Raw genomic sequence first — 53,790 nt, forward strand, 5'->3', positions numbered from 1 at the left:
CGCCAGTGCCCACAGCGCCCCCAGTTGCTGCGCCTTGACCATGCTCAGCAGCGAGATCGGGGTTTCCACCTGCCAGACGATCAGATCGCCGTGCCGGCGGCGTACCTCACGCATCTCCTGCAGCACCGACTCGGTGAACACCGGGAGATTCCGCAATGCGGTGAGTGCCAGATTCGACCGGCGCAACGCCAGTCCGACCGGCAGGCCGGTGGCCACGGCGCCACCGGCGTGGACGAACATGGCGAGATCCAGCGGATGGGGCTGGCTGAGCTGCAGTTTGGTTCCGGCCAGTTCGGGCCGGTCGCGTAGGAACGACTCGAAGGCCGTCACCACTTCGCCGATCCGCTCGACCCGGTTCATCGAGACATCTCGCGGTTCGAGGGTCCGCCCGGCCCGGACGCCGTAGGTGGGGAAATCGGAGTAGCCGTCGAATCCCCCCGGGCGCAACACCTCCAGGGCGTCGGTGCGGTTCCCGAGGTCCTGGAGGTACGCCAGGATCCAGTCGGGATCCAGATCGCAGGGGATCGCGGTGACGGGACGGCCCTCGGTGTGCGCCGCGAACCAGTCCAGGACGCCACGATCACCTCCGGTCATCAGTTCAGCGGGGAGGCTACCTACAAAATGCGCGTACCTGGTCATGCGTCACTCTTCCGTCGCCCGGCAGGAAGACGACCGGCCCGGAGCCGATCGCCCGAGGCGGCCGACACGCATCCGGCCGATCGTCGACGACGACAATGTGCCGCATGGTGTCTCACGCCACTCTCCGATGATAGCCGCTGGGCATCGTCGAGCGGGCCGCTCTCGGGGACCGGGACCGGCGGATCGCCTCGCCTGCCGGACGGTCGCGCCGGATGCGCTGATCCTGGAGTGCGGCCTCCGAACGGCGCATCACCTCGGTGTCCAGTTCCTGGATCTGGATCGTGACCCCGTCGGGGTCGGTCAGCCGCAGGCCGCGCCCGAAATTCTCCGCCACCGGTTCCGGGGTGTATCCGGCACGCTAGACGATCCCCTGCGACCGCAGCGCCGCCACCTCGGCCGCGGATTTCCCGAGCAGACCGGAGTACACCTCGTCGTTGTGCTGCCCCGGACGCGCCGACCCGGCATTGCGGATGGTCCCCGGGGTCGCCGACAGCACGGGTACGACACCCGGGCCCTGCACATTCCGTTCGATGCGCTCGTCGTAGTGGTCGGCGATCATGCCGCGCGCGTTCAGTTGCGGGTCGGTGACCACCTCGGCGACGGTGTTGATGGGCCCGCTGATCACGCCGGCTTCGCCGAGCGTCGCGATGATCTCCCCGGGCTGTCGCCGTGCCGCCCATTCGCCGATGATCGCATCGAGTTCGTCCTGGTTGCGTCCGCGTGCGGTGTGGTTCGCGAACCGATCGTCGGTGGCCAGCTCCGGTTGGTCCATCGCCGCGCAGAGCCGGCGGAATACGGTGTCCTGGTTGGCCGCGATCACCACCCAGCTCCCGTCGGCGGTGCGGTAGATATTGGACGGCGCGATACCTTCCAGCCGGGTACCCGACGGACCGCGGACCACACCGCCGATGTCGTAGTCGGGGATGGTGGACTCCTGCACCGCCAGGCAGGCCTCGGTGAGCGCCGCGTCGACGATCTGCCCCTCCCCGGTGACGGTGCGCCGGTACAGCGCCGCCAGCGCTCCCTGGGCGGCGAACATCCCGGCCAGACTGTCGCCGAGGGAAAGGGCGAGCCGCGGCGGCGGGCCGCCCGGGAAACCGTTCATATGGCGCAGGCCGCTGGCTGCTTCGGCGACCGAGGCATATCCGGCCTTGCGGGCTTCCGGGCCGGTCTGCCCGTACCCGGATACCCGGACCAGGATGATGCCCCGATTGCGTTCCCGCAGTACGTCGTAGCCGAGACCCCATCGTTCCAGCGTGCCGGGGCGCAGGTTCTCCACGATGATGTCGGATTTCGCGGCGAGTTCGAGGAACAGGTCCCGGCCCGCGTCCTCCCGCAGGTTGAGCGTGACGGCTTTCTTGTTGCGCGCGTGCACGGTCCAGAAGAAATGATGTCCGTCGAGTTCGGCCTGACCCCAGGTGCGCAGCGGGTCCGGGGCGTCCGGGGGCTCGAGTTTGATGACCTCGGCGCCCATATCGCCCAGGAGGCGGCCGGCGAAGGGGCCGGAGATCAGCGTACCGATCTCGAGTACCCGGATACCGTCGAGAGCACCGGTTGTCGCGGAGTCCATCGCGGCATTATCTCCGGTGGCCACGGGAGCGGGACCGAGGGGTGGTGCGGAAGCGCCACGCGCTGCGCTCCCGCCGGGCCGGGGAGCGCGGCGGGGTCACGCGGCGGGCCCCAGGTCGCGGGCGCGCAGCCGGCCGTCGACGAGCGCGATCGCCTTCGCCAGCGGCTCACGCTGGTCGGGGCCCAGGTAGTAGTGGTTGGCGCCGGGGATCTCGTGCAATTCCTTGTCCGCGCAGCCGCCGGACGTGCGGTCGCACAAGTCGAATATGGAGACTGCGACCACCTGTGCTCCTTTCGGCATGGCGGCAGTGGCTATCAAGGAAGCCACCGCTTTCAATCTCGCGAGTTCTATCAAAGGAGCGCTGTCGGCCATCAGAGAGGCGGACAGTGAGGGGGCCGAGAGTTTCGCGCGCCTGTTGGAAGATCTCTCCGAGACGGTCAAGACGCAACTGGTCGCCACGCCGGACGACCCCTACCTTGCATGGATTCTCAGCGAATACCAAACCGACTCCTCGGAGGGCGAACCCCGGCTCTGGCCCGAAGGATGGATGCTGACGGCGATGCGCGCATACGATTCGAAGTTCGAGCCGAACATGATGACAGCGGAGGAGATCGAGGCGCTGGAAGACCTTTTCACCGAGCAGGGGCCGCTCGCGGCCTACCGGCAGGCGAACATGGTCGACGAGGCGAGGGCCGCCGCGACGGAGAGTTTCCCCGAATCGCTCGATGACGGTCACGGCGATGCATTCCGGCATATCTATTGGAATGCGCGGATGACCCAGGAGTTCGGTGAGGACTGGACTCAGACCTACGCGACAGCCCATGAGAAAAGTGGCGGCAATCCGCCCAATCGTGAGGCGTGGACCTGTTCAACAATCAGGTCGGCCGCGAGCTCGGCGCCCAATATCCGGACGCGTCACCCGAAGAGTTGCAGGAGATCATCAAGAGCAGGATCGAGACCGGAGGCGTACTGGTCATGGCACCGAACGGTCAGGGTAGTCCGGTGATCACCTGGAGTAATACGGTGTCGGAGTCCGAGACGGCGATCGCGCCGGGCGTCGACGTACCCCTTCCTGGACAGCGGTGAGGACGATGCGGAAATTGTCAGCGGTGTCGGTGGCCTCCGTGGTCTTTGCGATCTCCGGATGCGGCGTAGCCGACAGGGTGGCCGGGAGTGAGGAAGACGGCCGGTCCTGTGTCTCCAGTTTCAATGTTTCGCTGAGCACTCAGAATCTGGGCCCGGAGGCCCGGTTCGAAGAGGCGCTGGAGACCGCGGCCACAGGCGCGAACCCGACGACACTGCGTCAAGTGGCCGACGTGGCCGGGTGGGCCGGCTCCTGGGACACAGTGGTGGATCTCTACCCGGGCATCACCCAGCAGGATCTGGACCGGATCACCGGCTTGCTCGAAACCTGCTGGCGGGAATTGCCGCTGGACGACGATGCGGAGGGCCGGTCCGGCCTCTACCTGTTCTTGGATCGGGGCAAGCCGGTGGAAACCGTTTCGTGGCTCGGATACCGCAAATACCTGGTGTTTCCTGATAGCGGTTCCCTTCATGACGACACCGAACTAGTTCCCCGGCGGGGCCGGACCACAATCGGACGGGTGCTGGCGCCCGCCGGGGCGTAAGCGATCCGGGAGCCGTATCGGTCACTCCGAGCACGGCCGACTCGTAGGGGGCGATGACTGTTGTGGAGTGCGATGACTCCGGCGGCCGGGGCCGCTCGGTGTCCGGGGAATCGGCTCGCCGCGTTGAGCTGACCCGATGGCGCGGGCGCGTGGTGCCGTTCAGTTGACGGTCGACGACTGGTTACAGGCCGGCTACACCGTGCTGGCGGAGGAGGGTTTCCGGGCGCTCGAACTGGACGAGATCTGCCGGCGTCTCGGGGTCACCAAAGGCAGTTTCTACCATCACTTCTCCGATAAAGGCCCGCCCGGCCGAGCTGACGGTATTGCACTGTCCACCCCCGTTCCGGATCCGTGATCTCCGACCAGGCTACGCGCGGTCGCCGGGTGCGCTGCGGCTCCGATCGCGAGATCCGCCGATCTCCGTGGTGCCCGGCCCATTGCTACCGGGCTCGGGGCCGGTGGGCGAGCGTATCGGCGAATCCTTGTGACGGAGAACCGGTTCAGTGCCCGCCGGTCAGATGACCCGACAACCGCCGGTGCCGCGCCACCGAGGCCGGATTCAGGCCCCGGATCGTCACTCGTTTGCCCTTCGCGGCGTACTTCGTGGTGATGGCGTCGAGCGCGGCCACGGTGGAAGCGTCCCAGATATGCGCTTCGGACAGATCGAGCACGATCTCGGCGGGGTCTCCGCTGTAGTCGAATCGGTGGACGAGATCGTTGCTGGAGGCGAAGAACAGTTCGCCGCGCACCGTGTAGACGCGGGTGGTGTCGTCGGAAACCGCGGTCGCGACGGGTACGACCTCGGTGAAACTCGCGACCCGGTGTGTGAAGGCGACCATCGCGGCGACGACACCGGTGACCACGCCGTAGGCCAGGTTGTGGGTGAGGACGGTGACGGCGACGGTCAGCAGCATGACCGTGGTCTCGGCGATCGGCATCCGCCGCAGTGTCGCCGGAGCCAGCGAATGCCAGTCCATCGCGGTGATCGACACCATGATCATGACCGCCACCAGGGCCGCCATCGGGATCCGCGCGACCAGCCCGCCGAGCCCGACCACCAGGATCAGCAGGAACACCCCGGCCAGGAAGGTGGAGATGCGGGTGCGGGCGCCGGCGATTTTCACGTTCATCACGGTCTGTCCGATCACCGCGCAGCCGCCCAGGCCGCCGAAGAATCCGGTGACGATATTGGCGAGGCCCTGGCCCCAGCTCTCGCGTGTCTTGTTCGACGGGGTATCGGTGATGCCGTCGACGAGTTCGGCGGTCATCAGCGATTCCAGCAGTCCGACCACTGCCATCGCGAAGGCGTAGGGGGCGACGATCCGCAGGGTTTCGAGGTTCCACGGCACCTCGGGCAGCAGCGGGAGCGGCAGGGCAGACGGCAGGTCGCCCTGCCCGCCGACATCGGGCACGTGCAGCCCGAAGGCCACGGTGACCGCGGTGAGCGCGACGACCGCCACCAGGGGCGCGGGCACCGCGGTGGTGAGCCTGGGGAGCACTGCGATGATGAGGACCCCCACCCCTACCAGCGGATACACCAGCCACGGCACCCCGATCAACTGGGGGAGCTGGGCGAGGAAGACCAGCATCGCCAGCGAGTTGACCACGCCGACCATCACACTGCGCGGTATGAACCGCATCAGTTTCGCGACCCCCGCCACACTGAGCGCGATCTGCAGGACACCGGCCAGGATCACCGTGGCCAACAGATAGTCGAGCCCGTGCTCGCGCACGACCGGCGCGACCACGAACGCCACGGCGCCGGTCGCCGCGGAGATCATGGCCCGGCGGCCACCGGTGAACGCGATGGTGACCGCCATGGTGAACGACGCGAACAACCCCACCCGCGGGTCCACGCCCGCGATGACGGAGAAGGCGATCGCCTCCGGAATCAAGGCCAGCGCCACGACGAGCCCGGCCAGCACTTCGGTACGCAGCAGTTTCGGGCTGCGCAGCGCCGCCGCCACCGAGGTATCGGAGTGGTCGGTGCGCATTGCCGTGGCCACGGTGGCTGTCTCCGTTCACTGAGCGCGGCCGCGGCCGCACGGCCGGGGCGGACCGGCACGGGTATCGGGGAATCCGAGGGGGGTGAAGGAATCGTTGGAGGACGAAGTCCGAAACCGGCCCTGCCGCCGGACAGCGGTGGGCGGCGAACACTCGGCGCGGTGACTCTACCTTCCCGTCCGGGTCGGGTCTCGCAAGGGCCGCCGATCCGTCAGCGGGTCGACCGGTCCGGTACCACCGGGCCGACGCGTCCTGGCCTCGACAAGACCGCCGACGCCTTTTCCGCGACCGGGCCCACTCGCGGAATTGGTTGCATGTCGTGTTCAGCGATCCGGCACCCGCGTTTCTATGTCGGGAGTCCTGAGGGTCCGGACTCCGGGGCTCGGATCGCCGCCGCCCGGCCACAGCGCGGACGGCGGCGCTTTCATCTCCTCGCGACCTGCGCGGACCTGATCAGCCGATCAGGTCCGCCAGGCGATCGACCTGGTCCGGGTCGGTGCCGTAGCAGTACAGCATGATCTCGTCTGCGCCCAGGTCGGTGAATTGCCGTATCGCCGCGTGGATCTCGTCCGGCGTCGTGCGCATCCCCGACACCACGTTCTCGGCCCAGTCGGTGAAGGCGTAGTAGGCGCCGATGGCCGCCCGGGCCTCGTCGACGACCGATTGCGGTCCGAGCGCGACATTGACCTGGGCGACGATCCGCGGTGCCCCCTGCCGTCCGTGCTCGTGCCAGGATCGGCGGACCGAATCGAACAGCCCTGCACACCACTGTGCCGGTGCCGCGGACAGGAATCCGTCGCCCCAGCGGGCGACACGTTCCAGCGCGACGGGCCGGAACCCGCCGAAGAGGATCGGCGGTCCGCTGCGGCGAACCGGTGCGGGCCCGATCGGCCCGCAGTCGCCGCCGAACGGTTCGCCGGACCACAATCCGCGCAGTTGCGCGAGTTGCTCGTCCATCCGGCGGCCGCGGGTGTGCAGGTCCACTCCCGCCGCCAGGTGGTCGTCGGCGCGGCCGCCGACGCCGAGCCCGAGCACCAGCCTGCCGCCGGACATACGGTCCAGCGTGGCGACCTGTTTCGCCAGCAGAGCGGTATCGCGCAGCGGGGCGAGCAGGACCTCGGTCTGTACCTTGATCCGGCTGGTGGCACCGGCGAGCACCGACAGCGCCACCAGCGGTTCGGGGTTGTCGTAGACGAGGCGGTCGAGCAGGCCGAGGGTCGAGAACGGCCCCGCGTCGGCACGGCGTGCCCAATCGAGCAGGACGGCGGGGTCGGCGATGGGGAGTCCGAGTCCGATGTGCATGGAATTCCTCCGGAAAAATGGGTGGGCAAAATACGCCGCCCACTCCATCGCCCGGTTCGTTCGGGCGCGGGCTCCCACTCTGCGGCTGTACTTCCGGGGAGCTCCGATCGGATCACGCCGACTATAGGCGCGAATACGACCGTCCACAAAAGAAATCCGCCGGCGGCCTTCTCGGCCTGCGGGCCCCGGCCCGGAGACCGGGTGCACGATGCGTCCGCGACGACGGTGGTCATCCCACTTCCAGCACCGCCTTCCCGTGCAGGCGGCGCGACAGCAGCGCCTCGGCCGCCTCGCCGACCCGGGTCCAATCGCCCTGCCAGGCGATACTCGGCCGCAGTGTCCGGATCGCGACCTGCCGGGCCAGCCAGCTCAGATCTGGTCCGAGGTCGCGACACGCCAGGAGGAAGAAGGAGGTGACCGACCGGTCGTGCCGGCCCTGATCGCCGAAGAACGCCCCATAGGGGAACGTCTCGTCCGTGCCGGCCGAATGCCCGACCGCGACCACCGTGCCGCCCTCGGCGAGACGCTGGTAGGCATCGACCAGCTGGCTGCCACCCACCAGATCAATGGCGCCGTGGACCGGAGCGTCCAGGTCACGGGCGCCGGTGACGACCTCGGCCGCTCCGAGTTCGCGCAGACCCGCGCCGTGCGCGGCGGGGTCGCCGGTCGCCGCGACGATATGCGCGCCACCGAGCCGGGCGAGCTGGACCGTGTACCGGCCGGTGCCGCCGGTCGCTCCGGTGATCAATACCCGCCGCCCCAGCACGGGGCCGAGCCGGTGCAGGGCCCGCAGCGCGGTGGTCGCGGCGACCGGCACGGTGCTGAGCGCCGCCGGTTCCGCGTCGGCCGGGGCCGTACCGATCAGGTCGGTGTCCACCGCGCGGAACTCCGCCCAGGCGCCGGACCAGCCGAGGGTGACCACCGATGTCCCGGCCGGTGGGCCCGAGCCGTCGGCGGCGGCCTGTTCCACGATTCCCGCCGCGTCCCAGCCCAGTACCGCATCCTGCGGTGCGTCCTCGCGCGCGAACCGGACCTCACCGTAGTTGAGCGATGTCGCCGTCACCCGTATCAGCGCCTGATGCGGTGCCGGGTCCGGATCGGGTGCCTCGCCGATACGTAATCCGGCCGGAACGGAACGGTCGACCATCAATGCGCGCATGACACAGCGCCTTTCGAGTGCGGAGAGCTTCGATGTGACACCGGGTGCGGTGCCATCACCTCAAAATGCCACTTAGTGGCAAATGGCGTCAAGGGGCGATAGGAATCGAGGGGCGGCCGGACGCTATCCTGTCCCTATGGCCGACGCTGCGCTGGACCGGCCGCCGCTGCGCGAGCGCAAGAAACTACGCACGCGCCAGGCGCTGGTCGACACCGCTCTGGAACTGTTCACGGAGAACGGGTTCGACAGCACCACTCTCGATGAACTCTGCGACGCGGTCGAGGTCTCCAAACGCACCTTCTTCCGTACCTTCACCAGCAAAGAAGACGTCGCCATGGCCCCGCTGCGGGACCTGTGGGCCGCCTTCCTCGGCGAGCTGGAAACCCGCGAGCCCGGTACCGGATCGCTCTACGGAATCCTGCAGGACAGTGTGCTCGCGGCATTGGAACGAATGCCCGCGCAAGGCTGGGCCGACCGCGCCGCCCGCAGCCACCGTCTCGCGCAGTCCACGCCCTCCATGGGCGCGAACAACCTCCAATTCTGTGACCGCACCATCCGCGAAGCACTGGAGATCCTGCACCACCGTTTCGGCGCCGGACTTCCCGCCGACCAGCGCACTCGTCTGGCCCTGGATATCGTGGTCGCCGCATTCCACTGCGGTATGGAAGCGTGGAGCAGCAGCTCCGGTGAGCGAGATATCGACCACCTCGCGAACCACCTCCGGGAATCTTTCACCGCCGCACCCGAAGCGCTCGTTCTGGTGCCGGATCCACGAGCCGCCGGCTGAACCGGCGTTCGGCTCTGGATGGTCGAATAGCCCGTCTCTCGTCTCGTTCCGCCGCGCTGGGATGGCATCAAGGCCAGGTGCCCTCGTAGTCGTGGTCGTACCGGCGACAACCGCGTCTCATTCGCGCCCGAACCGCCACCGAATCGATGCCGAGCGGGCGCCGGGACACCGCCCGACCTGGCTAATGTCGGAATCCGTGCCGAGCGAACCCGAGCAGCCCGTACGGCCGCCGTCGTTCCATCTCGATGACATCGCGACCGCGCGCACCGACGATGCGACGTCCGGCGGTGACCCGATGGCCTTGCTCGTCGCTGCCCTCGATCTGCAGGCCGCCCTCCCCGGGATCAGGCGTATGCGCCACTGGGCCCACGCGGCGCTGGCCGTCGGCGCCGGGGAGCGAGCTCTCGATATCGGCTCGGGGACCGGCTCGGAAGTGCTGGAGTTCGCCCGCCGGGTCGGGCCCGAGGGGCAGGCTGTCGGTATCGAACCGAACCCGGCGATGCTCGCCGTGGCACGCGAGCGGGCCGCCGAGGCGGGGGCGCGGTGCCGGTTCGTCGAAGCCGACGCCTACAGGCTGCCGTTCGACGACGACTACTTCGACGCGGTGCGCAGCGAGCGCGTCTACCAGCACCTCGACGATCCGGCCGCCGCCACCGCGGAGATCGCCCGAGTCCTGCGGCCGGGCGGCCGGGTGGTACTGGTGGACAGCGACTGGCAGACCGCCATCCTGCACCCCGGCGACACCGGAGTGGTCGCGCGGATGATCGCCGCCATGCTCGAGTCCACCCCCAATTCCAGATCCGGCCGGTCCCTGCGCGGCCGGCTGGTGGCGGCCGGGTTCGAGATCGACGATATGGGTTCGGAAGCGGTGATCTGGGATCCGGCTGCCGCGCGCCCCATGTTCGACGAGGTGGGCGGTGCCGCGCTGGCTCGGGAGGTGATCACCGAACAGGAACGTGACGATCTCCTCGCCGCCATCGAAGCGGGTGTCGCGGTCGGTGACTATCACCTGTCGGTCACCATGTTCGCCGTCCTCGGCCACCTCCCGCTTCGCTGATCCGCGGTTCCCGGCGCCCCTACCCGCCGTGCGGTGGGCAGATATCGAAGGCGGGCTTCGCTGCCACCCGGGCGATTTCGGCCGCGAGCTCCGCGTGGTCGACCGGTCTCGTGGTGTCGACCGGCAGCACCGGCCCGAACCCCAGCGGCGTTGCCCGCGCCGCCCAGATATCCCAATCCGCGGCGAGGCGCTGTTCGTCCCGATACAGCGCGGTGCGCCGCCGGGCCGCATAGCGAGCCCGGGCGACCTCGATTGTTGCATCGCACCAGATTTCGGCGAACCGACCGGGCGCCACCAACTCGACCCCGGTCTGCGCGAACCGGAAATCGCGCGGGCGGAACCACCAGGAGTCGACGACCACATCGCGCGGCGCCGCACGGGCCAGGGCCCAGATGGTATCCATCGCGATACCACCGAGATCGGGTGCGGTGTCGCTCTCGATGAGGCAGCCGGCAAGGGCCTCCTTGACGGCGTCCTTCGACAGGAACTCCGCTCGCAATATCGGGGCGAGGGTCGCACCGAGAGTCGACTTGCCCGATCCCGGCAGACCGTTCACCAGTACCAACATTTTGTTCACGGGACCATTGTCACCGCCGGGCACCCGGACCCGCGAACCCCGCCGGTCCAGCCACCCTGTGGACGTTGCGGCGGGCGTCCTGCTCCCGTACTACATTCCGGTGGACTCGTTGGGGAGTCATCGGCCACCACCGTCGCCGATTCAGCCGGCCGGACAGTGGGGACGATAGGCTCGTGGTACTGCGACGGGGCTCATTCCAGGCGAACAGCCAGGGAGTGTGGGTTTCGGTCCCGGGAGCCGTCCACGGCAGGCAGCCGAAATCACTGGCAGCTCGTTGTTGACGAAAATCGGCTGTAGTTTCCGTCGGTACTCGACGGTCAACGGCGAAAAAATGCCCACCATGTCGCTCAACATCACCACGAGTACGGAATCGCTTACCGAAATCGGCGGCGACAAGGACCACGAGGTTCTCGACTCGGCGCCGATCAACGGCCGGCCTGCCGTCGTCTACCGGGTGGCAGGGACGACACCGCCGGCGTGCGAAGCCGCTGTCGAAGTGCCCGACGGGACGTTCGGTGTCACGTTGACGGTAGCTCCCGGGGCGGCGGACGCTCCGGACCCCTGCGGTGAGATCCGCAAGGTCGCCAGTGTATTGGCGAGCGTGCTCGACAAGTGAGACGACAGCCGGCCCGAGCACAGGTGGATCGGTAAGGCCGACACGGTGGTCAGGGCGATTTCCACCGGCCGCGGTAGATCTCGCCAACCAGGTTCGCCGACCGTGCAGACGCCCAGGTACACCGCGCTACGCTGCGGGCAGCGCCGAAATGGCAGTGGAGTACCCCGTACCCGCCCTCACCGTGACGGATCCGCACCCGGTTGTGTGTTGTGCGCTGTGCGCGCTCACCTGTGCGCGTTGCTGGGCTGCGATGTGAGAACGGGGAGTCGAACCCCTCGCACTGCCCTTCGTGCGCCAGGAGGTGACCGATTACCCGTCGGTCCAGCGGGTCGGTGCGCGCCTCCGTACCGGCTACCTGCTCCACTGCTGTGATCAATCCAGTAGGTCGACCTCCCAGTTGGCGCGCTGGATCCGCACATCCAGTTCACGCAGCTGCGCGGCGAGCCCATCGGCCCGCGCGCGGAGTTCGGCGACCGGCAGCGCGGACAGGATCTTCAACTCCGACCGGAGCTGCCGGGCGTAGCCGCCCCGGTTCTTCCCCGCGGCGGCGTCGGCGGCGTCGGTGATCACCGAATGCCGCAACCGCAGCGCGTCCCGGCGGGCGAGCGCGTCGGTCAAAGTACCGTCCGCGCCGAGATTCGTGGTGGCGTTGGTGCGATTGATCCGTCGGATCAGCGCTTCGTACTCCTCGAGCACCTCGCCGGCTTCGCCGAGCAGCGCCGCGGCATCCTCGGCGGGCTCCTCGCCCTCCTGGAACCGGGCATTGCCCACGATCCGGGCGCGCAGTTGTTCGATACGGCGCACCGCGTCCGCACGCAACGACAGGGCCTCTGCTAGCTTCACATCCCTACTTTCGGTCACGACCACGAAGGTTCGAGTATGTCGTATACGGACGGGGTGGTCCTGTTCGGTACGACTCCGCCTCGATCACGGATCCTCTACGACCCGCGCGGCGCCCTGTCGAATATCACCCACTCCGTGGCGCACTGAATTGAGCCGGGTCAGGTCAACTCCGACTCGCTCGGAAGGACGTTCCTGTTGCAGGGGCACGCGTCAGACGAGCCAAGATCGCCCATCTGGATAGTCGTCGAAATCGTCGGGCCAATCAGAGGGGCCGACAGTGCCGGGCTCGGGCCGTGGACGCATCAGCGGAACCTCCGGCGGGCGAGGCGCCGCGCGCCAATTCCAGATGAACCGGTCCGACGACTTGATCTCGGCCACCTCCGGCGGAAGCGGTCGAGCCCAGATCTCGATTTCGGACCACTGGCACTCACCACGCTGCACCCGCATCCAGTAGGCGGTGAGTTCCGGCGAGGCGCCGGGTCGTATGGCCAGCGCCTGCATGAATTCCTCGGTGACCTCGGTCGGCTCGTCGAGGAAGGCCTGCATATCGAACTCGTCCATGCGGATACGCGCGGTGCGGAGGTCGTCGACGGCGCTCAGCAGCTTGCGGTACGCGGCTTCGACAGCCGGATCGACATCCGGATCGCGGTCGGAGAAGTTATGCGGTTTCATCCGTTCGCCCAAGGTTGTTGGCCCGTGCCCACGTCATAGGATCGGTTCGGGCGGTTGTTGGTCTGCGACAGATCGGCCGCGAGTCTCGCGTCGTTCATGATGTCCACTGCCTTGACCCCCTTGGCGAACGGCTCCACCAATTGCTCGAATTTCTGGTTGGCCTGGTCGCGGGCGAATTGCGCGGGATCGCGAAGCACCTCCAAGAACTTCTGGACCGCCTCGACCAGCTTCCTGATCTGATCGACCAAATTCACCGCGCGCTCGATAATATCCTTGATCTTGAACGCCAGTTCGGTGATCTGGGCGGTCCAGCCCACGACCGGAATCTTCTTGAAGGCGAACTTGAATGCGTCCGTTACGCCGTCGATCTTGACCTGGCTTTCGAGCATTTCCCACAGCCAAGTGAGCACACTGCGAATCGCGTCGCGGATTTCATCCGAGACCGTGCCCAAGCCCTCGGAGATGATTCGCCCCGTAGGGCCTTCCCACTTCATCGCGGCGATCTGACGGGCGGACCAGTCGCTGAACGCGAGTGCCGCCTGTCCGTCCCAATATGCGTCGACGCGCTTGGCGCCCGATTCCAGGTTCTTTCCACATGCTTCGAGCGCCTGGCCGGCGATCTTGTACGCCTCGCCGATCCGGCGGATCTCGGTCCAGTTGCCCGGGATCGGCTTCAAGGCTTCGCCCAGCGGATCGAACTCCTTGCCGGCAGCCTTGGTCAGGCGTTTCACCGTGTCGTTGACCGCCCCGAGAGGTGGTGCGACGTCCCCGATGAGACCGATCAACTCTTCTTTGTTCGCCGTGGGTGGGTCGAGCTGCACATTCTCCGGTTTCGGGTACGCAACCGCGCCCTCGAAAGCGTTGGTCGCCCCCACCGCCTCCTGATCGGAGAGCACCGGAACCTCCTGGCCCGGGGCGAGCAGATTGACCTTTTGCCGGTTCAGTGCTTCATAGGTCCGGTTGTCCTGGTCCACGTAGAGCCATGCGGCACCCTTACGTGTTCTCTCGAATCGTTCGAATGATGTCGTCGACTGCGCTCACACTGAGTGCCCCCTCCAGACCGATATGTCGGCGCAACACGAAGACCGCGACTTCCGCGGTCGCGGGTGCAGGTGTGGCCACGACCGTGAACTCCGACTCGGCAGGATCACACGAGGCGACTTGCGGCAGTTCGGAAACCGACGCTGTGTAACGGACCGCGGGGCGGCCGTCGAGGCCGAACTCCGTGGGCGGACTTATTTCCACGCGGGGCGGGCGGGTCCCGGGGATCGCGAAGAGAGCGGGTGTTTTCTCGATCTCCTGACGTGCGGCGGTGGCCACGTCTACGCCGTTTCGTCCCCGGACCCCGATGAACGCGAGGGAAGAGGTGTCCGTCTCCGGGCAGTAGTGCGCGCCGTAGTCGCTGACGGCCCCGTAGGTGGCGAGCGTCCCGTGCCCGGACGGACCGGAATAGCCCACGACTGTCTGATTGCTCGGTCGCCACCCATTTCCGGACGGCACCGTATAAGTAAGCCCGTACTTGGTCGGTACCGGCTGCGGCTCACCCTCTGGGACCGAAGTCATCGATGGCGGTTCGAGGCGCGGATGATTCGGTGGCGGGGGCGGATCGGTCGGGCCGATCGGTCGCGGGGGGTTCCAGACAGTCGAATCGCCTGCGGCCGCTCCCTCGTCTTGTACGAAGGGGTTTCCGACCTGGGAGACGAATACCATGATTCCCGCTGCGACAGCGATCGCCGCCACGAGGCGGAGTGCCTGGATACGCCCACTTCTTGCCGGACCGCGGCGGAGGAAGTCACGCAGGAAGGCATCGATGCGGGCACGTCGGTCACGGCTTTTCATGATGCTTCGAAGGGGTTGCCGGGGACGAGACTGTCTACACCGAACCTCGCAGCCGGCTCGCTCAGCCGACGCCGACATATGTAGTTCGAGACCACGACCCCCCTTGGATCTGCGTTCAGTACGCTCTCGGACGATAACACCTGCGGCTGCGGGCGGTGTATATCGGTCGCCGGGCTCCCGTACTACACTCCGGTTGACTCGCAGGTGGGAGTCGCCGGCCACCGTCGTCGATTCAACCGGCCGGACAGTGGGGACGATAGTTCGTGGTGCTACATCGGTGCTCATTCAGGACGAACAGCCAGGGCCACCGTGCTCCGCGCCGATACCTTTCGTCTGCTGTTCCCGCTGCGGCCGTCGGCCTGGCAGCGGTAGTCGGCTTGGTAGCCGGGTGCGGGTCCTCCGAATCGGCGGAGTCTGCACCCATCACGCCATCGGAGGCGAGCACGTCCACTGCGGAATCGTCCGCCGCACCCGCTCCCGCTGCCGAGGGCATCGGCGTACCTGTACCGCCGGCTCCTGGAAATGCAGTGCCCGGTGAGGTCGCATTCGATCCGTGCTTCGAAGTCGAGGATGCACTGATCGACCGGGTGGGGTTCGACCCCGGAAGCCGTCAACGGCAGGCAGCCGAAATCACCGGCAGCTCATTGTTGACGAAGATCGGTTGTAGTTTCCGTCGCTACTCGACGGTCAACGGCGAGAAAATGCCCATCATGTCGCTCAACATCACCACGAGTACGGAATCGGTTACCGACGTCGGCGCCGACAAGGACCATGAGGTTTTCGATTCCGCGCCGATCAACGGCCGTCCTGCCGTTGTCTATCGGGTGGCGGGGACGACCTTGCCGGCGTGCGATGCCGTTGCCGAAGCTCCTGATGGGACGTTCGGTGTCACGTTGACGGCAGCTCCCGGGGCGGCCGATGCTCCGGACCCCTGCGGTGAGATCCGCGAGGCCGCCGCGGTATTGGCGAGCGCGCTCGACGAGTAAGACCGCGTTCACGCAGTACCACTTCTGTCGTGGCCGAGGACGGTAACGCCACGGCAGAAAGTATCACCTCCTAGCCCATCAGGTTCGGCCGCACACCGATTGGAAATGATGAGGATCGACACTGAGGTCGACCGCGCTCTGGTCGAGCACCCGGCGTAGCTGACCGGCTCGCCAGCTCAGCGATCCCAGGGAATCGTTTTGGGCCTGCGCTCCCATAAAAAGAATGGATTTGGATCCTCGACGTACCGAAGTGAATTGCGCCCCCCATCCTCACAATTCGAATTCTACTCATCTAGCACTGCCTTTCGGGATGATCCCGGCGGTGCTGGTAAGGATTCCCGCGGTGACCAAGATACCGTTGCGGACTGTAGTGGGGCTGCGGGGCCGTCCGCGCAATCGTCACAGGTCTCCTGTCGATCTCATGACCTCGCGAGCGGATTTGGCGGCATCGATCACGGACGGCCATCCCGGGTGGGAAAGGTATCCGGAATCGGGCGAATCGCCTAGCTCGTCGATGATCGGATCAAGGCGTTCGGCCAATCGACGGAACGTGTCCACCTCTGTCCGATTTGACAGAATTTGTCCCAGCGTGGCTGTCGGGTCAGGGAGAACCAATGTGTCGTCGTAGAGGATGTGTATGTTCAGGTCGAGGTCATCATAGTAGTTCTCATGAAGATAGATCTGATCGATCCAAACGCGCTGCTGGTACTTACGATCTGCCAATGCGCTCACAGCGCTGAATACCTGGGTACGCATTTCTGGATAACGCACACTCACGGCTGATTCCAGCTCCTCCACTTGAGCCACTCACTGAGCGGGATATGAGCTTCCGGGTGCTGCTGAATGGACTCACCTGGTGGAATAGGTTGCCCATCAGGGCCGAGAACCTTACCTTCCGTGCGCACGACGACATGGTCTACGCGCTGAGAGGGGTTCGGACTCGAGGGGTCGCCCTTATCTATTCGCACACCGTTGCCCTGAGGGTTGTCGGGATCGAGCCACCGCTCCCCTTCCTTCTTTCTGTTGGGCCGCCCGGGGCCCCATTCGTCCGGGACTTTATCGACTGCCTCCTGTGGAGGGAAGGCGGCGGTGGTCTCCTGGGACGAGTCGCTCTCAGTGCTGTCGTCCCCGTCGGTGGCTATGTGGACGCTCATTGCGGCGATGGAGGCCAGCGCGGCGTTGATGCCGTTGGTGGTGAGGTCGGGGATGGCGGTGAAGGCGCCGGAAGCGGTGCCGACTGCGACGACGGAACCGAAGATGATCAGGAGCCGGCTGATGGTGACGGCGTCTTTGATCACTCCGGCGGTGGTGGTGACGATTTCCGCGGTAACTACGACGCCGCCGCCGGCTGCTGCGGGGGCGGCGAGGCCGGCGGAGGCGAAGGCGGCAATTGCGACGATTCCGGCGGTGATGACGATGGCGACGGTGAGTTCTTCAGTGGCGGTGGTGACTGCGGCCTGGATGTCATCGCGCATGTCCGCGAGCGCGTCGCGGTGCTCACCTACCGGTGTGACCAGGGCTCTGGATGCTTGGGCCAGCATTTCCGCGGCTCGGGTCAGGGTGGTGAGCTTGGCTTCGATATCGACGATGTTGGGGTCGGTGCTGCCGGTGAAGGCGGTGTTGACGCCTTTGATCCGGTCGGCCGCGCCGGTGGTGGTGGGGTGTTCGGCGAAGGCCTGCCAGGCGTCTTCGGCTTTGCCGAGTTTGGTGACATCGCCGTTGGGGATGCGGCCGACCCGTGCGAGTAGCCCGGCGACCGCGCCCTCGTCCAGTCCAGGTCCGTTATCGCCTTTTGCGGTGGTAGGGAGCGCCATCCCGGAGTCGTAGAGCGGTTCGGAGGCGCTGGGCCGGTCGGGTTCGGGTCCGCTGGCCTTCGCGCGGTTGGCGTGCCACCAGTTGTAGCCGTTGGCGGCCAGCACATCGCCGAAGCGTTGCAGGGCGTTGGCCAGGGTCGCCGCGAGGGTGACGATATCGGCGGCGTGCTGGTCGTAGCCGGTGGTCCAGGCCGCGGATTTCTCGTGGTCACCGGACATACCACCGCATTCATGGACCAGGGTGCTGTGCAGCGGTCCCAACGCAAGTGAAATATCTCCGGCCAGCAGGTGGCATTTCTGGGCGGCGGCGAAATACATGCCGGAGTCGATGACCCATGCCATGGCTCACCGTCCTGCAGCATTTTCCGGTTGACTTCGGCCGCGGTGGTGTAACGGGTGTGGGCAGTGCGGGCCGCGTCGCTGATATCGGCCAAGCCAGTGGCGATTCACGGGCCCCGGCCGACCACAGCAGGTGGGCGTCGCCGTAGGCGTTGGCGGCTACCGTTTCCCAGGCCCCGTCCAGACCGGCGACTTTGTCGTCGATGAGGTCGAGTTGTTCGGTCAGGTATGCGGCCAGATTCGACAGGCGCGTCACGATGGCGTCGAGGCGTTCGACATCGACGGTGAATGCCGAGTTCATAGGTTCAAACTCGGGAACTACTGGGCGGTTCCGTCGTCGGTGGCCTCATAACTACCGGCCTGAACGCCCAGCTCGGCAGCCATCCCATCCAATGCCTGCATGATTTTGATCCCACCGTCACGAAGCTCGGTCCAGCCGCCGCTGAACTCGTCCGAGGCGTCACCCCGCCAGCCGTCGGCGAGCAGGGCGTCGACTTCTGTGCTCGCCGAATCCAGGCCGGCGCGTAGGTTGCGGGCGATATCGGCGACGAACTGCCCCACCGCTCGTACTTCGTCGGGTACGACGGTGACGGCATCGGTTGGGTTCGGAATCCCCCCAGGATCAGCCATGAGGACGAAGCTATCAGAGTTCGTATGGCAAGGGCCCCTTGTGAATAGTGGGATTGGCCGAGGTGATAGTCGTGGTGGGATCGTTCGGTTGTCCTTGTCGGTCTTTCTCGACGGCGAGCCCGAGGGCCGACGGCACTATGAGGGCCAGGTGTGTCCGGCGGGCATGACGATGCGGGTGATCTGCCGGACTGCCTACGCTCGGAGCGTGGACGATCAGGATCAGTACGCGCGGTACGCGGCGGATCGGCAGGTGCTCCGGACGATCGGTGCCCATCTCGGTAGCGAGGTCGGCCGGGTGGAAGTGCGGATACCCCGGGCAATGGCTGAATACGAACTCGTCGACGCGATGAACACCCGTCTCCGGCAGGTCCGCACCTCGTCGAATATGGCCGTGCAGCTGGTGTGACAGGTGGGTAAGGATCTCCCACCCGGGGCAAATGGTGCATATACGAGGAGCTGAGCGGTATCGCGATCCACCAGATCGTCGGTGGCGACGACGACGATGCGGTGACCACGGCGCGGTTCACCTGGAACGGCCGGGAACTGCACCCCGATCTGCCGCCCGGCACCCCCGAACGGTGACCGGTCATAGGTGATCGGCCACGGCACAAACCCACACGACGATTACGGCGCTCGGTCACATCGCTCGAATCCTCGGGCATATCGATGAGCGCGTTGTTCCTGAATCGCAGCGATCCTGACAGCGAAGTCGGCACAGATCGTACGACCGGTCCCGCCGGTGCGAAGCTCAGCGGATCGAGTCGCGTGGCACGATCCAGCGCTGACGCAGACCGGGGTATGCGGCGGAGATCAGTTCGAAGTGCTTGTCGTAGTGCAGGACCGTGGCGCCGTAGTGGACCGCTGTTGCCGCGATGAGGATATCGGTGGCCTGGGCGGAGCGCCCCTGCCCCGCGGCCCACAGCCGCTGCCGGACGGAGCGGACTATCGGGTCGACGGCCGGATCCATCGGCAGGTAGCGGAACACCTCGGTGTAGATGTGCAGGACCTGCTGGAGTTCGTCGGGGTTGCGGGCGCTGAATGCCGCTTCATCGGTGGTGACGGCGCAGGAGCAGATCACCGCCGCGGAGTCGTTGAGTTGGTCGAACGCCTCGCGGACCGATGCGTGACGCTGAATGCGGGAGACAGCGCTGTGGTCGGCCAGATAGAGGGCACGAACTGCGGGGGTCACCGTGGCGGCTGCTGAGTGCTTTCCTGGGCGATCTCGTGCTCGGATAGAAACGGTTCATTATCGGCGAACCACGCGATGGCGTCATGCTGCTGTTGCTGGCGGACGAGCAGTCGCAGAGCCGTGCGTACGGTCTCTGTCTTCGTCGCCCCGCCGGTGATCTTCCGGGCTTGCTCCATCAGTTCGTCCGGAATATCGATCAGTGTTTTGGTCATGGCTCTCCAATCGGATATATAAATTCCTTCTTCAGGATATCCCAGCGGGTCGGGTGGGTCCAGGCGCACTGCACCGGGGTGCCACCATCGCCGAGCGTAACGGAGGAAGAACACGATGATTGGACAGCTGTCTACCCTCTGGAGGAGTTCCTCGAGGAGCACAGCCAGGATGTGGCAGAGCTTGTTCGCACTTACCGAGCTGTGACCACATGAAAACGATTCAATCTTTGACCGGGTCCATTCATTCAAGTCATTCAAGGTGCATCCTGCTGCCCCGCCGAACTGGGGAAGCGCCGGCGCTCGACCCCGCGCGGTAACCAGTCGGCCAGAAGGTCCGGGTTGGCCGGCTACACCTTGCCCTTGCGCTTCCGGGCCGACTTCCGCAGGTCGTCGAGCAATCGGCCGTCCGTGGTGCGCCAGCAGATCCAGCCGTTGCTAGAGCGGCCCGCCGCGGCCACGGCGGCGCCGGACGGTGAGACATACCGGGTGTTCTGGAATCGCAATCCGCCGTCCGGCTCTACGAACGCTATGTGTCGGAGCCCTTTACGAGGCTGGTCGAATATCAACTGCTGCCCCGGGCGCAACATGCCGAGATCGAGCAGCAACAGCATGTCCTCGTCGTAGTGCGCCTTCCCGGCACTCCGGAACGATCCGGCCGGCGGGACGCGCTCGATCGACGTGTGCTTCGTTGGCGATGCCGATCCGTTCCGTGTTCCTATGCCGGCTTCCCCGGCCGGTGCCACCGGGGAGGCCGGCGCGGCCGGAGCCGATGCGGGTACAGCAGCAGCCGGTGTGCCGAAGACCGTCACCCCGCACAGCGCCAGGAAGATCAGCGCCTCGCGCGTGAACGTTTCCGCTTCGGCCCGAACGGTCGCGGGGACCTCCTTGGGCGCAGTGGAATAGGCGTCGACGACCTCCGCCAGTCCGGTGCGCCGAGCGGCCTCGGCCAGCGACAAGGCAATTCGGCGCGCGAGAACCTTCGGAAAGTCGCCCTCCCGGCCGAGTACGAACAGTTGAGTCCACCGCTGATCGGCACGGAACATCGGAAGATGGTCGACAGCGGAATCGGCATGGCCGACACGGACGCGAACCCGGTGGTCCGCAGTCGAACCGATCAGGACGACGGTTCCGCCCTTGCCGAACTCTTCTAGTTTTTGTGCGGCCTCCACGTCGGCGCGTGGAATGGCGAGAACATGCCCGTCCCATCCGGCGCGACTGAGAATCTTGATGCCGTGGGGATCGCCGTGCGGTAGTTGGACCTGCACAGTGCAACCACGGGAACTGCTCCTCATGAATCCGACCCTAATGCCGTGTCGTGAAGAGCCGGAGGGTATTCGAATCCGCGCCGGCGCAGGTCATCGAAATGGGCGCTGGATGGACGTCCGGTTCGTCGCGGGCACGTTTGGGGCATCAGGTGTGTCCGGTGGGGGTGCGTAGCCAGCCGCCGCGGGCGGCGCAGGCTCGGACGGAGTCGATCACGAGGCGGCCGGAGGGGCGGAAGGGGGAGCGTGGGGGTTGGATCCAGCGGCGGAATAGTTCGCCGCGGTCGGTGGGGGAGGGGAGCGCGATGGTGGCGCCGGTGCGGACGACGGAGACGTCGAGCCGGAACATTTCGGCGAACAGGGCGGTGTCGTCGGGTAGGTCGGGGCGAATGAGGAAGCTCCACCGGCCGGACCTGATATGGGAGATGATGGGTCCCGCGCCGGTGCCGGCGTCGCGGTCGTGGCAGCGTTGCAGGTCTTTCTTGACGGCGAAGCCGAGGGCCGAGGGCATCATGAGGGCCCAGGTGTGTCCGGCGGTCATGACGATGCGGCCGAGTTCGGGTGGGTCGATGTGGGCGGGGAGGTCGCAGACCTGGCGGTAGTAGTGGCAGCGGGTGAGCGGGGTGTCGCCGAGAAAGACGTGATCCATTGCGGGGCTTTCGGGTTGTGGGCGGTGTTCGGGGTGCGCCTGCTGTGCTGTCCGGAGTCGGTAGCGCGGTGGGAGCGCTGGTGATCTGCTCCCCGGCGCGCGACGGTGATGGCTAATTCCGGTCTTCCGGCAGCGTGATCGCCAGTACCAGCACGATCAGCGGCAGACCGATTGCGACGGCGAATCCCAGCGTGGTCACTGTTCGCGCCTCGGCGGGGAGGTGAGTGCGGACCACAGCGGATACACCTCTGTTCCGGTGATCAGGTCGGCGGCCGCGGTGATCGCCTGCCACGGGGTATCGGGTTCGAGTGTGCGGAGGTGGGGGATTATCACCGCGCCGGCGAGGTGTTCGAGTGCGTGCTGGACGGCGATGAGTGCGGCCAATACGGCGGGGGCATCCGTGTGCACCGTGTAGACGATTTTCAGTTTGTGCCTCCGGGTGAGCGCCTCGTATGCTGCCCGGTCGTGGTCGCTGTGCAGGACGGCAACCGCCCGCCTCGACCCGTCTTGATCCGCCACTGTGTAACCCCTCCTGAAGTTCGTGTGAGGCGCCCGGAACCGACGGGCATTGTCCTCACTCGAACCACGAGCGCTGACAGACGCTGGACGGGAGTTGCGGTGGAACTCGGAGTATCTCCCTGCCGGGCACAGACCAAGTTGACCACCGGCTATGGCCGTAGGGAATGTTCCCGAACGAGTTTTCGCGAACAGGAGGCGAAAGTTTCCCAGCGACGGCACAATCGGTTCCAGTACGAACCCGAATCGTCACTGCAACCCACTCCGGAGCACCCCGATGACCGTGAGTTCGACCTCGACCAACTCCACGCTTCCGCGCCGCATCCTCGCGCGTCTTCTCCGCGAAAAGCGTGAGGCAGCCGGTATCTCAGTGGAGGCCGCCCGCCGAGCGATCGGCGTATCCAAACAGACGTTTTGGCGAATGGAGACCGGGCAGCCGACCCGGATCAACCCGCTGTTCATCAGCCACCTTGCCCAGCTTTACCGGGTGGGTGACGAAGAGACTGAAGTGCTGCTCGGCCTCACCGCCGAGACTCAGTCGAAAGGGTGGTGGCATGCCTTCGGCGATGCGATACCCAAGCACTTCGACCTCTACGTCGGCCTGGAGCACGCGGCGAAGCGGTTCAGGTCGTACCACACAATGCTGCTGCCGGGCCTGCTCCAGACCGTCGACTATCGACGCGAGGTGATCTGGGCCGAGTTCCCGGGGATGTCGACCAACGAGGTAGAGCTCCGGCTCGAATTGCATCAGCGACGGCTCGAGCGGCTGCACAGTGAAACCAATCCGCTGGAACTGAACGTCATGGTGGACGAATCCGTTCTGCGTCGCCGGATCGGCTCTTCAGAGATCATGGCCGAGCAGTTGAGCCACCTGATTGCCATCGGTGAGCTCTCCAACGTCGCGGTGCGTGTGGTCCCGCTCGATGTACGCAGGCACAAGGGTGTCGTGACCGGGCACTTCGTCATCCTCGAATTCCCGAATCATCCAACGGCGAACCTCACTGACCCGCCAGTGGTGTACATCCAAGGCTTCACGGGGGCCCTGTACCTGGACAAGCACGACGAGTTCGAGCACTACCGGGACGCGTATGCTGATCTTCGGCGTGTCGCGTTGGATGGGGCCGATAGTCGGCAGCGCATCCGAGAGATTGCAGAGGAGTGGGCTCGTTGAGTGGCGATTTATCGGGGGCGCGTTGGTTCAAGAGCAGCCACAGCTCGGGGAGCCAAGAGTGTGTCGAGGTTGCGCACCTCGCACGGTCCGAGGTTGGTGTCCGGGACTCGAAGAATCCCATTGGACCGGCGCTCGTGTTCGGCCCGACCGCTTGGGACGACTTCACCTCAGCAGTGCGGCAAGGGCAGTTCGAGTCGAACTGACTCAGGTCGGCGTATCGCACGGCCATGCACGCGAATCCGATCGGGAAACACCTAACTGACTCGAACGAGTCGCACCAAGCGAACTGCAGATCGGCGCGAAGTGCGAAGTGTCCAAGCGCCGACCGCGCCGCGTTCGCCCGGGCATACGGCTACGACCTGCTCGAATGGTCCGACTGGACACTGCTGCGGGACATCACCGAGTACCACACGCTTGGTTCCTACATTCGAATCGCCGCCGAGACACATAGAGCCGCACACGAACTCCGCGCCGTGTGAAATCACTGCGCACTGGTGACCGCGACGTCATCAGGCAGACGGTCGGTTGAACTGTCGTGGCCGGAGATCGCTACGTCGGCGGAAAGACAGCCCAACCCGCCGACTCCGGCTGCGGGTGTCCGAAGATGGGCTGCTTTCCGAGACACAGCAGCGCGGCCGGCACGGTTCATGAGATAGGGGCCCATTTGGATTGGCATCGTGTTCGAGCGGGATCGGCAGGCCGAGGCGGTCGGTGCGTCTTCGCCGGGCGGCTGCTCTCGGCACCTACACGCTGCCGTTTCGTCTCGGCGCCGGGCACGGTGACGCGCCGGTGCAGATCGTGATCACCGTGGATCTGCCGCACCACGGGTGTATCGACATCACCATCGACAATGTGCCCCGGGAAGCAACAGGCCCGCCGTCGATCGGGCCACGGTGCGGGACTACTCTTCGTCCGCATCCCATTCCGACTGGCCGGCGCAGGTGATCCAATGCAACGCATGAAATCGTTCCGCCGTCAGCATGGGATCCAGATCGCCGATTATTTCTCCGGTTTGCTCGTATACATCCTCCATGAAGTGATTCAGGAAGAAGTAGTAGTGCAGTTCCGTGAGTATTTCCTGGCTGGGGCGCAGGCCGGCTTCCCGGATGAACGGTTGCAAGGGTTGGCCCAGCGCCGGTAGCTGGTCGGCGACCAGCGAACCGTCCATTCTTTCGCCGGGATCCACCAGCCTCGGGATCCTGCCCGAGGCCCAGAGCAGGACATACAGGGACTCGGCTCGCCAGGTCAGGGAGTTCGACTGCATAGCCGACTGCTGCCACGACATCTCTTCTTCGGGCAGGTCGGTCAGCGCGAAAGCCCATTTCTCTCGCTCGGTCAATTCCTGCAGGAAATCTTCCGCTCTCATCCATTCCGAGATTTCCCTCGGATCCGGATGGAAGATGATGCCGAGCAGTGCGTGGAGGGCGAGTGTACGCCTGGCCAACTCGCTGGGATCGCGAAATCGGATGGGGAAGATCTCCGCTATCTCGGGGAGGGAGTCCACTTCCAGACCGTGCTGCTTCAATCGGTCCTGCGTCGATAGGGTCATCGAATTCCTCTCTGTCGCAGAATGTGTCACCGCGCCCGCGGTGGAATCGTACGTGCGGAGGGGCGGATGACATGGTCTTCGAAGGGCACGGCACGCCCGCCCAGGGGGGCGGCGCCGTGCTCGTGCGGATCGCGGAAAGTACTGTCGGTCAGCGATTTTCCTCTATATCTCTTCGCCTACGATCGAGCTGTCAGTTTTTCGCGCGTCGCTTCCGGATGCAAATGACAGGGGTCGCGAGGATCGGTCCATGGTCGATGGCCGGTCGAAACACCTTCATCACCGCATACGAACCGGGTCGCGGGGGCGTTACCGTGTACGCCGACCTGTCACGCGATCCCAGCCGCCCGCTGCGGAAACTTCGGAACGAGGAAGCCCATGTCGGGATATGTGTTCGATACCAGGCACGACCGCTACCCGGTGGCGGCCCACGTCTTTCTCGTCGAGCGCGGCCGAATCCTGTTGTTACGACGCGCCGGTCGCGGTTACGCCGACGGGCAGCTCGGGTTGCCGGCCGCCCACGTCGACCGCGGGCAGGCTCTTACCGTGTCGGTGGTTCGTGAGGTTGCCGAGGAACTCGGAATCGCGGTTGCTCCCGCCGATCTACGCCCGAGCGGCACCATGTTCCGCTGGGCCGGAGAACCTCGGGTCGATATCTTCTTCGCCGCGGAGTCGTGGCAGGGCACGCCGGAGATCCGCGAACCATACAAGTGCAGCGAACTCGTCTGGGCCGACCCCGACGACCTGCCCGGGGACACCCTCGATTTCGTGGCCACCGCGTGGGCGGATGCGAGAGAAGGGCGAATGCTGCGGGAATTCGGTTTTGCGTCGGTCCCGATGTGAACGTAGCCGGCCCGCTGCGGCGCTCCGCTACCGCACGGCTGACAGGCGAGCGTGGTCGGCAGTGCCTGTCACGACCCGTTCGGCTCGGGTGAACTGCGGCGATATCGAGTCCGACCCGTCGGCGGGGCAGTTGCGTATTGGTCTCGCTCCGGGGTGTGGTGGTGTGCTGCGGGGGTGAAACTCTCCGCACTCGTTCAGCTCGTCAGGTTCGATCGCCGCCGACTCGCCGCCGCCGCACTGGCGGTATCCGCGCTCTCGGCGGTTACCGGATGCGATGCAGGCCCCGGCGCCACGGTCGCGACCGCGCCGGTGAGCACTACCAGCCAGGTCGCGACGACACAGCAGTTCGCCGACCTGGAAGCGGCACACGGCGCGCGGCTGGGGGTGTTCGCGCTCGACACCGCCGACGGCCGCAGCGTTGCCTACCGCGACGGTGAGCGGTTCCCGATGGCGTCCACGTTCAAAGGGCTCGCCTGCGGTGCCCTACTGCACAAGCACCCGCTGTCCTCGGGCTTCTTCGACCAAGTGATCCGGTATCCGCACGCCGATCTCGTCGAGTACTCGCCGGTCACCGAGCAGCATGTCGATACCGGCATGACGGTGGCCGCCCTGTGCGAGGCGGCCATCACGGTGTCCGACAACACGGCCGGCAATCAGCTCCTGAAACTGCTCGGCGGACCCGCGGGCTTCACCGCGTTCCTCCGCACCCTCGGTGACAACACCTCACGACTGGACCGCTGGGAAACCGAGCTGAATACCGCGATCCCCGGCGACGAACGCGACACCACCACTCCCGCCGCGCTGGCCGCCGACTATCGCGCACTGGTCGTCGGCGACAGCCTCGCCGAACCCGAACGCGCGCAACTGTCCGCGTGGCTCGTCGCCAGCGCGACCGGCGGTAACCGCATCCGAGCGGGGCTGCCCGCCGACTGGAAAGCCGGCAACAAGACCGGGTCCCCGGCCTACGGTTCAGCCCTCGACGTCGCCGTGGCCTGGCCGCCGGGACGGGCCCCGCTGGTCATCGCGGTGCTCACCACCAAATCCGAGCAGGATGCCGAACCGGACAATGCTCTGGTAGCCGCCGCCGCCCGGGCCGCTGTGGAAGCACTCGGGACACAACCCGTCGGCTGACGCGGTCGCGGCGTAGCCGGCTGCCACCCTGGTGCCCCGCTGCCGAAGCATTCCACCTTCCGACGGTGGCCGAATGGGTGCGGAGTTCGCTGCCTGCCCCGGTTCCGACTCCCGGGGCGAGCAGCGGCGAACGAATCCGACTTCGGTGTTCAGCCGCGGCCGGCCCTGCGACGTGGATGGTCGAGAACTGCACGCCAGGCGGCTTCCCAGGGAAACAGATCCCGGTAGTTCTCGCCCGTCCTCGGTTCGTGCTGCTCGTCGCCGGCCAGCACCGTAACCCCCCAATCGGACAGGCTTCTTCTCGCCGCCTGCACTGCCGGAAAGCTCATCTGCGCTCGGTTGGAGAACGGTACCGCCACCACCGGCAACCCCTTGCCCACCGCTTCGACCAGCAACCCGAGCGGCAGCGTATCCGAGATCCCGGCAGCCCATTTCGCCATGGAATTACAGGTGAGGGGTGCGGCGATCATGGCGTCGGCCGGTGGTAGGACATCGGGTGTGCCGGGCTTCTTGTAGTGACTGCGGATCGGGTGTCCGGTCCGCTCTTCTAGCATGTCGATATCGATGAAACCTCGGCCGGCCGGTGAGGCGATGACGCATACGTCCCAACCGCCGGCCTGCGCCAGATCGACGACCCGGGTGACGTCGCGGGCGGGCGGCGAGCCGGTGACAATGGCGTACAGGACCGGTTCTTTCCGCTCGTTCACAACACCCATGATGTCAGTCCAGAGCATGGGAGGTCGCACGCCGTGATGCCCGCGACAACGTCGCGATGAAGACGGTTCGAGATGCGGTCGCTGGTGGTAAGGGCGGTCTGGGGTGTGTCGGTACTGTCGGCTGTGTCGAGCACGACACAGCGAAAGGGTCAGTTGATATGAATTCGGGTTCCGCAGCGGCTATGGAAAATATTCGTCAGGGCTACCTCAATGGCGACCCTGTCGCCACCGCCCTCTTCATTCCCCTGTTCTTCATCGCGGGCGCGTTCGCGCTACTGCAGGGCCAGCCGTTCTGAGCGCACTTCTCCAGAAGTAGCCGAGAACACCAGAGGTGGGCACGGGAGCTGCGCCTCGCGCGATGTCACGTGAGGCGCCGTTCACCGCCGAAACCCCGGCGCTCACCAGGGAAGGGGTTCTACTGTCTCGCCGACGCCCGCGCCGGTAGGAGACAAATCTCCAAGTCGGTGAGTGGCGGCTCCGCACATACTCCATTCATGAGCATCGAGCAGATCACCCCGAAACTGATCGTCGAGGGCGCCGACACGGCGATTCGCTACTACAGCGACGTATTCGGCGCTGACCTCCGGCAGCGGCACGAGGCGGACGGCCGGGTGGTCTTCGCCGCGCTCGGACTTCCGTGCGGAGCCGTATTCGAGGTGAAGGACGCCGACGAGTTCGATCACGACCCGCTGCGGCTCGGCGGGCGCGGGCTACTTCTCTCTGTGGTGTCGGCCGATCCGGACCGCCTCGCCCAGCGGATGGCGGAGGCGGGCGGCGAGATCGTGTTCGAGGTGGCGGATCAGCCGTACGGCGCGCGTCAAGGGCGGGTGCGGGATCCGTTCGGTCACGAGTGGATCGTCGGGACGCCGATCCCGTAGGGCCGGGGGTGTGCGCAGGGCTATGAAATCAGGGAAGTAGCAAGCCTCAGTAGATCGCCCAGCACACGAACCCTGCCCCGCCGATAACCGATACCGCCCATCGGGTCCACGCACCTTTCGACATTCCGGCCGGTGAGCGGGGCGTGCGCATAACGAGGTAGCCCAGCGCGACCACCGCGCACACGGCAACGATCTGCAGTGCCAGCCACGGCAGGGTACGTCCGAACAACAGCGGGCCGAAGGTAGTCGCCCGGCTGGTGAGGATATAGCCGAGCTGGATGACCGCGCCGACGATACCGATCACGGCCGTCGATATGAGTATTCGCGCGGGTCGCCGGTCCGGTAGCTGCCAGGCCCGGACCGTGCCGGTCAGCGCGTAGCCGCCGAACGCGAGCGCGATTACGGCCAGCAGCAGTAGGTTTGCGGGAGCGGATTCCCACCAGGCCACCGCTTCGAGGGCGCGTACCGGATGTCCCTGCACCGCGGGTTGATCCACTCGCGGGACGGAAGCCGAGCGGGGCAGCTCGTTGACCCACTCACCCAAGAGTTCGCCGTATCCCGGCGCCAGCCCGGGCAGCTTGTCGAACCCGTCGGTGGTCGGTTGCCCACCGTGCTGGGCGGCCGGCGGGCCCGAATTCGCGCCGATCGTGATCAGGCATGCCGCGTCGGCCGACCGCGAAGCGGCGAGCGGCGCGACCCAGCCGCCCTCGGATAATCCCCACAGACCCACCCGGGCGGGGTCGACTTCGGGCCGGCTCCGCAATGCGGCAAGACCTGCCAACGCGTCGTCGGCCAGTAGCGAATAGTCGCGGTGCGCCGGCGTGTATCCCTCGGTGCGCTTGCCGTAGCTGAGCGCCACGATGCCCGCGCGGGCGAAGGCGTCGGCGGTGAGGTCGTAGTGGGCACTGCGGCCGTCGCCCGACCCGTGGACGAGGACGACGCCCGGCCGTCCGGTGGCGCCGGCCGGTGCGTGGACGGTGCCGGTCGTCGTGGTGCCGTCGTTCGGGCGCACCCCGGGCGGCCGGCTCCGGACCGGTCAGGCCGGTACTCGGTCCCTGGTGAGGAAATCGTCGACGAAGCGCCACGCCCGGTCTTCCAAAGCCGCGTAGTGGGCGTCGCGAATCGGGCCGGTGAGCGCCTCGTCGAGCAGCAGATTGCCGTCTGCGTCCACCCGCTGTCGTTTCTCCTCCGCGCCGGGCAGTAGTCCCACCGACGACTCGGCCAGGCCGCAGTAGTACGCGATACCGTCGTTGAGTTGCATGCCGAGGGACTGCTGCATGATGTCGACGACGCCGTCGTCGTCCGCCGCGCCGGCCAGGCCGAGCCACAGCATCCGTTTGCCCGCGAGCCGGGGTTTGCTGCGGCCGTAGGCGAATCCGTAGTTCCACACGCGGTCGATCCAGCCTTTCAGGATCGCCGGGACCTGTACCCAGTACACCGGGAACACCGCGACGATGACGTCGGCGGCGAGGACGCGCCGCATATGGTTCTCGACCTCCGGTGAGTAGGTCTTCTCCCGGTTTCCCCATTCCGGAAGGTCCGCGGCGTTCATCCGGGGATCGAAGTTCTCGGCGTGCAGGTCGAGCAGGTCGATGCGGTAGCCCGCCGCGGTGAGCCGCTGGGCGGCGAGGTCGGCGATATGGGCGGTGAGCGAGTCGCGGCGCGGGTGGGCGACGACGACGAGGGCGGTGCGGGTGGTCGTGACGTCGTCGTTCGTGGTGTGCGGCACGGGATCCTCCATCTCGATCCGGCTCTCCGGATGCTCGGTTGTGCGGTCGGATCTCATTCCACACGGCATCTGGTGGACGATCTATGGGTGAAGGTCTACATCTGATAGGAGTTCGTCTACCCTTGCTGGGGTGGATCCATTGAGCACGCTGCTGAGCGGTATCCGTGCCGAAGGTGCCGTACTCACCAACGCGGTGCTGGAAGCCCCATGGAGTATCCGGTTCGCCGATCGCGCGCCGCTCACCATGATCACCGTGCTGCGCGGCGGGGGCACCCTGCTGCTGCCCGGTGGGATCGAGCGCCGGATCGTGGCCGGGGACACGGCGGTCGTGCGCGGCCCGGAACCGTTTCTCTTCGCCGACCACGCGGGCACGGTCGGCCTGCCCCATGAGCAATACGAGATCGCCTGTTTCGCGCCGGACGTGAAATGCGATGCCGCGTTGGACGACGGCCGGTGGGGCGACGACCCGGCCGGTGAGACCGCGCTGATCGTCGGCGCCTACCGGGCCTCGGGCCGGCGCCACGAACGCCTGCTGCGCGCGGTGCCGCCGGTTCTGGTGGTGTCCGACGATGTGGAGGTGTGCGCGTGGATGGAGTCGGTGGCCACGGACGCGGTCCGCCGGCCGGCCGGTGCGCAGGCGTTGATGGACCGGCTGCTCGACTGGAGTCTGGTGTGCACGCTGCGTGATTGGTTCGACGGGCAGGACGCGGGCGCGCCGGGCTGGTATCGCGGGCCGGCCGATCCGGTGGTGGGGCCGGCGTTGGAGGCCATGCACGGAAAGCCCGCCGCCGGGTGGACGGTCGCGTCGCTGGCCTCGGAAGCGGGTGTTTCGCGGGCACTGTTCGCACGGCGGTTCGCCGAGGTCATGGGGCAGTCGCCGCTGGCGTATCTCACCGAGTGCCGGATGGACGAGGCGGAGGAACTGCTCGCCGATCGCAGTCTGACGGTGGCGCAGGTGGCGAAGGCCGTGGGCTATGCGGACGCGTTCGGTTTCAGCGCCGCGTTCAAACGGCATCGGGGTATCCGGCCGAGTGATTTTCGGGCCACCTCCGATCTCGGAGCGTGAGCCGCGCGTCCAGCGCCCGATCGCGCGCGCCGGCCGGGTGTGGGAGGGTCGGAGGGTCCGATCGAATATCGCGAAAGGTTCGATATGCACAGCAATATCCGACATTTCGGCTTCGCCGCCATGCTGGGCGCTCTGGGCGTTGCGGCGGCATACGCGGCACCGGGTGCGGGAGCGGCCGTGACGGGAGTGGATGTCGCCGCCGGGCCGGAGGGGCTGCGGATCGGTTGCGCCTATACGGTCACGGCGACAGTCGACGCGCCGCCGTCCGAGGCCGGTGAGGTCACCATCATCAACAGCGGTGGCTCGGTTCCGGGTAACGGAGAGCGGCTGGGCCAGGCCGTCTATCACCCGGAGAACGGGACGGCGACCTTCCAATGGACGCCGAAATACACCGGGCGGCAGCACATCACCGCCCAGCAGTTCACCCCGGGGCAGTACACATCGTCGAAGTACATCGAAGTCGACGTGCGAGGGCAGGGGCTGAACACCGGCAGTTCGTGTGTGCCGCTGCCGTAAGCCGGCCTGCGCTCCGTCGCCGGTAGGTACGCCTCGGATCGAGTACGCCGATATGCGGTCGATTCGACCGGCCTGCCGCGGGTGCGATCATCTACTCGTCGTCGGCCGAGGGCTGAGACCTCGGCAGCTGGAACGGCATCGAGCGAAGGTTCGGTGTGGGTCGTGCGTGCGGTGTGGTCCACGTCCGGACTTTCTCCGGGTACGAGCGCGATCACGGTCGAAAGCCCCGCGTGGCCTGTGTGGTCCGGCGGCACCTACGGCACCGGGGCGGCGCGGAGAATGCCGCGCCGCCCCGGTATCGGGTCGATCGGTGCGCCCTGCCGAAGGCGAACCGGTGCATTCAGACCGAAGCGGTCGCCAGTGCCTCGGTGGCCTGCACGGCCTGCCCGACCCCGGCCACGATCGCCGCGGCGCGTAGCGCCTCGAAGATCACCTCGCGCGAGACACCCGCCTCACGCAGCGTGTGCTCGTGGGCTTCGAGGCAGTGCTGGCAGCCGTTGATCGAGGACACCGCGAACGACCAGAGTTCGAAATCGGCCTTGTCGACACCGGGGGCGCCGATGATCTGCATGCGCAGACCGGCGCGCAGATCGTCGTACTTACCGTCCAGGAACGCCTTGCCCCGGTAGAACACATTGTTCATACCCATGATCGAGGCGGCGCCCAGCGCGGCGTTGTAGGCCTCGGCGGACAGCACGTCGGCCGCCTCCTCGGCGATCTCCCGCAGGGTCGCCGTGGAACGGGTCGCGGCCGCCGCGGCCAGCAGAGTGCCCCACAGCTGCTGCTCGTTGAGCACCGTCGTCCGCGAAATGGACGAGAGGTTGAGCTTGAGGTCCTTGGCGTACTCGGGGAGCGAGCTCTTCAGATTGTCGATACTCACCGGTTCTCCTTCCGCTCTCAGACGCTCGCGACCAGCAGTTCGCGCGCGTCGATGGTCGGGTCGCCCTTCTTCCAGTTGCAGGCGCACAGTTCGTCGGACTGCAGCGCGTCCAGCACACGCAGTACCTCGTCGACATTGCGGCCGACCGAACCGGCGGTCACCGATACGAACTGGATCTCGTTGTTCGGGTCGACGATGAAGGTGGCGCGGTCGGCGACGCCGTCGGCATTGAGAACGCCGGTGGCGGTAGCCAGTTCACGCTTGAGGTCCGACAGGATGGGGAAGGGCAGCGTCTTCAGGTCCTCATGCTGGGCCCGCCACTGGAAGTGCACGAACTCGTTGTCCACGGACGCGCCGAGGACCTGGGCGTCACGGTCGGCGAACTCCTCGTTCAGCTTGCCGAACGCGGCGATCTCGGTCGGGCACACGAAGGTGAAGTCCTTCGGCCAGAAGAACACGATCCGCCACTTGCCCGCGTGATCGGCGCTGGTGACCCGGGTGAAATAGTCGTCCGGCTGCTGAGCGTCGACCTTGGACAAGTCACCACCGATCACCGCGGTGAGGTCGTAGGCGGGGAACTGGTCGCCGATGGTCAGCAGGGGCATGCCCGAAACTCCTTCTCGTAACAGTGGTACCGGCGTGGTCGATTTCCAGCCGGTAAGGCGAAAGCTCGTAACTAATCTTGCCGAAAGACCGGCAAAAGGCAAAAGTGATGAGTGGCACTAGACTGATAGGTATGCCCGATCAGTCTTATCAGCCCACCCTGTCGCAGCTGCGTGCGTTCGTCGCGGTCGCCGAATACCGGCACTTCGGCACCGCCGCGGCGCGACTCGAGGTGAGCCAGCCCACGTTGTCGCAGGCATTGGCCGCGCTGGAAAGCGGGCTCGGACTGCAGCTCATCGAGCGCAGCACCAGGCGCGTCCTGGTGACCGCGGCCGGCGATCGGCTGCTCCCCGCCGCCACGGCCACGCTGGAAGCCGCGGACCGTTTTCTGGCTTCGGCCACCGGGGACATCCTCGCCGGTGTACTCCGCATCGGGATCATCCCCACCGCGGCCCCCTACATCCTCCCGGCCCTGCTGCCCACCCTGCATCGCAAACTCCCCGCGTTGACCCCGCAGGTGATCGAGGACAAAACCGCCCGCCTGATCGACGAGCTGCGCGCCGGAGTGCTCGACGTCGCGGTGCTCGCCCTGCCCGCCGAAGCCGCGGGACTGGTCGAAATACCGCTCTATACCGAGGAATTCGTCCTGGTGGTCCCCGCCGGCCACGCGCTGGCCGGCCGAACCGATATCGCACCCACGGCGCTGGGCACGCTACCGATGCTGCTCCTCGACGAGGGGCACTGCCTGCGTGACCAAACCCTCGAACTGTGCCGTTCCACGGACGTCCACCCGGGTGGGGCCGGGGACACCCGTGCGGCTTCGCTGTCCACGGTGGTCCAGTGCGTGGCCGGCGGACTCGGGATCACCCTCATCCCGGAAATGGCGGTCGCCGCCGAGACCGGCCGCGGCGCACTCGATACCGCACGTTTCGCGAATCCGGCGCCGGGGCGCACCCTCGGCCTGGTTTTCCGGGCGTCCAGCGGCCGGGCCGATGATTACGCCTACCTGGCCGAGATCATCCGCACTCAGCGGCCCTTCTGATCGGATTCGGCAGGCGGGGCCGGATTTCGGGACCGCACGGTCGCGCCGACTCGACGGGCCGGATGGTCAACCGTCGTAGTGCAGCCGACGAGACCACTATTTCCCGGTGCCGAGAAGGGGGCCGCCGAACCGGCGACCCCCTTCTCGATCCGGAAATCGCTATGCCAGTTCGGCGACCGGCTGTTTGCGGGCCAGCAGCGCCGTGGCCGAGGCCAGCAGGCCGACCACCGCGACCGCGGTGACCAGGTAGAGCCCCGGCCGGTAACCGTCGATGCCGCCCGTGGCCGCACCGCTGATCAGACCTGTGGCGATGGCCAGGACCACCGCGCCGCCGATCTGGAACGAGGTCTGCACCAGGCCGGAGGCCAGGCCCTGCTCGTGGTCGGCGATACCTTCGGTGGCCTGCGACATGACCGCGGAGAAGCCGAGCGCGAAACCGAGGCCGAGCAGCAGGAACGCGGGCAGGTAGTCGACCGCGTAGGCGGGGTCGGGGCTGCCGCCGCGGGCAAGGAACCAGAGGTAGCCGCCGACGAACGAGGTGAGCGCGGCCAGGATCATCGGGCCGGTGCCGAAGCGGTCGATGAGCTTACCGGCCATCGGGGACAGGATGGCGACGATGATGCCGGTGGGCGCCATCGCGACTGCCATCTGCAACGGCTCCCACTGCAGGGTGTTCTGCAGGTACAGCGAGACGATGGTCTGGAAGCTGAGGTAGGAGCCGAAGATGGCCAGCGCCGCGAGGTTGGCTCGCACGATCGACTTCACCCGGAAGATGCTCAGTCGGACCAGCGGGTGGCTCACCCGCTTCTCCGTCACGAAGAACGCGCTGAGCAGTCCGACCGCCAGGACGGTGGTTGCGACCACGGTCGCGGTGAATCCGGTCTCCGGGGCGGTGACGATGGTGTAGACCGCGGCGAGCATTCCGCCGGTCAGCAGGGCGGCGCCGGTGAAATCGATTCGGCCCTCCTCTTTTTCGATGGTGCGCGGCACCACGATGTAGGCGGCCACGATGACCGCGGCGACGACCACCACGGGCATGTAGAAGGTGAGCCGCCAGTCGATACCGGTGAGCAGGCCCGAGACGATCAGGCCGGAGGCGTATCCGGTGGCGCCGAAGATGGTGAAGATCGACAGTGCCCGGTTGCGGTCCGGACCCTCTTTGAATGTCGTGGTGATGATCGAGAGGGCGGCCGGGGCGGTGAAGGCGGCGGCTACACCTTTGACGATCCGGGTGGCGATCAGCAGCCAGCCCTCGTCGACGAGTCCACCGACGAGCGAGGCGATACCGAAGATCACCAGGGCGGCCAGGAAGACCTGGCGGCGGCCGAGCAGGTCGGCGGCGCGTCCGCCGAGGAGTAGCAGGCCACCGTACCCGAGGATGTAGCCGTTGACGATCCACTGCAGGGCGGAGGTGTCGAGGCCCAGGTCGTGGCCGATGGAGGGGAGTGCCACGCCGACCATGGAGACGTCGAGCGCGTCGAGGAACATCGCCAGTCCGGCGACGAACAGGATCGCCCACAGCTTCGGTCCCCAGCGGCCGGCGGCCGGTGCGGTAGCCGTTGCGGCGGCGAGGTTCTGCGAGGTTGGTGCGGTGAGGGTCACCCGAGAGAACTTAAATGCACGAGCATTGAATGTCAACGCATGTAATGCGTGGGCATAAAATGACTTGACATGCTAATCTCGGGTCATGTACCACGACTCCGACAACGATGTCTGCGCGAAGTGGTCCGAAACGCTGCGTCGCTACCACGTCACCTCGTGCGAACTCGAGAACGCGCTGCAGGCGCGGCATCGGCTCGGGCTCAGCGAATTCGAATTGCTGCAGGTCCTGGGCGGGCGCTGCGGTGTGGAGCAGGCGGACAAGGTCAAGATGAAGGATATCGAGGCCGAGATGTACCTCAGTCAGAGCGCGCTCTCGCGAACGGTGACCCGGCTGGAGAAGGCCGGCCTGGTGGAGCGGGCGGCCTGTGATTTCGATCGCCGCGCCAACTTCCTGGCACTCACCGCGGAGGGGCGCACACGGCTGGAAGACGCCCGCCCGACCCATCAGGAAGTGCTGCGCAAGCACCTGGTCTGACGGTCATGCCCCGGCGTCCGACGGGACGGGAATGTCGAGAACGGCCAGAAAAGCCGCAGCTGCGGGGGTCCGGGAGAAGCTGTTCCAGACGATGTACTCCACCCGGGCGGGGGCGTCGGAGACCGCGACGGTGACCACGCCGGTGAGCTGCGGTACGTAGGCGGAAGGCAGCATGGCCACGCCCAAATCCTGTTCGACCAGGCGGGCGATGTATTCGGCGGAGGACACCTCGAAGGCGACCTCACGGTCGATTCCCGCGGCGGCGAAGGCCTGATCGGATTGCGCGCGCCCGGCGGTCCCGGCCGGGAGATCGACGAAAGTTTCGGCGGACAGGCGCAGCAGATCGACCGAGGCTTCGCGGGCGAGCGGATGCTCGGGAGCGACCACGGCGACGAGGCGATCCCGGGCGAGTTCCCGTCGTGGTCGCTACCCGGCCGGGTCCCGGGCAGGAGCATACGGTGGCCGCGAGCACCGACGCGCTGCTCGACGCGGCGGCCGCGCACGGAGTTCGCATCCTCGTCGTGGGCGGTGCCGCGCCCCTGCGGAACCCGGCGCATCCCGAGCGGCTTGTCATCGACAGCCCCGAATACGTGCCCGAGCCGATCCGGACGATCGCGGGCGCCAGCGTCGCTCAACTGGATGCCTGCCGCGCCCATCCGGCCGATTGGGTCTATCTGAGTCCGCCCGCCGTCCTCGAACCGGCGTCGCGCACGGGAAAATACCGGCGCGGGACCACCACGCTCCTGGTCGACGCTGCCGGAAACTCCCGGATCTCGGCCGAGGATCTCGCCGTTGCGATCGTCGACGAGCTCGAGAACTCCGGTGGGGTGCGACATTTCACGGTCGGCTACTGAACCGGACATCGGGCTGCGGCGTGTTCTCGATCGGGTGATCGCCCTTGTGGTGTTCGGCACGGCGCTCCTCGTGCCCGGCTGCGCGGAGCCGCAGCACTTTCCGGCCACGATAGAACTACCCGCGGGGTTCGCGCCGGAAGGTATCGCGATCGGGTCGGCGCCGGTCGCCTACCTCGGATCACGGGTGGACGGCACCATCTACCGGGTCGATCTCCGGACCGGTCGTGGCGCGGTACTGAGCCCGGGACCGGGTACCCCGGCGCTCGGGCTCGCGCTCGACCCGCACGGCCGGCTGTTCGTCGCCGGTGGCACCGGGGGAGACGCTCGGGTGATCGATACCGGGACGGGTGAAGTACTGGCGCGTTACCGGTTCGGATCGGCGGATCCGTTCGTCAACGACGTGGCGCTCACCTCTTCAGGTGCGTGGTTCACCGATTCGCATACGCCCGTGCTGTACCACCTACCCCTCGGTCCTTCGGGTGCGCTGCCCGGGAAGGCGGAAACGCTACGGCTGACCGGTGATATCGAGTTCTCGCCGGACGCGATCAACGCCAACGGAATCGTCGGTACACCGGGCGGCGCCGGGTTGATCGTGGTGCAGTCGGCGACCGGGCGGCTCTACCGCGTCGACCCGGCGACGGGTGCGGCGGAGACGGTCGACCTCGGTGCCGAGTCGGTGCCCTACGGTGATGGACTGCTGTGGTGCGACGGCAGGTTACTCGTGGTGCAGAACCGGATCGGCTCGATCGCCGAGGTGAAGTTCGACCATACGGGCGCCCGTGGCACGATCGAGCGCCGCCTGCGCGACCCGCGTTTCGATATCCCGACGACGGTGGCGGCTTTCGGGGAGCGCCTCTACCTGCCCAATGCCCGGTTCACCACGCCGCCGACCCCGGGCACCGCCTACGAGGTCGTCGCGGTCGTCCGGTGAGCGGTATCGGGCCGGCGGCGGTAGGGCTGCCGATGGTGAAGGATGAAGCCATGTCGCCGGGTGTGGTTTCGACGTTGCTGACGAGTCTGATGCCGCTACTGGGTGCCGCGCTCGGTGCCTCGGCAACGCTACTGGTGCAACGGAGTTCGGCACGGCAGTCGAGGCTCGAATTACTGGCCGAGAGCCGCCTCGCTCACCGGGAAGAACTGAAGTCCGCGATTCTCGGCTATCTGGAGACGGCGCAGCGGCTGCAATCGGAGCTCGATGTGCGCGAGCGGGGTGGTGTGCCGGAGGATCCGAAGCGGCTGATCGAAAGCGTCTGGCTGGCCGAGAAGCGGGTCGAGATCATCTGCTCGGACGCGTTGCGGGCCAGGATCGTCGCCCATGCCGAGGGTCTGCACGCCACCGTCCGTGACCCCGCGGCCCACCCGGACTGGTGGGCGCATTGCGAATCACTGCAGGCGGGGCTGCTCGCACAGGCGAAAGTGGAGCTCGCGCGCGAACACGACTGGTGATCGAGCGCGTCGGCGGCGTCCGGCCTGCCGGGGAGCAGGTGGTTCCCGCTGCCGGCTGATGCCGGCGAGGGCGAGCACGACAGCCGTGGCGTTGTCGACCAGGCGATCGCGTTCCACCGGAGACGTCCGTCGATCCAGGCGAGGTAGAGAGCCACCAGCGCGCCGGCGGGGCCGGGGTGTCCGTGCGTTGTCCGTGGGTCAGGTGGAGGTCCGGGCCAGTGACAGCACGAGGGTGGTCGCGGTGTCGACGAGGCGGTCCCGCGGTACCGGAAGCCGTCCGTCGATCCAGTCCACGTAGAGGGCGACGAGGGCCCCGCCCAGCGCGGTACCGATGATTGCGAGCGTCTCCTCGCTGTCGGGTATCAGCGCCCCGACCTCCTCGCCCAGCGCCGGCACCATGGTGCGCAGGAAGGCGGGGAGCCGGTCGGTGCTGTGGGCGCGCAGGGCGTCGTCGGTGAGTGGTTCGCGTAGCAGGACCCGGGCACGGCGCGGGTCCTCCTCGAAGTAGGCGGCGCAGATCTGTAGTGCCGCACGGACCGTGGTCTGCAGGTCTCCGCCGGGATCGACCGTGCTCAACCGGGCGAGCAGCTCGGTTTCCAGGCGGTCGTAGACGGCGACGATCAGGGCCCGGCGGTCGGCGAAACTCTCGTAGAAATAGCGGGGGCTCAGATTGGCCAGGCGGGTCACCGCCCGCATGGTGACCGCGGCCGAGCCGTCGGTACCGAGCAATTCGAAACCGACGTCCACGAGTTGCTCGCGACGTTCCGCGGATCTGGCGTCCAGCGTCCGGCCGCGCCACAGCTTGGGTGCGTTCACCGACTCATCCTCGCATCGGTCTCCCGGGATTGATTGACATCACCTGCTTCAACATGAATCATACGATTCAAGTTGAAGCTCGACCGCCACCCCGGGTCGCATTCGTCGAAAGGCTCGTGCCGTGTTCAGTGACGAACAGTTCCAGCAAGCCCTGCGCCGCCCCCGCCTCGCCCGGCCGGCCCCCGAATACCTCGACGCCAACCGCGCGGTGCCCATCCGGGTGATCCCGGAACCGGAACTACAGGCCACCACCCAGGAGTGGTTCGTCGAATTCGACCGGAAACTGCAGCTCTACAGCACACTCGGCCAGGACCTGTCCTGGCTCATGGAGTGGGCGAAGAAGTACTGGTGGAGTTTCCTGGTGCGGGATATGAGCGTCAACCACGAGCTCTACGCGCCCGACGTCCGCTACACCGACGTCACCACCTTCGGCCGCACCATCGTCGGGATCGACGAATTCGTGAAATACAATTTCGCCTTCTTCGACGCCATCCCGGATTGGCGTTACGACCCGCTGCCCGGTCAGGTCTACCTCGACGTGACCCCCGAGGGGCGGGTGCGGGTGGTCATCCGCTATATAGGCAGCGGTCACTGGGACGGGCCCCTGCGCCTCTACCCCTACGACAGCAGCGCCCCCGTGCTCTACGGCAACGGCCGCTTCATCCAATGTCCCGCGGTCGACCGCTACCACTTCAACGCCGAAGGACTGATGGAGGAGGGCGAAACCCTCTACGACGCCTTCGACGTCACCCAGCGCGGGGGGATTCTGCCGCGCGACGACAGCTGGCAGTTCAAGGCGCTCATGTCGGCGTCGAAGATCCCGGCGCTGCTGCAGCGCCTGAAGTTCTAGCCAGGCGGTCAGGTCAGCGAACGGATCTCGGCGATCTCGTATTCGGCCACCGAAGCCTCGCGAATCGCCGCATTCTGCTCGTCGCCGGTCCCCGAGTCGCGGAACGCCTCCACCGATTCCCGGTCCGCCCAGCGCTCGAAGATATTGATGCGGGCGGGATCGGTGAGATCGGGGCTCAGCGCGAAATCCAGGCAGCCGGGCGCCGACCGGGCCTGCTCGACCACTCCGATACACCCGTCGAGGTAGGCGGCGCGGGCCGGTGGAGCGACGATGAGATGTCCGGCGACGATGAGCATGCGGGGTCTCCCTGGGTATCCGGTGGTGTCACCGTTCAGGACGGGTCGGCACGGCCGGACTCATCGCTCGTCCGCCATCGAATGACGCGGCGCGAGTGAAGCGTCCGGTGCTGGTCCTCGGAGAAGGCCGCTGGTGCGCTGCGGACCGAAGGCCCGCGACCTACCCCCACGGGTCGATCGCGCGCACTCCCGCGGCCCGGAAGGGAGCGGTATCCCGGGTGGCTACGGACATATTCGCGGCCTCGGCCGTAGCCGCGATCAAGCCATCGGCTGTGGCAATCTCCCTTCCGGCTGTGCGGGCCGCGGCCATGACCTCGGCATAAGCGGCTGAGGCAGTGAGATCGAAGGCGAGTACTCGGCCCGTGAACAACGGCAACACACGAGCCTCGACAACTCCAGCGGATCGGCCGGTCGGCGGTCTCGGACGGCGAGTGCGTCGACCTCGTCGTCGGTGAGCTCGATTTCCCTGCCGATATCGCTCAGCAGAGTGCCGAGGCCGACCTCCGGGGCGGGTGAGACGGTTTCGATGAGGATCGCCCGGACCTCGGCTTCGGTGCTGCGCCCGTGCTGAGCTGCTCGGACACCTCAGACCCGGGACCCGAACCGTTCCAGGACGGCACTGGCCTCCTGGGTGGCGGTGCCCTCGGCGGCGAGATGCGCCATGGCTTCCGGGATGGGGCGGCCGTGGTGGGCCATGGCCTGGGCGTACAACCGGCCCGCGCGGTAGGAGGAGCGGACCAGTGGGCCGGCCATCACTCCGGCGAAACCGATCTCCTCGGCGACCTTCGAATGTTCCACGAACTCTTCGGGTTTCACCCAGCGGTCCACCGGGTGGTGGCGCGGCGAGGGGCGCAGGTACTGGGTGATGGTGAGGATGTCGCAGCCCGCCTCGTGCAGGTCGCGCATGGCCTGGGTGACCTCGTCGGGGGTTTCGCCCATACCGAGGATCAGATTGGACTTGGTGACCAGGCCGTCGGCGCGGGCCGCGGTGAGTACCTCGAGGGACCGTTCGTAGCGGAAGGCGGGGCGGATCCGCTTGAACACCCGGGGCACGGTCTCCAGGTTGTGCGCCAGCACCTCGGGGCGGGAGGAGAAGACCTCGGCGAGCTGATCCGGTTTGGCGTTGAAATCGGGGATGAGCAGTTCGACGCCGGTGGCCGGGTTGAGTTTCTTGATGGCCCGCACGGTTTCGGCGTAGAGCCAGGCGCCGCCGTCCTCGAGGTCGTCGCGGGCGACGCCGGTGATGGTGGAGTAGCGCAGGCCCATGGCCTGGACGCTCTCGGCGACGCGGCGGGGTTCGTCACGGTCCAGCGGCGAAGGCTTGCCGGTGTCGATCTGGCAGAAGTCGCAACGCCGCGTGCACTGTTCGCCGCCGATGAGGAAGGTGGCCTCGCGGTCCTCCCAGCATTCGAAGATATTGGGGCAGCCCGCTTCCTCGCAGACCGTATGCAGGCCCTCGCGTTTCACCAGGCCTTTGAGCTCGGTGTATTCCGGGCCCATGGTGGCGCGGGTGCGGATCCAGCCGGGTTTGCGCTCGATCGGGGTCTCGGCGTTGCGGGCCTCGATGCGCAGCAGTTTGCGGCCGGCGGGGGCTTGGGCGGAGGTCATGCGGTGGCACCTTTCGGATCGCGTGCCGCGGTGGCGGCGGCGTGGTCCGCGACGGCCGGGGTGGCGGCCCGCGGGATATCGTGCTCGGTGACCGGGATCTCACCGTCGAGTGCGGCCGGCAGGATCTCGGCGATCCGCGGGGTGATCTCGGCGACGGTGACCTCGCGGTCGAGTTCCTGGCTCAGGCTGGTCGAACCGACGTCGCGGATCCCGCAGGCGATGATGGTGCCGAACGCGCCGAGATCGGCATTGCAGTTCAGCGAGATGCCGTGCAGGGTGACCCCGCGCTGCACCCGGATCCCGACCGAGGCGATCTTGCGCTCGGGCAGCAACCCGGACGCGGGCAGCCAGACACCGGAGCGGCCGGGGACCCGTCCGCATTCGACGCCGAGATCGGTGACGGTCCGGATGAGAGCCTGTTCGAGGCGCCGGACGTAGTCGACCACATCGATCGGTTCGGCGAGCCGGATGATGGGGTAACCGACCAGTTGCCCCGGACCGTGCCAGGTGATCTTGCCGCCCCGGTCCACATCGATCACGGGACTGCCGTCGGTGGGCCGATCGGCCTCTTCGGTACGGCGGCCCGCGGTGTAGACGGAGGGATGTTCGAGCAGGAGCAAGGTGTCGGTGCCGGCGCCGTCCGCCCGGAGGGCGGCGAGTTCACGCTGCAGATCCCACGCCTGCCGATAGTCGATGAGACCCAGTTCACGCACGTCGACGGGGGTGCTGTCGTAGCGCGCCGACCGGGTTGCGGTGCGGGTGTTGTTCACCTTCATGACGTTACGCTCATCTCCAGGGTGAGCTGCATCAGCGTCAGATCCATCCAGCGGCCGAACTTGCGGCCCACCTCCGGAAGTACGCCCACCGTACGGAAACCGAATCGTTCGTGCAGGGCGATCGAACCGGTATTGCTCGACTCGATGGCCGCGACCATGGCGTGGATATCACCGGCCTGCTCGGCGCGGGCGATCAGCTCGGCCAGCAGGGTGGCACCGATCCCACGTCGCTGGAACCGGTCGGCGATATAAACCGAATTCTCCACGGTGTGGCGATAGCCGGATTTGGGCCGCCACGGCCCGTAACTGGCGTATCCGGCGAGTTCGCCGCCGACCTCGGCGACCAGTACGGGACGGCCGTGCTCGGTGCGGTTGCGGAACCAGGCGATGCGCTCGTCGAGTGCCACGGGTTCGTCGTCCCAGATGGCCGTGGTCTCGGCGATGGCGCGGTTGTGGATCTCCAGGATCGCGGGAAGATCCTCGGTCCGTGCCTCCCGGACCGAGGTGACGCCGGCGGTCACCGGCCCACCGCGGCGGCCAGTGCCGCGCCGACGGTGGCGTGCCGGAACTCGTATCCGGTTTCCTCGAGCACCCGCGGCAGGGCCCGCGGACTGTGCAGGATCGCTTCCTCCGCGAACTCGCCGATCACCAGGCGCAACGCGATACCCGGGACGAACAGCGGTGTCGGCCGATTCAGGGCCTTACCGAGCGAGCGGGTGAAGGCGGCATTGGTCACCGGGGCGGGGCCCACGGCATTGAGCGGACCCCGTACCGATTCGTTGGTGAGCGCATGCCGGATCGCGCCGATCTCGTCGTCGAGCGAAATCCACGGTTGATACTGGCGTCCGCTGCCCAGCCGGCCGCCCAGACCCAGCAGGAACAGTGTGCGCAGTTGCGGCAGCATGCCACCGGCGCCGGTGAGTACAACCGCGCTGCGCAGCAACACCGTGCGGGTCCCGGCCTCGGTGGCGGCGTGGGTCGCGGCTTCCCAGTCGTGACACAGCGTGGGCAGGAAACCGGTTCCCGGGGGGCCGCTCTCGTCCACCGCGCGCACACCGGTGTCCCCGTAGTAGTGGACTCCACTGGCATTGACCAGCGTCGGGACGCCGGCCCGGGCCACCGCCGTCGCGAGGACATCGGTCGGGGTGATCCGGCTGTCGCGCAGCAACTGTTTGTACGCGCCGGTCCAGCGTTTGTCACCGATACCGGCTCCGCACAGGTTCACCACCGCGTCGACGCCGTCCAGGATCCGCGGATCCAGTTCGCCCTGGGCGGGATCCCAGCGACGCTCGTCGGGCGCGGCGGCCGGTCGCCGGACCAGCCGGATCACCTGCTCCCCGTCGCGGCGCAACGCCGCGACGAGCGCGGTTCCGATCAGTCCGGACGAACCGGCCACCACAACCGACATCGTCGTCGCCCCTTACAGGCCGAGATCGGCCTCGAACGCCGCCTCTTCCAGGCGGTGCCGGATGGTCGTGAGGAACCGGCCGGCATCCGCACCGTCGATGAGGCGGTGATCGTAGGTCAGCGGCAGGTAGCACATCGAGCGGACGCCGATGAACTCGCTACCGGACTCGTCGGTGACCACGGTCGGGCGCTTCACGATGGCACCCGTGCCCAGCATCGCCGCCTGCGGCGGGACCAGGATCGGGGTGTCGAACAGGGCGCCCTGGCTGCCGATATTGGTGATGGTGAAGGTGCCACCGGCCAGCTCGTCCGGCTTCAGGCCGCCGGTGCGGGCCCGGTTGGCGATATCGGCGATGGCACGGGCCAGGCCGGCCAGCGACAGGTCGCTGGCGTTGTGGATCACCGGGGAGAGCAGACCCTGTTCGGTGTCCACCGCGATGCCCAGGTGCACCGACGCGTGGTAGGTGATCTCCTTGCTGTTCGCGTCGTAGCTGGCATTGACGTTCGGGTGCACCCCGAGCGCTTCCACCACGGCCTTGGCGAAGAACGGCAGGAAGGTCAGGTTCACGCCCTCGCGCTTGGCGAAATCGGCCTTGGCCTGCTTGCGCAACGCGGCGATCTTGGTGACGTCGGCCTCGTGTACCTGGGTGAGCTGCGCGGTGGTCTGCAGCGACTCCAGGGTCTTGGTCGCGGTGATCTGCCGGATCCGGTTGGCCTTCTGGGTGGTTCCGCGCAGGGCCGCGAGCGCGGGGCTGGCGGCGGCGGCCGCCTTGGCCGGTGCCGCGGCGGCGGGAGCGGCGGCCGCCGGTGCCGCGGCGGCCGGAGCCTCCTTGGCCTCGGCCGCGGCGAGTACGTCCTGCTTGCGGATCCGGCCGCCGACACCCGAACCGGTGACCGACGCCAGGTCGACGCCGTTCTCCTCGGCCAGTTTGCGGACCAGCGGGGTGACGTACGGGGTGGCGCCGTTACCGGAGGCAGCCGGCGCGGGAGCCTGGGCGGCGGGGGCCGGAGCGGGAGCCTGGGCGGCGGGGGTTGGAGCGGCGGGGGCCGGAGCGGCGGCCGCGGGCGCGGGCGCCGGAGCGGGGGCAGGCGCCGGTGCCGGTTCAGGGGCCGGTGCGGGCGCTGGTTCGGGCTTGGGGGCCGGGGCAGGCGCGGGGGCCGAACCGCCCGCGGGAGCGCCGGAGCCGATCACACCGAGCTGACCGCCGACCTCGACCACGTCGTCTTCCTGCGCGGTGATCTCCAGCAGGGTGCCCGCGACGGGGGACGGGATCTCGGTGTCGACCTTGTCGGTGGAGACCTCGAGCAGCGGCTCGTCGACCGCGACCTCGTCGCCGATCGCCTTGAGCCATCGGGTCACGGTGCCCTCGGTGACCGATTCGCCGAGTTCCGGCATCTTCACCGAGGTGCCGGAGGCCGCGGAGTCGGCGGCGGGGGCCTGGGCCTGGGCGGGTGCCGGTTCCGGCTCCGCAGGGGCCTGCTGGGTCTGCTCGGCGGGGGCGGAGGCGGGTTCGGCGGCGGCCGGTTCGGGAGCCGGGGCGGATTCGGCGGCCTCGCCGGCGTCACCGATGACACCCAGTTCGCCACCCACCTCGACGACGTCGTCCTCATTGGCGACGATCTTCGTCAACACACCCGCCGCGGGGGACGGGATCTCGGTGTCGACCTTGTCGGTGGAGACCTCGAGCAGCGGCTCGTCGACCTCGACCGTGTCTCCTTCCTGCTTCAGCCACCGTGTCACCGTTCCCTCGGTGACGCTCTCACCAAGAGCGGGCATCTGGACGGAGAAGGCCATGTCCGTTGACTCCTCTAACTGCTCGACGGGTCTACAACAGTTCGTTCCGGTGGATCCTGCCGCGGGTCGCGGCGGTGTTCCAGCCGGCGTTCATTCTGCGCGGCGCCGGAGATCCGTGTGGTTGTTGTTCCGTCCACCATCCTTGCATTCGCCGCGCGACGCGTTTACCGGAGGGCATCCAATTTTGGTAGCTGGCACCATGGAATCACCGCCGGATGCGGCGGGATTCGGGTGGTCGATAGGAGGTCGGCGGCAATGGGTTTGCTGGACCGTTTCCGTCGTGTCACGGCCGGGCGCAGCGGAGTTTCCAGAGGTCGAGGCAGGGAGACCCGCTATCTGCGCGAGTGGGTGCGCACACACACCGGGGTCGAGGGTTTCGTCGAACCGAAGACCACTGTGACAGATGTCACGGTGGTGCTGGTTGCCGCAGATGGTGAATGGACCCGGCGGGTCGTCGGCGAAGGCGGCGCCCGCCGCCTCGCGCGGGATCTGTCGATCCCGGTGTACGACGTGGAGCGGATCGGATATCCGCAGCGTATGCGCGATTACGACGCGCGCGGGCGGATCGAGCGCAGGCGTGCCGCCGAGCGCGAACTCGGCGAGCCGTGAACGCCTGCCGGACAGGAGCCGGGTGGGCGTGCCACTGCACCGGCCCGCATGGCCGGGGCCGCCCGGGCCACGCGCGTCCTGCCGAAAATTCGCGGCCGGTTCGGCTGCCGGCGGGAACCGGCGCGGCCAGGCCGGTGAGCCCTGGCCCGGGCGCCGAGCGGGCAGACGGTCGCGTACGCCGACGCCGCCGACCCGCCGGCGGAAACTGCCGGGGCCGCGCCGCCGCGATTCGGCAGCACGACCCCCTGCCCCGCTCTGGTTGCTGGGGCGACCGGACCGCCGCCCGGCAAACCGCAGGCCGCTATTCGGCGGCGATGTCCTCCAGCACGGCGATGAGGGTGCGGACCGGGACGCCGGTGCCGCCCTTGCCGATGTAGCCGAAGGGCCCACCGGTGTTGTAGGCCGGGCCCGCGATATCGATATGGGCCCATTCCACGCCCGCGGGCACGAACTCCTTCAAATACGTGCCCGCGAGGAGCATGCCGCCCCACCGGTGCGACGTCGCGTTGACCATATCGGCGACCTTGGAGTCCAGATCGGCACGCAACTCCTCGGGCAGCGGCATCGGCCAGCCGTGTTCACCCACACCCTGCGAGATCCGGGCCACCCGGTCGCGGAATTCGTCGGTACCCATCACGCCCGGGGTGCGGGTGCCGAGCGCCACCATCTGGGCGCCGGTGAGAGTGGCGACATCGATGAGGTAGTCCGGGTCGTCCTCGCCGGCGCGGACCATGGCGTCGGCCAGGATGAGCCGGCCCTCGGCGTCGGTATTGGTGACCTCGATGGTGGTGCCGCCGTACTGGGTGAGCACATCGCCGGGCCGCTGGGCGGTACTCGACGGCATGTTCTCCGCCATCGGGACGGTCGCGATCACGGTGACCGGCAGGCTCAGCCGCGCGGCGAGCAGCGTGGTCGCCACGACCGCGGCCGCGCCGGCCATATCCGAAGTCATGTTCTCCATGTTCGCGGCCGGTTTGATGGAGATACCGCCGGTGTCGAAGGTGATGCCCTTACCGACCAGCGCGACCTTCTTGTCGCCGCCCCGATAGGTGAGCCGGACCAGGCGCGGCGGACGCGACGAACCCTTACCGACCCCCAGCACTCCGCCGAAACCGCCGTCTTCCAGGGCTTTCTCGTCGAGTACCTCGACCTCGAGGCCGGCGCCCTCGGCCAGCAAGGCGGTACGGCGGGCGAATTCGGCCGGGTACAGATGGCTCGGCGGGGTGTTGACGAAATCACGGGCAGTGGCCACGGCTTCGGCGGTGAGCTGGGCGCGCAGCAGCGCGTCGCCGCCGAATTCGGGTTCCGGGACGAGCAGTTCGACGCGGGCCGGCGGCGCGGCCTCCGGCTTCGGCGCGGACTTCGCGGAGCGGAACGGGGTGAACGAGTAGGCGCCGAGGTAGAAACCCTCCACGGCGGCGCCGATATCCAGGCCGGACAGGGTGGTGACCGCGCGCGCGACCCCGGTCAGGGAGCGGGCGGCCACTCCGGCGCTGCGGCGGATCTGCTCGGCGTCGATATCGGTGGCGCTGCCGAGCCCGACGGCCAGCACGCTGACGACGTCGTCCAGGCCGGCGGGGGCGGGAATCCGGACCAGCTGTTCGGCTTTGCCCGTGGCGCCGACCGCGGTCAGCTGGTCGAGCAGCCGGGCACGCACATCGGTGTCGAGCACATCGCCGAAGAGGTCCTCGGGGACGAGGACGGGACCGTCATCGGTGGTGGCCAGGCCGATGACGAGGACATCGGTGCCGGGTTCGATGGTCTGGGTACGTGCCAATTCCGGTCCGAGCGGACGATCTGCGACTGCGGTCATGGCCCCAGGCTATTCGGTGCACCCGGTACGGCGTCCCGCGACGCCGTCGAGCAGCATGTCCACCGCGTCGGTGAGCAGTTCGTCGAAATCGAGGTCGGGCGGGGGCCCGGTGGGACCGAACGCCTTGTACAGGGCCGGGCGCGTGACCGGGTCGACGAGTGCGGCCACCTCGGCCGGTACTTCGGCGGCCGCTTCCGGGCCACCGATCCGGTCCGACCGTTCAGCGGTCCACACCAGGGCGAGTCCCTGCACCAGCGCGGAGTAACTCAGATACGTCGAGATCAGCTCAGTCCTGGACTTGTCCGGTTCGTCGAGTGCGCTCAGCGTCCGTTCCAGGGTGTCGAACAGGGAAAGGCCCAGCGGCGGGCGGGTCCGCGCCAACACGGTGAGGATCCACGGATGCCGCCGGTAGATCTGCCATTCCTGCTGCGCCTCGTACCTGATCCGGGCGCGCCGACCGGTCAGATGCGGTGGTGGGGGCGGAGTTTCGGCGAGGACGAGATCGGTCATCGCGGCGAGTAGTTGTGCCCGGTCGTCGAAGTAGCGGTACAGCGCGGCGGTGGCCACCCCCAGCTCGCCGGCCAGGCGGCGCATGGTCAGGCCGTCGGTGCCCGCGCGGTCGGCCAGGGCGACCGCCGCGTGGGCGATCACGAGTTTGGACAACCGCTGGGGCCGCGGCCGCGGCGGCGCGGCGGGTGTCCGGCGCCGGGCCCGGTAGGCGCGGGCCTGGCAGGAGCGGGAACAGTACCGACGCCGGCGGCCGCGGTCCGGTTGCCGTAGGACTCCACCACATATCGCACACGCTGTCACAGCGCTATTCCATCACACGAAATAGCGTGACGAAATAGTGGCTTTCCGCAGATGGAGTACATAAGTTCGCAGTTGGTAACACCATTCACAGGAGGCGGTATGGGAACAGAATTGACCGTGCGGCGCGCCGGAACGAGTGATCTCGAACCGCTGACGAAGGCGTTCCGGAAGGCGACCGTCGACGAGGCGGTCACCGAGTGGATCATGCGCGACTATCCGCTGGATCAGTTCCTCGACGAGTGGGTTCCGCAGCTCATCGACCGGGGTCTGCGGGACGACCAGATCTGGGTGGCCGGTGGCGACGGCGAGATCTGGGCGATCTCGTTCTGGCAGAAGCTCACCTCGGCCGACCGGCTGATCGCCGACGCCGCCGCGGCGCGTGGGCACGCGGACCGGATGCCGGAACTACGTCCGCTGCAGCGTTCGGCCTATGTGATGGAACTGCTGGCCCGGGAGCACCCGCGCAGGTTTCCGCACAGCTATCTGGAGCTGATCATCACGGTGCCGGAGTACCGGGGCCGGGGTGCGGGCGCGGCCATCCTCACCGAACGGACCCGGCAGTTCAGTGCCGCGGGGCTCCCGGCGTACCTGGAGGCCAGCACCGAACGTTCGGCGCGGCTCTACACCCGGCAGGGTTTCGTCCGCACCGGCGAAACACACACCCTGCCGGAGGAGGGTCCCACGCTGATACCCATGTGGTTCGAGGCCTGACCCCGCCGGTCCCGGCGCGGCAGCCGCCGACCGGACCCGGCGCGGTGGGAGCCCGGTCCCGGCCGGGGCCGGGCTAAGCTCGCGCGGTGAGTGACGCCGAGCTGCAACAGGGCCCTGTCCACGGAGTGCATGTCGAACTCGGAGCAAAATTCGCCCCGTTCGGCGGCTGGGAGATGCCGGTCTCGTACGCGGGCACGGTGGCCGAGCACACCGCGGTGCGGGAGTCGGTGGGTCTGTTCGACGTGAGTCATCTCGGGAAGGCGACCGTGCGCGGCGCGGGGGCGGCCGAATTCGTGAACTCGGCGCTGACCAATGATCTGGGCCGGATCGGTCCGGGCCGGGCGCAGTACACGCTGTGCTGCAATTCCGACGGTGGCGTGGTCGACGATCTCATCACCTATTTCGTCCGCGACGACGAGATCTTCCTGGTGCCGAACGCGGCCAATACCGCCGCGGTGGTGCAGAAATTGGCGGCGGCCGCGCCGCCGGCGATCACGGTGACGGGGGAGCACCGCGACTACGGTGTCTTCGCCGTCCAGGGGCCGCGGTCGGCGGAGGTGCTCACCGCGCTGGGACTCCCGGTGGACCTGTCCTATATGGCGTTCGCCGACGCGGACTGGTCCGGGCAGCGGGTGCGCGTGTGCCGGACCGGCTACACCGGTGAACACGGTTATGAACTGCTGCCGCGCTGGGACGGCGCCGAGGCATTGTTCCGGGCCCTGGTGGAGCAGGTGCGGGCGACCGGCGGCCAGGTCGCCGGGCTCGGCGCCCGCGACACCCTGCGTACCGAGATGGGCTATCCGCTGCACGGGCACGAACTGTCCCCCGAGATCACGCCGGTGCAGGCGCGCGCGTCGTGGGCGGTGGGCTGGGCCAAAGCGGATTTCTGGGGCAAGGCCGCGCTGGAGGCGGAACGGGCGGCCGGCCCGCGCCGTACCCTGCTCGGCCTGGCAGCGCTCGACCGCGGAATCCCGCGGGAGAACCAGGACGTGCTGCTGGACGGCGCGAAGGTCGGGGTGACCACCTCCGGCACCTTCTCGCCGACCAAGCAGGCCGGGATCGCGCTGGCGCTGCTGGATCCGGCGGTGCAGGTCGGCACCGAGGTCGCGGTGGACGTCCGCGGCCGGTCGCTGCGCTGCACGGTGGTGCGGCCGCCGTTCGTCGAAGCGCACACCGGCTGAGACGGTCGGGCCGGGCACCGTGACCGGCTGTGGCGCGGCCGGTGCGGACCGGACCGGCGCGCGTGACGGACCACCGCGGATTCGGCGCGGACCCAGGACATAGACTGCTGGTCATGACCGCTGCTGCACAGTTCGCCCGTATCCCTCATCCTGCGCCCACCCCGGCGCAGCGGGTACAGGAGATTCTGTCGGCCCCCGGTTTCGGCCGCTATTTCACCGACCATATGGTCACCATCGATTACACCGAGGCCGACGGCTGGACCAACGCGGTCGTGGAACCCTACGCCGCCCTGACCCTGGATCCGGCCACCATGGTGTTCCACTACGGCCAGGCGATCTTCGAAGGGCTGAAGGCCTACCGCCAGCCGGACGGGCAGGTGGCCTGTTTCCGGATCGACGCCAACGCGGCCCGGTTCCGCCGGTCCGCGCGCCGGATGGCGATGGCCGAACTCCCCGAGGAGCTGTTCATCGAATCGGTGCGCCAGCTGCTCGACGTCGACGCGGAGTGGGTGCCCGCCGCGGGCGGCGAGGAGTCGCTCTACCTGCGGCCGTTCATGTTCGCCACCGAAGCCGGGCTGGGCGTGAAGCCCGCCTCCGCCTACAAATACCTGCTGCTCGGCTCCCCGGCCGGCGCCTACTTCCCGCGCGGTGTGAAACCGGTGCGCGTGTGGCTGTCGACCGAGTACGTCCGGGCCGCGCCCGGCGGCACCGGGGAGGCCAAGGTGGCCGGTAACTACGCGGCCTCGCTGCTGGCGCAGGCCGAGGCCACCGCCAAGGGCTGCGATCAGGTGGTGTGGCTGGACGCGGTCGAACGCCGCTATGTCGAGGAGATGGGTACCAACAACCTGTTCTTCGTCTACGGTTCCGGATCGGACGCGCGGCTGGTCACCCCGGAACTGTCCGGGTCGCTGCTGCCGGGTATCACCCGGGATTCACTACTGACCCTGGCGGCGGATTCCGGCTATCCGGTGACCGAGCGCAAGATCTCCGTCGACGACTGGCGGGCCGGTGCGGAATCCGGTGAGATCACCGAGGTTTTCGCCTGCGGCACCGCGGCCGTGATCACCCCGGTCGGTTCCGTGTTCGGGCCCGACGGTGAATTCACCATCGGCGGAGGCGAGCCGGGTGAGGTGACCATGGCGCTGCGCGACACGCTCACCGGTATCCAGCGCGGTACCTTCGCCGATGTGCACCAGTGGATGCGGGTGTTCTGACCGGACGCCGGAGCCACCGCTCACCCGGGGACCGAGCGCGGGGCCCGGTGCCCGGTGCCCGCCCGATCAGCCCGGCATGAGGGCGTGCCATTCGCCGAGCGACCGCGGCCGCAGCACGTAGTTGTTGTCGCGGATCGTGTCCAGGGAGGCGTGCGGGTCCTGGGAGTACCAGTGTCCCGGGTAGACCTCCGGATTGATCGGCATATCCGCCAGATAGCGCAGGCTGCGGAACATGGTGTCGGAGTCACCGCCCGGGAAATCGGTACGCCCGCAACCGTCGATGAACAGGGTGTCGCCGGCGATGAGTTTGCCGTCGACCAGGAAGCACTGGCTGCCGGGGGTATGGCCCGGGGTGTGTAAGAACTCGATGTCGAAGGCGCCGACACTCAGCGTGTCGCCGTGTCCGTGGCCGGTGAGTTCGCTGGGGGCGATACCGGTGACATCGGCGACCCAGGTCTTCTCCTGATCGTTCACGTGCACCGGAACCGTGGCCTGCTCGAGCAGTTCCCGCACCCCGCGCAGGGTGAACCCCAGCATGGTGCCGCCGATATGGTCCGGGTGGTGGTGGGTGACCAGTACCCCGGACAGTTTCAGTCCGTCGTTCTCGGCGATATCGGCCAGATCGCCCGCCGCGTAGGCGGGATCGACGACGACACAGTCACCGGTGTCCCGGTCACCGACCAGATAGGCGAAGTTGCGCATCTGCGTGGCGATCGGGTCCCCGACGGCGAAATCACGGCCGGCCAGGAGTTGACGGAAGTAGAAGCGCTCGGCTGACATACCCCCACCTTATGGGGCGCGGCGGACCGGTGAGACGCTGCGTTCGCACTATTGAGGCCTGGCGACATCACGCGGGGCCGGGCGTTGTGGAGCGGACAGAGTTCGGGTGGCTCAGACAGAGTTCGCGGCCAGTGCGAAACCCAGGGCCGCCAGCGCGGTGGTGAGTTCCACCGCCGCGCCGAGAAGATCACCCGAGAGTCCGCCGATCCGGCGGACCGCGTGACCGACCAGGTGGAACGTGGCGGCCAGCGCCACCAGCGCCACCAGCGGCCCGGCCCACGGCAGCTCCGGTATCGCGCAGACCGCCGCCGCCGTTCCCGCGGCGGCCCAGCCGAG

General features: G+C 67.5%; 65 protein-coding genes and 1 pseudogene (2 of these 66 only partly in view). 26 read left to right on the plus strand and 40 right to left on the minus strand.

The window, feature by feature from the left end; translation table 11 throughout:
- From AB0H42_RS02950 to AB0H42_RS02965, 4 genes and pseudogenes are all read right to left on the minus strand, one after another.
- Positions 1–594, minus strand: the 5' portion of a protein-coding gene (locus AB0H42_RS02950; RefSeq protein ID WP_357048909.1) for a hypothetical protein. The gene continues 501 nt to the left of window position 1, outside the view; only the first 594 of its 1,095 coding nucleotides appear in the window; the start codon lies at positions 592–594; its stop codon lies off the left edge, out of view.
- 157 nt (positions 595–751) lie between these two features.
- Positions 752–973 carry a hypothetical protein gene (locus tag AB0H42_RS02955; RefSeq protein ID WP_357048912.1) on the minus strand — a complete coding sequence of 74 codons (222 nt, stop codon included), beginning with the start codon at positions 971–973 and terminating at the stop codon, positions 752–754.
- 24 nt (positions 974–997) lie between these two features.
- Positions 998–2,209: a CoA transferase gene (locus AB0H42_RS02960; protein ID WP_357048915.1), complete on the minus strand. Its 1,212-nt coding sequence runs from the start codon at positions 2,207–2,209 to the stop codon at positions 998–1,000.
- Between the two features lie 96 nt (positions 2,210–2,305).
- Positions 2,306–2,437, minus strand: a pseudogene (locus tag AB0H42_RS02965) (alpha/beta hydrolase); the annotation flags it as partial.
- Between the two features lie 79 nt (positions 2,438–2,516).
- Between AB0H42_RS02965 and AB0H42_RS02970 the strand changes: the two are divergent.
- From AB0H42_RS02970 to AB0H42_RS02980, 3 genes are all read left to right on the plus strand, one after another.
- Positions 2,517–3,215: a hypothetical protein gene (locus tag AB0H42_RS02970; RefSeq protein WP_357048918.1), complete on the plus strand. Its 699-nt coding sequence runs from the start codon at positions 2,517–2,519 to the stop codon at positions 3,213–3,215.
- Positions 3,216–3,300: 85 nt separating this feature from the next.
- Positions 3,301–3,837, plus strand: coding sequence for a hypothetical protein (locus tag AB0H42_RS02975; protein WP_357048921.1), 537 nt, complete (start codon positions 3,301–3,303; stop codon positions 3,835–3,837).
- A gap of 136 nt (positions 3,838–3,973) precedes the next feature.
- On the plus strand, positions 3,974–4,192 hold the full coding sequence (locus tag AB0H42_RS02980) for a helix-turn-helix domain-containing protein (protein ID WP_357048924.1): 219 nt from the start codon (positions 3,974–3,976) through the stop codon (positions 4,190–4,192).
- Positions 4,193–4,337: 145 nt separating this feature from the next.
- Here the strand turns inward: AB0H42_RS02980 and AB0H42_RS02985 are convergent, their stop codons facing one another.
- The 3 genes from AB0H42_RS02985 to AB0H42_RS02995 form a co-directional block, all read right to left on the minus strand.
- Entirely contained in the window at positions 4,338–5,831 is a 1,494-nt protein-coding gene (locus AB0H42_RS02985) for a SulP family inorganic anion transporter (RefSeq protein ID WP_357049535.1), read from the minus strand.
- Between the two features lie 463 nt (positions 5,832–6,294).
- Positions 6,295–7,143, minus strand: a complete 849-nt coding sequence (locus AB0H42_RS02990) for an LLM class flavin-dependent oxidoreductase (RefSeq protein ID WP_357048927.1) — start codon at positions 7,141–7,143, stop codon at positions 6,295–6,297.
- Positions 7,144–7,372: 229 nt separating this feature from the next.
- The gene (locus AB0H42_RS02995; RefSeq protein ID WP_357048930.1) at positions 7,373–8,302 is read right to left on the minus strand and encodes a zinc-binding dehydrogenase; all 930 of its coding nucleotides are present in this window, start codon (positions 8,300–8,302) and stop codon (positions 7,373–7,375) included.
- A gap of 136 nt (positions 8,303–8,438) precedes the next feature.
- On the opposite strand from AB0H42_RS02995, the gene AB0H42_RS03000 reads away from it, so the two are divergent.
- Together AB0H42_RS03000 and AB0H42_RS03005 are read left to right on the plus strand one after the other, a co-directional pair.
- On the plus strand, positions 8,439–9,089 hold the full coding sequence (locus AB0H42_RS03000) for a TetR family transcriptional regulator (RefSeq protein WP_357048933.1): 651 nt from the start codon (positions 8,439–8,441) through the stop codon (positions 9,087–9,089).
- A 196-nt stretch (positions 9,090–9,285) separates the two neighbouring features.
- The gene (locus AB0H42_RS03005) at positions 9,286–10,146 is read left to right on the plus strand and encodes a methyltransferase domain-containing protein (RefSeq protein ID WP_357048936.1); all 861 of its coding nucleotides are present in this window, start codon (positions 9,286–9,288) and stop codon (positions 10,144–10,146) included.
- A gap of 19 nt (positions 10,147–10,165) precedes the next feature.
- Here AB0H42_RS03005 and AB0H42_RS03010 read toward each other — a convergent pair whose 3' ends face one another.
- Positions 10,166–10,714, minus strand: a complete 549-nt coding sequence (locus AB0H42_RS03010) for an AAA family ATPase (protein ID WP_357049538.1) — start codon at positions 10,712–10,714, stop codon at positions 10,166–10,168.
- A 226-nt stretch (positions 10,715–10,940) separates the two neighbouring features.
- Between AB0H42_RS03010 and AB0H42_RS03015 the strand changes: the two genes are divergently transcribed.
- Complete coding sequence (locus tag AB0H42_RS03015; protein ID WP_357048939.1) at positions 10,941–11,339, plus strand: DUF3558 family protein; 399 nt, start codon at positions 10,941–10,943, stop codon at positions 11,337–11,339.
- Between the two features lie 372 nt (positions 11,340–11,711).
- Here the strand turns inward: AB0H42_RS03015 and AB0H42_RS03020 are convergent, their stop codons facing one another.
- The 4 genes from AB0H42_RS03020 to AB0H42_RS03035 form a co-directional block, all read right to left on the minus strand.
- Positions 11,712–12,182, minus strand: a complete 471-nt coding sequence (locus AB0H42_RS03020; protein ID WP_357048942.1) for a DIP1984 family protein — start codon at positions 12,180–12,182, stop codon at positions 11,712–11,714.
- 210 nt (positions 12,183–12,392) lie between these two features.
- The gene (locus AB0H42_RS03025) at positions 12,393–12,854 is read right to left on the minus strand and encodes a hypothetical protein (RefSeq protein ID WP_357048945.1); all 462 of its coding nucleotides are present in this window, start codon (positions 12,852–12,854) and stop codon (positions 12,393–12,395) included.
- Entirely contained in the window at positions 12,851–13,828 is a 978-nt protein-coding gene (locus AB0H42_RS03030) for a hypothetical protein (protein WP_357048948.1), read from the minus strand. Before AB0H42_RS03030 ends, AB0H42_RS03025 begins: the two co-directional genes overlap by 4 nt.
- Before the next feature lie 19 nt (positions 13,829–13,847).
- Positions 13,848–14,312, minus strand: coding sequence for a hypothetical protein (locus AB0H42_RS03035; protein WP_357048951.1), 465 nt, complete (start codon positions 14,310–14,312; stop codon positions 13,848–13,850).
- A 647-nt stretch (positions 14,313–14,959) separates the two neighbouring features.
- Between AB0H42_RS03035 and AB0H42_RS03040 the strand changes: the two genes are divergently transcribed.
- Positions 14,960–15,679, plus strand: coding sequence for a DUF3558 family protein (locus AB0H42_RS03040; protein WP_357049541.1), 720 nt, complete (start codon positions 14,960–14,962; stop codon positions 15,677–15,679).
- A 399-nt stretch (positions 15,680–16,078) separates the two neighbouring features.
- On the opposite strand, the gene AB0H42_RS03045 is transcribed toward AB0H42_RS03040, so the two are convergent.
- The 3 genes from AB0H42_RS03045 to AB0H42_RS03055 form a co-directional block, all read right to left on the minus strand.
- A complete protein-coding gene (locus tag AB0H42_RS03045; RefSeq protein WP_357048954.1) occupies positions 16,079–16,477 on the minus strand; it encodes a hypothetical protein in 399 nt (132 codons plus the stop codon).
- Complete coding sequence (locus AB0H42_RS03050; RefSeq protein ID WP_357048957.1) at positions 16,453–17,835, minus strand: hypothetical protein; 1,383 nt, start codon at positions 17,833–17,835, stop codon at positions 16,453–16,455. The genes AB0H42_RS03045 and AB0H42_RS03050 overlap by 25 nt, the downstream gene beginning before the upstream one ends.
- Before the next feature lie 315 nt (positions 17,836–18,150).
- Positions 18,151–18,462, minus strand: coding sequence for a WXG100 family type VII secretion target (locus tag AB0H42_RS03055; protein WP_357048960.1), 312 nt, complete (start codon positions 18,460–18,462; stop codon positions 18,151–18,153).
- 205 nt (positions 18,463–18,667) lie between these two features.
- Between AB0H42_RS03055 and AB0H42_RS03060 the strand changes: the two genes are divergently transcribed.
- Positions 18,668–18,868: a hypothetical protein gene (locus tag AB0H42_RS03060; protein WP_357048962.1), complete on the plus strand. Its 201-nt coding sequence runs from the start codon at positions 18,668–18,670 to the stop codon at positions 18,866–18,868.
- Between the two features lie 342 nt (positions 18,869–19,210).
- Here the strand turns inward: AB0H42_RS03060 and AB0H42_RS03065 are convergent, their stop codons facing one another.
- From AB0H42_RS03065 to AB0H42_RS03085, 5 genes are all read right to left on the minus strand, one after another.
- Positions 19,211–19,651: a PIN domain-containing protein gene (locus AB0H42_RS03065; protein WP_357048965.1), complete on the minus strand. Its 441-nt coding sequence runs from the start codon at positions 19,649–19,651 to the stop codon at positions 19,211–19,213.
- On the minus strand, positions 19,648–19,863 hold the full coding sequence (locus AB0H42_RS03070; protein WP_357048968.1) for a type II toxin-antitoxin system VapB family antitoxin: 216 nt from the start codon (positions 19,861–19,863) through the stop codon (positions 19,648–19,650). The genes AB0H42_RS03065 and AB0H42_RS03070 overlap by 4 nt, the downstream gene beginning before the upstream one ends.
- Positions 19,864–20,210: 347 nt before the next feature.
- A complete protein-coding gene (locus AB0H42_RS03075; protein ID WP_357048971.1) occupies positions 20,211–21,155 on the minus strand; it encodes a DUF4357 domain-containing protein in 945 nt (314 codons plus the stop codon).
- A gap of 118 nt (positions 21,156–21,273) precedes the next feature.
- Positions 21,274–21,774, minus strand: a complete 501-nt coding sequence (locus AB0H42_RS03080) for a DNA-directed RNA polymerase subunit beta (protein WP_357048974.1) — start codon at positions 21,772–21,774, stop codon at positions 21,274–21,276.
- Positions 21,775–21,969: 195 nt separating this feature from the next.
- Complete coding sequence (locus tag AB0H42_RS03085) at positions 21,970–22,293, minus strand: hypothetical protein (protein WP_357048977.1); 324 nt, start codon at positions 22,291–22,293, stop codon at positions 21,970–21,972.
- Positions 22,294–22,567: 274 nt separating this feature from the next.
- On the opposite strand from AB0H42_RS03085, the gene AB0H42_RS03090 reads away from it, so the two are divergent.
- Both AB0H42_RS03090 and AB0H42_RS03095 read left to right on the plus strand, forming a co-directional pair.
- Entirely contained in the window at positions 22,568–23,461 is an 894-nt protein-coding gene (locus tag AB0H42_RS03090; protein WP_357048980.1) for a helix-turn-helix transcriptional regulator, read from the plus strand.
- Positions 23,449–23,664, plus strand: a complete 216-nt coding sequence (locus AB0H42_RS03095; RefSeq protein WP_357048983.1) for a DUF397 domain-containing protein — start codon at positions 23,449–23,451, stop codon at positions 23,662–23,664. The genes AB0H42_RS03090 and AB0H42_RS03095 overlap by 13 nt, the downstream gene beginning before the upstream one ends.
- A gap of 698 nt (positions 23,665–24,362) precedes the next feature.
- Here the strand turns inward: AB0H42_RS03095 and AB0H42_RS03100 are convergent.
- Positions 24,363–25,010, minus strand: a complete 648-nt coding sequence (locus tag AB0H42_RS03100) for a DUF4272 domain-containing protein (RefSeq protein ID WP_357048986.1) — start codon at positions 25,008–25,010, stop codon at positions 24,363–24,365.
- Positions 25,011–25,385: 375 nt separating this feature from the next.
- Here AB0H42_RS03100 and AB0H42_RS03105 point away from each other — a divergent pair, with 375 nt between their 5' ends.
- Together AB0H42_RS03105 and bla are read left to right on the plus strand one after the other, a co-directional pair.
- Positions 25,386–25,850, plus strand: coding sequence for an NUDIX domain-containing protein (locus tag AB0H42_RS03105; protein ID WP_357048989.1), 465 nt, complete (start codon positions 25,386–25,388; stop codon positions 25,848–25,850).
- A 174-nt stretch (positions 25,851–26,024) separates the two neighbouring features.
- Entirely contained in the window at positions 26,025–26,981 is a 957-nt protein-coding gene (gene bla, locus AB0H42_RS03110; RefSeq protein WP_357048991.1) for a class A beta-lactamase, read from the plus strand.
- A 149-nt stretch (positions 26,982–27,130) separates the two neighbouring features.
- On the opposite strand, the gene AB0H42_RS03115 is transcribed toward bla, so the two are convergent.
- Positions 27,131–27,697, minus strand: coding sequence for a flavoprotein (locus AB0H42_RS03115; protein ID WP_357048994.1), 567 nt, complete (start codon positions 27,695–27,697; stop codon positions 27,131–27,133).
- A gap of 56 nt (positions 27,698–27,753) precedes the next feature.
- Here AB0H42_RS03115 and AB0H42_RS03120 point away from each other — a divergent pair, with 56 nt between their 5' ends.
- Together AB0H42_RS03120 and AB0H42_RS03125 are read left to right on the plus strand one after the other, a co-directional pair.
- Complete coding sequence (locus AB0H42_RS03120) at positions 27,754–27,993, plus strand: hypothetical protein (RefSeq protein ID WP_357048997.1); 240 nt, start codon at positions 27,754–27,756, stop codon at positions 27,991–27,993.
- 198 nt (positions 27,994–28,191) lie between these two features.
- A complete protein-coding gene (locus AB0H42_RS03125) occupies positions 28,192–28,575 on the plus strand; it encodes a VOC family protein (protein WP_357049000.1) in 384 nt (127 codons plus the stop codon).
- Positions 28,576–28,621: 46 nt separating this feature from the next.
- Here AB0H42_RS03125 and AB0H42_RS03130 read toward each other — a convergent pair whose 3' ends face one another.
- Both AB0H42_RS03130 and AB0H42_RS03135 read right to left on the minus strand, forming a co-directional pair.
- Entirely contained in the window at positions 28,622–29,587 is a 966-nt protein-coding gene (locus AB0H42_RS03130) for a hypothetical protein (RefSeq protein WP_357049003.1), read from the minus strand.
- A 24-nt stretch (positions 29,588–29,611) separates the two neighbouring features.
- The gene (locus AB0H42_RS03135; protein WP_357049006.1) at positions 29,612–30,304 is read right to left on the minus strand and encodes an NAD(P)H oxidoreductase; all 693 of its coding nucleotides are present in this window, start codon (positions 30,302–30,304) and stop codon (positions 29,612–29,614) included.
- Positions 30,305–30,434: 130 nt separating this feature from the next.
- On the opposite strand from AB0H42_RS03135, the gene AB0H42_RS03140 reads away from it, so the two are divergent.
- Both AB0H42_RS03140 and AB0H42_RS03145 read left to right on the plus strand, forming a co-directional pair.
- Positions 30,435–31,370, plus strand: coding sequence for an AraC family transcriptional regulator (locus AB0H42_RS03140; protein WP_357049009.1), 936 nt, complete (start codon positions 30,435–30,437; stop codon positions 31,368–31,370).
- 84 nt (positions 31,371–31,454) lie between these two features.
- Entirely contained in the window at positions 31,455–31,886 is a 432-nt protein-coding gene (locus AB0H42_RS03145) for a hypothetical protein (RefSeq protein WP_357049012.1), read from the plus strand.
- A 340-nt stretch (positions 31,887–32,226) separates the two neighbouring features.
- On the opposite strand, the gene AB0H42_RS03150 is transcribed toward AB0H42_RS03145, so the two are convergent.
- Together AB0H42_RS03150 and AB0H42_RS03155 are read right to left on the minus strand one after the other, a co-directional pair.
- Positions 32,227–32,766, minus strand: a complete 540-nt coding sequence (locus tag AB0H42_RS03150; protein WP_357049015.1) for a carboxymuconolactone decarboxylase family protein — start codon at positions 32,764–32,766, stop codon at positions 32,227–32,229.
- Between the two features lie 17 nt (positions 32,767–32,783).
- Complete coding sequence (locus tag AB0H42_RS03155) at positions 32,784–33,371, minus strand: peroxiredoxin (protein WP_357049018.1); 588 nt, start codon at positions 33,369–33,371, stop codon at positions 32,784–32,786.
- Positions 33,372–33,502: 131 nt separating this feature from the next.
- Between AB0H42_RS03155 and AB0H42_RS03160 the strand changes: the two genes are divergently transcribed.
- Complete coding sequence (locus tag AB0H42_RS03160) at positions 33,503–34,411, plus strand: hydrogen peroxide-inducible genes activator (protein WP_357049021.1); 909 nt, start codon at positions 33,503–33,505, stop codon at positions 34,409–34,411.
- A 159-nt stretch (positions 34,412–34,570) separates the two neighbouring features.
- On the opposite strand, the gene AB0H42_RS03165 is transcribed toward AB0H42_RS03160, so the two are convergent.
- Positions 34,571–36,013 (minus strand): MFS transporter, encoded by a 1,443-nt coding sequence (locus tag AB0H42_RS03165; protein WP_357049024.1) that lies wholly within the window; start codon positions 36,011–36,013, stop codon positions 34,571–34,573.
- Positions 36,014–36,098: 85 nt separating this feature from the next.
- Here AB0H42_RS03165 and AB0H42_RS03170 point away from each other — a divergent pair, with 85 nt between their 5' ends.
- Entirely contained in the window at positions 36,099–36,488 is a 390-nt protein-coding gene (locus tag AB0H42_RS03170) for a MarR family transcriptional regulator (protein WP_357049027.1), read from the plus strand.
- A 3-nt stretch (positions 36,489–36,491) separates the two neighbouring features.
- On the opposite strand, the gene AB0H42_RS03175 is transcribed toward AB0H42_RS03170, so the two are convergent.
- Positions 36,492–36,875 (minus strand): LysR substrate-binding domain-containing protein, encoded by a 384-nt coding sequence (locus AB0H42_RS03175; protein ID WP_357049030.1) that lies wholly within the window; start codon positions 36,873–36,875, stop codon positions 36,492–36,494.
- Positions 36,876–36,946: 71 nt separating this feature from the next.
- Between AB0H42_RS03175 and AB0H42_RS03180 the strand changes: the two genes are divergently transcribed.
- From AB0H42_RS03180 to AB0H42_RS03190, 3 genes are read left to right on the plus strand one after another with little or no spacing between them, the layout of a single operon-like run.
- Positions 36,947–37,342: an NAD(P)H-binding protein gene (locus tag AB0H42_RS03180; protein ID WP_357049033.1), complete on the plus strand. Its 396-nt coding sequence runs from the start codon at positions 36,947–36,949 to the stop codon at positions 37,340–37,342.
- Positions 37,343–37,376: 34 nt separating this feature from the next.
- Positions 37,377–38,273 (plus strand): superoxide dismutase, encoded by an 897-nt coding sequence (locus AB0H42_RS03185; RefSeq protein ID WP_357049036.1) that lies wholly within the window; start codon positions 37,377–37,379, stop codon positions 38,271–38,273.
- Positions 38,274–38,323: 50 nt separating this feature from the next.
- Positions 38,324–38,788 carry a hypothetical protein gene (locus AB0H42_RS03190; protein ID WP_357049039.1) on the plus strand — a complete coding sequence of 155 codons (465 nt, stop codon included), beginning with the start codon at positions 38,324–38,326 and terminating at the stop codon, positions 38,786–38,788.
- 198 nt (positions 38,789–38,986) lie between these two features.
- Here AB0H42_RS03190 and AB0H42_RS03195 read toward each other — a convergent pair whose 3' ends face one another.
- Positions 38,987–39,604 carry a TetR/AcrR family transcriptional regulator gene (locus AB0H42_RS03195; RefSeq protein ID WP_357049042.1) on the minus strand — a complete coding sequence of 206 codons (618 nt, stop codon included), beginning with the start codon at positions 39,602–39,604 and terminating at the stop codon, positions 38,987–38,989.
- A 121-nt stretch (positions 39,605–39,725) separates the two neighbouring features.
- Between AB0H42_RS03195 and AB0H42_RS03200 the strand changes: the two genes are divergently transcribed.
- Positions 39,726–40,454: a nuclear transport factor 2 family protein gene (locus AB0H42_RS03200; RefSeq protein ID WP_357049046.1), complete on the plus strand. Its 729-nt coding sequence runs from the start codon at positions 39,726–39,728 to the stop codon at positions 40,452–40,454.
- Between the two features lie 8 nt (positions 40,455–40,462).
- Here AB0H42_RS03200 and AB0H42_RS03205 read toward each other — a convergent pair whose 3' ends face one another.
- The 7 genes from AB0H42_RS03205 to sucB all read right to left on the minus strand — a co-directional run bounded on the left by AB0H42_RS03205 (position 40,463) and on the right by sucB (position 46,336).
- The gene (locus AB0H42_RS03205) at positions 40,463–40,750 is read right to left on the minus strand and encodes an antibiotic biosynthesis monooxygenase (RefSeq protein ID WP_357049049.1); all 288 of its coding nucleotides are present in this window, start codon (positions 40,748–40,750) and stop codon (positions 40,463–40,465) included.
- 160 nt (positions 40,751–40,910) lie between these two features.
- A complete protein-coding gene (locus tag AB0H42_RS03210) occupies positions 40,911–41,129 on the minus strand; it encodes a PIN domain-containing protein (RefSeq protein ID WP_357049052.1) in 219 nt (72 codons plus the stop codon).
- Positions 41,130–41,335: 206 nt separating this feature from the next.
- On the minus strand, positions 41,336–42,358 hold the full coding sequence (gene lipA, locus AB0H42_RS03215) for a lipoyl synthase (protein ID WP_030523915.1): 1,023 nt from the start codon (positions 42,356–42,358) through the stop codon (positions 41,336–41,338).
- Positions 42,355–43,134 carry a lipoyl(octanoyl) transferase LipB gene (gene lipB / locus AB0H42_RS03220; RefSeq protein WP_357049055.1) on the minus strand — a complete coding sequence of 260 codons (780 nt, stop codon included), beginning with the start codon at positions 43,132–43,134 and terminating at the stop codon, positions 42,355–42,357. Before lipB ends, lipA begins: the two co-directional genes overlap by 4 nt.
- Positions 43,131–43,655: a GNAT family N-acetyltransferase gene (locus AB0H42_RS03225; protein WP_030523913.1), complete on the minus strand. Its 525-nt coding sequence runs from the start codon at positions 43,653–43,655 to the stop codon at positions 43,131–43,133. The genes lipB and AB0H42_RS03225 overlap by 4 nt, the downstream gene beginning before the upstream one ends.
- Positions 43,652–44,542 (minus strand): TIGR01777 family oxidoreductase, encoded by an 891-nt coding sequence (locus AB0H42_RS03230; RefSeq protein ID WP_357049058.1) that lies wholly within the window; start codon positions 44,540–44,542, stop codon positions 43,652–43,654. The genes AB0H42_RS03225 and AB0H42_RS03230 overlap by 4 nt, the downstream gene beginning before the upstream one ends.
- Positions 44,543–44,554: 12 nt before the next feature.
- Positions 44,555–46,336 (minus strand): 2-oxoglutarate dehydrogenase, E2 component, dihydrolipoamide succinyltransferase, encoded by a 1,782-nt coding sequence (gene sucB / locus AB0H42_RS03235; RefSeq protein WP_357049061.1) that lies wholly within the window; start codon positions 46,334–46,336, stop codon positions 44,555–44,557.
- A gap of 255 nt (positions 46,337–46,591) precedes the next feature.
- On the opposite strand from sucB, the gene AB0H42_RS03240 reads away from it, so the two are divergent.
- A complete protein-coding gene (locus AB0H42_RS03240) occupies positions 46,592–46,945 on the plus strand; it encodes an oxidoreductase (protein ID WP_357049064.1) in 354 nt (117 codons plus the stop codon).
- 301 nt (positions 46,946–47,246) lie between these two features.
- On the opposite strand, the gene AB0H42_RS03245 is transcribed toward AB0H42_RS03240, so the two are convergent.
- Together AB0H42_RS03245 and AB0H42_RS03250 are read right to left on the minus strand one after the other, a co-directional pair.
- Positions 47,247–48,758 carry a leucyl aminopeptidase gene (locus AB0H42_RS03245; protein WP_357049067.1) on the minus strand — a complete coding sequence of 504 codons (1,512 nt, stop codon included), beginning with the start codon at positions 48,756–48,758 and terminating at the stop codon, positions 47,247–47,249.
- Between the two features lie 9 nt (positions 48,759–48,767).
- Entirely contained in the window at positions 48,768–49,421 is a 654-nt protein-coding gene (locus AB0H42_RS03250; RefSeq protein WP_357049070.1) for a helix-turn-helix domain-containing protein, read from the minus strand.
- A 246-nt stretch (positions 49,422–49,667) separates the two neighbouring features.
- Here AB0H42_RS03250 and AB0H42_RS03255 point away from each other — a divergent pair, with 246 nt between their 5' ends.
- The 3 genes from AB0H42_RS03255 (at position 49,668) to AB0H42_RS03265 (ending at position 52,674) form a co-directional block, all read left to right on the plus strand.
- Positions 49,668–50,279, plus strand: a complete 612-nt coding sequence (locus AB0H42_RS03255; protein WP_357049073.1) for a GNAT family N-acetyltransferase — start codon at positions 49,668–49,670, stop codon at positions 50,277–50,279.
- An 86-nt stretch (positions 50,280–50,365) separates the two neighbouring features.
- On the plus strand, positions 50,366–51,460 hold the full coding sequence (gene gcvT / locus AB0H42_RS03260; protein WP_357049076.1) for a glycine cleavage system aminomethyltransferase GcvT: 1,095 nt from the start codon (positions 50,366–50,368) through the stop codon (positions 51,458–51,460).
- Positions 51,461–51,573: 113 nt separating this feature from the next.
- Positions 51,574–52,674, plus strand: a complete 1,101-nt coding sequence (locus AB0H42_RS03265; protein WP_357049079.1) for a branched-chain amino acid aminotransferase — start codon at positions 51,574–51,576, stop codon at positions 52,672–52,674.
- Positions 52,675–52,740: 66 nt separating this feature from the next.
- Here AB0H42_RS03265 and AB0H42_RS03270 read toward each other — a convergent pair whose 3' ends face one another.
- Both AB0H42_RS03270 and AB0H42_RS03275 read right to left on the minus strand, forming a co-directional pair.
- Positions 52,741–53,454, minus strand: coding sequence for an MBL fold metallo-hydrolase (locus AB0H42_RS03270; protein ID WP_357049082.1), 714 nt, complete (start codon positions 53,452–53,454; stop codon positions 52,741–52,743).
- Between the two features lie 111 nt (positions 53,455–53,565).
- Positions 53,566–53,790 carry the final stretch of an adenosylcobinamide-GDP ribazoletransferase gene (locus tag AB0H42_RS03275; protein WP_357049085.1) on the minus strand. 528 nt of this gene lie beyond the right edge of the window, so 225 of the gene's 753 nt are visible here — the last part of the coding sequence; its start codon lies off the right edge, out of view — the gene reads right to left on this strand; the stop codon is at positions 53,566–53,568.

It is taken from the genome of Nocardia sp. NPDC050799, from assembly GCF_040654015.1.
Taxonomy (GTDB): Bacteria; Actinomycetota; Actinomycetes; order Mycobacteriales; family Mycobacteriaceae; genus Nocardia.

Excerpts from the sequence above, each read along its gene's own strand:
- AB0H42_RS02960 (WP_357048915.1), bottom strand. The coding sequence starts at position 2,209 with ATGGACTCCGCGACAACCGGTGCTCTCGACGGTATCCGGGTACTCGAG.
- AB0H42_RS02975 (WP_357048921.1), top strand. The coding sequence starts at position 3,301 with ATGCGGAAATTGTCAGCGGTGTCGGTGGCCTCCGTGGTCTTTGCGATC.
- AB0H42_RS02980 (WP_357048924.1), top strand. The coding sequence starts at position 3,974 with ATGGCGCGGGCGCGTGGTGCCGTTCAGTTGACGGTCGACGACTGGTTA.
- AB0H42_RS02985 (WP_357049535.1), bottom strand. The coding sequence starts at position 5,831 with ATGCGCACCGACCACTCCGATACCTCGGTGGCGGCGGCGCTGCGCAGC.
- AB0H42_RS02990 (WP_357048927.1), bottom strand. The coding sequence starts at position 7,143 with ATGCACATCGGACTCGGACTCCCCATCGCCGACCCCGCCGTCCTGCTC.
- AB0H42_RS02995 (WP_357048930.1), bottom strand. The coding sequence starts at position 8,302 with ATGCGCGCATTGATGGTCGACCGTTCCGTTCCGGCCGGATTACGTATC.
- AB0H42_RS03000 (WP_357048933.1), top strand. The coding sequence starts at position 8,439 with ATGGCCGACGCTGCGCTGGACCGGCCGCCGCTGCGCGAGCGCAAGAAA.
- AB0H42_RS03010 (WP_357049538.1), bottom strand. The coding sequence starts at position 10,714 with ATGTTGGTACTGGTGAACGGTCTGCCGGGATCGGGCAAGTCGACTCTC.
- AB0H42_RS03025 (WP_357048945.1), bottom strand. The coding sequence starts at position 12,854 with ATGAAACCGCATAACTTCTCCGACCGCGATCCGGATGTCGATCCGGCT.
- AB0H42_RS03050 (WP_357048957.1), bottom strand. The coding sequence starts at position 17,835 with ATGGCATGGGTCATCGACTCCGGCATGTATTTCGCCGCCGCCCAGAAA.
- AB0H42_RS03055 (WP_357048960.1), bottom strand. The coding sequence starts at position 18,462 with ATGGCTGATCCTGGGGGGATTCCGAACCCAACCGATGCCGTCACCGTC.
- AB0H42_RS03070 (WP_357048968.1), bottom strand. The coding sequence starts at position 19,863 with ATGACCAAAACACTGATCGATATTCCGGACGAACTGATGGAGCAAGCC.
- AB0H42_RS03075 (WP_357048971.1), bottom strand. The coding sequence starts at position 21,155 with ATGAGGAGCAGTTCCCGTGGTTGCACTGTGCAGGTCCAACTACCGCAC.
- AB0H42_RS03080 (WP_357048974.1), bottom strand. The coding sequence starts at position 21,774 with ATGGATCACGTCTTTCTCGGCGACACCCCGCTCACCCGCTGCCACTAC.
- AB0H42_RS03090 (WP_357048980.1), top strand. The coding sequence starts at position 22,568 with ATGACCGTGAGTTCGACCTCGACCAACTCCACGCTTCCGCGCCGCATC.
- AB0H42_RS03100 (WP_357048986.1), bottom strand. The coding sequence starts at position 25,010 with ATGACCCTATCGACGCAGGACCGATTGAAGCAGCACGGTCTGGAAGTG.
- AB0H42_RS03105 (WP_357048989.1), top strand. The coding sequence starts at position 25,386 with ATGTCGGGATATGTGTTCGATACCAGGCACGACCGCTACCCGGTGGCG.
- AB0H42_RS03115 (WP_357048994.1), bottom strand. The coding sequence starts at position 27,697 with ATGGGTGTTGTGAACGAGCGGAAAGAACCGGTCCTGTACGCCATTGTC.
- AB0H42_RS03120 (WP_357048997.1), top strand. The coding sequence starts at position 27,754 with ATGAAGACGGTTCGAGATGCGGTCGCTGGTGGTAAGGGCGGTCTGGGG.
- AB0H42_RS03125 (WP_357049000.1), top strand. The coding sequence starts at position 28,192 with ATGAGCATCGAGCAGATCACCCCGAAACTGATCGTCGAGGGCGCCGAC.
- AB0H42_RS03145 (WP_357049012.1), top strand. The coding sequence starts at position 31,455 with ATGCACAGCAATATCCGACATTTCGGCTTCGCCGCCATGCTGGGCGCT.
- AB0H42_RS03155 (WP_357049018.1), bottom strand. The coding sequence starts at position 33,371 with ATGCCCCTGCTGACCATCGGCGACCAGTTCCCCGCCTACGACCTCACC.
- AB0H42_RS03160 (WP_357049021.1), top strand. The coding sequence starts at position 33,503 with ATGCCCGATCAGTCTTATCAGCCCACCCTGTCGCAGCTGCGTGCGTTC.
- AB0H42_RS03170 (WP_357049027.1), top strand. The coding sequence starts at position 36,099 with ATGTACCACGACTCCGACAACGATGTCTGCGCGAAGTGGTCCGAAACG.
- AB0H42_RS03190 (WP_357049039.1), top strand. The coding sequence starts at position 38,324 with ATGTCGCCGGGTGTGGTTTCGACGTTGCTGACGAGTCTGATGCCGCTA.
- AB0H42_RS03205 (WP_357049049.1), bottom strand. The coding sequence starts at position 40,750 with ATGCTCATCGTCGCCGGACATCTCATCGTCGCTCCACCGGCCCGCGCC.
- lipA (WP_030523915.1), bottom strand. The coding sequence starts at position 42,358 with ATGACCTCCGCCCAAGCCCCCGCCGGCCGCAAACTGCTGCGCATCGAG.
- lipB (WP_357049055.1), bottom strand. The coding sequence starts at position 43,134 with ATGAAGGTGAACAACACCCGCACCGCAACCCGGTCGGCGCGCTACGAC.
- AB0H42_RS03230 (WP_357049058.1), bottom strand. The coding sequence starts at position 44,542 with ATGTCGGTTGTGGTGGCCGGTTCGTCCGGACTGATCGGAACCGCGCTC.
- sucB (WP_357049061.1), bottom strand. The coding sequence starts at position 46,336 with ATGGCCTTCTCCGTCCAGATGCCCGCTCTTGGTGAGAGCGTCACCGAG.
- AB0H42_RS03240 (WP_357049064.1), top strand. The coding sequence starts at position 46,592 with ATGGGTTTGCTGGACCGTTTCCGTCGTGTCACGGCCGGGCGCAGCGGA.
- AB0H42_RS03245 (WP_357049067.1), bottom strand. The coding sequence starts at position 48,758 with ATGACCGCAGTCGCAGATCGTCCGCTCGGACCGGAATTGGCACGTACC.
- AB0H42_RS03255 (WP_357049073.1), top strand. The coding sequence starts at position 49,668 with ATGGGAACAGAATTGACCGTGCGGCGCGCCGGAACGAGTGATCTCGAA.
- AB0H42_RS03265 (WP_357049079.1), top strand. The coding sequence starts at position 51,574 with ATGACCGCTGCTGCACAGTTCGCCCGTATCCCTCATCCTGCGCCCACC.
- AB0H42_RS03270 (WP_357049082.1), bottom strand. The coding sequence starts at position 53,454 with ATGTCAGCCGAGCGCTTCTACTTCCGTCAACTCCTGGCCGGCCGTGAT.